Genomic DNA, 47,212 nt, shown 5'->3' with positions numbered 1-47,212 from the left:
TCCAAACCAATCCTACTAAAACATTTGATGCTATTTTTTCAATGAGTTCGGGTCAGCTTTCTGCATTAATTATTTCCTTTACTCTTGCTCTACACAAGAAGTATTCTCAAAACAAGATTATTTTAATTGATGATCCTGTTCAAACAATGGATGAGATCAATATAGTTGGGTTTATCGAATTATTAAGAAATGAATTTTATTCAAACCAATTAGTAATTTCTACCCACGAAGATATGGCTTCAGCATTTATGAGATATAAATTCAAAAATTATGGGTTGTCACAAAAAAGAATTAATTTGAAGATGCATCAAAATTAATCATAATGGCCAATTACGATTTTTCAACCTTAAACGATAGAGACTTAGAAGAATTGACAAGAGATTTGCTATCAAAAGAGCTATGTGTAAATTTTCAGTCATTCAAACCAGGTCCAGACAAAGGCATTGATTTGAGATATTCTACAGTAAATGATGAAAACGAGATCGTGGTGCAGGTTAAACACTACTTACGTTCAGGAATATCAAAATTAAAGTTAGATCTAAAAAATAATGAAACTCAAAAAGTGGTTTCATTAAAACCTAAAAGATACATATTCTGTACTTCATTACCATTATCCCCGCAAGACAAGGAAGATCTTAAAAACATTTTCAATCCTTACATTCACTCTATATCAGATGTTATAGGCAAAGAGGACCTAAATAAATGGTTAGATGATTATCCTGAAATTCAAGAAAGACATTTTAAACTCTGGCTATCATCTATTGATATAATCAAGAAAATAATTAAAAATGGAGTTAAAGGTAGATCTGAATTTTATAAAGAAAAAATAGTAAAAGAAATTACTGTATATGTCCCAAATAAAACACACAATGAAGCCGTTAATGTACTAAATGACAATCATTTTATTTTAATAACAGGAGCTCCAGGTATTGGTAAATCAACTTTAGCTAATATGCTGACTTATCAATTTTTAGCCGAGGATTTTGAATTAGTATATGTTAGAGAAATTACTGAAGCAGAGGAAGCTTTTTCTCCTGAAAAAAAACAAATATTTTATTTTGATGACTTTCTAGGAGCAATTACTTTGGATTTATATAGTTCAAGGAATGCCGACTCCGCAATTGTGAATTTTATTGAAAGAGTAAGAGATGATAACCATAAAAGATTAATATTAACTTGTCGCACAACAATTTTAAATCAGGCAAAAAATATTTCTGATAAAATTGAAAATTCTAACATTGATATTTCAAATTATGAAGTCAGAATTGAAAACTACACAAATTGGGATAAGGCACAGATTTTATATAATCACATTTATCTATCAGATATAGAGGATGAACAAAAGGCTATTTTTTTTCATAATGATTTTCATTGGAAAGTTATTAAACATCGATACTATAATCCTAGAGTTATTCAAGACATCACTAAAAAAAGCAATATAGTTGATTCTGATTATTCAGAAAAATTTGTATTAGATGTATTAAATGATCCAAAAAAAATATGGGAAAAACCTTTTAATGTTCAGATTTCACAAATTTCTAGATTGTTGTTATTAACGATGTATTCATTAAGTGGTGGAATTTATTATGTCACAGATGAAAGACTAAAAGAAGCTTTTAATAGTAGAATAAACCATGAAGTTGTTAATAATAATTATCAAAGGAATGGGAATGAATATAATTTTGCTTTAAAAGAATTAGTAGGTGCTTTTATTATTAGAATTATTGAAAAAAATAATATAAGATATAGCTTTTTTAATCCATCTATAGATGACTTTCTTTATGCATATTTTAAAAATTCTAATGAAGAATATTTGCAACTACTTAAATCATCTGTGTTTTTTGAACAATTCAAATACAGAATAGCGACTACAATAGTTACAGAAGAAAAAAGAATAGACTTTTCCCATAAAAACAATAGAAAAAAATTATACGATATTTTTGAAGAAAGGAGAAAATTTTTAAAAGGGTATAATAGTGATTCTAATCTTAATATAATATCTATCCTTATTCGATTATTTAACAAAGATGAAATTGAAGCAGAATTATTAAGGGGAATAAATGATCTAGATATAAGCTATTTAAGTTGGGATGATCGCGACAATCTAACTGAAATTTTAAAATTTATAGCTCAGAATAATTTAGTTCAGCAGATAAATAATTTACCCGAATTAATCAAAATTCTTTCAAAAGATGTTATTTCTCATTATCAAATAAAAAGTTTCTCAAGTCTAGTTAAAGAGAATTCTATTTATAGTGATTTTATTATTGATTCAAAAACATCTAATTATGATTATTATAATGAAATCCAGGAAAACATTAATGAATCTTGGGAGAAACTTTCTAATGCTTATATGACAGATGCCTATGGAATTGATAAAACTTTAGAGAAGGACGAATTAGATGAAATAATTAATCAAAGAAAGGAAGAAGCTATCCAAATTAATAAAGATATTGGCCTAGATGCTTCTGTAGCCATTATCGAATATGAATTTGATACCTTATCTCAAATTGAATTTAATAAAGAGAAAAGTAAGGAGAAGGATATAAAAATTCAAGGGTATAAAGAAAATACTAGAGACGAAGTTCTGGAAATAAATAGACTATTTAATTCCAATAGCAATATAGGACATCTGGTTTCTGCTCCTTTTTAATTATTATAAAAAAATAATATTTGTACCTTTATAACACTAAAGAACAGCAAATGATATCTTTAGAGTTCTTATTTGGTTTTGAGTGTACAAATAGGTGTACAAAACGAAATAAAATTTTATAAATAACTGTAATACAGTGTTTTGGGTTCTGGTAGTTAGGTCTGCCACCCCGACCAAGAAAATCCGATCACATTTGTGATCGGATTTTTTGTTTTCCACTGTGTAGTTCCGACAGGTATTTAAGCAAGGGAAAACAAAAAAGACGGAAAGGCGCTAGCCTGTATCGGATTATCTTGAGCACCGGTCCCAATACAGGTTCACCGAGCGCAGTGAGGTAATCCTTTACGGAGCCTCAATTTTATTTTATAGTTGTCAGCGCTAGGTGGTTAAGCAAGAAAAAAAAAGACGTACAGGCAGTAGCCTGTATCGGATTATCCTGAGCATATAACGAAACAGGTGGAGAGAAGGTTTAGCGAGATTTTCCAATGAAGATCCTAAAATTAAAAGACCATCCCAATATTATTGAGACGGTCTGTGTTTAAAAGTCAATAAACTGCTCCTATTGCTCCATTTTCTGCATAGGTGTATAACCGAATTTTTGGCTTCCGATAGAAATGTCGGCCATTAACCCTTTTTTTGGTTTTGCAAATACCACAACACCATCGTTATAATTGGCATTCTTTGCAACGCCTTTATCTAAGGCCACTACAGTAGCCTCAGCCGATAGTTCAAACTCTCCCTCTTTAAATTCGTTCAGTGCATCTGTGGTCTCAAAAAAGATAACTTCGGTAAGTGCCTGGCCACCGACTTGTAGGCCAACATCCAGTTTTTTTAGATTGGCCATTCCCACCACTTTTCCATTTTCATAAAGAACTCCATTTCCAGAGGCTCCCCCAACGATTAGAGCTCCTTCCCCAATATTCGGAAAAATTACATAGCCTGCTGCATCGTTAAAAAAACGATCCAGCCCATAGTCGGCTTTTTGAAATTTCACTTTTGCTTTTTCAGCGTCTGCGATTACGCGTTGGTCATCTTTGCTTTGTGCAAATGCCCCAACGGCTACAAAAAATAGTGCCATTGAAATTATTAATTTAATTTTCATAATGTGTGTTTTAAATTATACATCGTTTTAAACTGCTATAAGACAAAGTAGTGTCAGTGCATGTACACATGACACCACTTTTATGAGGATAAAATTAAGTAAGGTCCCAATTTTAAATTACCTTTTTCAGGTAATTTATTAATGCAATTGTATAGTATGAATAACGACTTACAAAAGAACCAACACAACAAATAAAAATTGGGCCGGGATGCTTTTAAGATATGTGTCCATTTCAGTATTTAATATATTTTCCTCCTTGCTGCGCAAGCAGTCCGAATAGGTCAATATTATACGTAGTGTTTACTGAAAGTCAAGACGCGCAACATTTACGAACCGCTGCAATTGTTCATTGGTCTGTTTTAAATCAAATAATTTGTTGGTGTTGATCTATGGCTAATTAAGAGTTTATTGAGCCAAACAAATTCCGGATTGCATCAATACTTTTTTATAAGATATATTCCCTTTGTATAATCAAAGAGTTGGTAATGTTATTTCTTTAAGTATTATGAAAAAGGAAGAAAAACAAACGGAACAGCCAGGAAGGCAACACTTAATGGACAAATTACCCAGAACCATCAGGGACAACTATGTAGGTAGTGGGAAATTAAAAGGAAAGGTAGCCTTAATTACAGGCGGGGACAGTGGAATTGGAAAAAGCGCGGCCATACATTTTGCGCGTGAGGGGGCTGATGTGGCCATCGTATATTTGGATGAGACCAAAGATGCTGAAGATACGTGGCGGGCAGTTGAGGGAGAAGGAAGAGCCTGTCTGTTGATCAAGGGTAATGTAAGGGAAGAGGCCTTCTGTAAAAAAGCTGTTGAAGAGACCGTAAAGAAATTTGGAAAATTGAATATTGTGGTCAATAATGCGGCTATGCAGTTTCCGGCCGATAACTTGGAGAATATAACCTCAAAAAATATGCATATTACTTTTGAGACCAACATATACTCGTTTTTCTATATTACTCGAGCGGCAATAGCATATCTTGAAATGGATGATGTTATTATAAACACTACTTCCGTAACCGCTTATCGGGGTTCCGAACATTTAATAGATTATGCTAGTACTAAAGGGGCCATCGTAGCATTTACCAGAAGTCTTTCAGGAAACTTGGCCAAGAAGGGAATTCGCGTAAACGCAGTGGCTCCGGGGCCGATTTGGACGCCTTTGATACCAGCAACATTTAGAGGTAAAGATTTGGAAGATTTCGGTAAGGATGTTCCTTTGGGCCGCCCTGGGCAGCCTTCCGAACTGGGACCTGCCTATGTTTTTCTGGCTTGTCAGGACAGTAGTTATATGACCGGTCAAGTTTTACATATAAATGGAGGTGAGATCATAGGAGGATAATTTAATAAAATGAATCTAGGGCATCCCATCTAGCAACTACTTGGCGTATTTGAATTACTCTGTATTCGGATTTAAGCCCTTGAATACGCCTTGGGGTAATTCTGAATACTATAAAACTATGGCCAAGGACTAATAACTATTTAGGGTCTTCAATTCGATGGTTCAACTATTTCTGGAAATGTAATATCTTGATACTGCATTAAATTAATACTCCATTTTTAATAAAAGTGGTTATTCGGCAGGGATGAAAATTGTAAACGTTGCACCCTTATTCTCTTCACCTTCAGCAAAGATAAATCCGCCATGATTTTCAATGATTTTTTTAACAATTGCCAATCCGATACCTGTGCCATTATAGTCGTTTTTCCCGTGTAACCGTTGAAATACTTCGAATATTTTCTCACCATACTCCTGGTCGAAACCAATGCCATTGTCCGACACGGTTATTTTACAATAATTTTTATCAGATATTAATTTATAATTGTTGAAAAAAGCTCCAGTGGCAATTTTACTATTGATTCTGATTTTGAGTATTCTTTCATTTTTAGAAAATTTGATGGCGTTGCCTATCAAATTGAACATTACTTGTCTAAATTGAAAAGGTATGACGTTAACCTCATTTGTTTTTCCTATCTCTATGTCGACATTTTTTTGTTGCAGCTCTTCTTTTAGATCATCCCTAACTTCTTCGATTATTTCCGAAAGTTTAGTTTTTTTGAATATTCGTTCTTGCACATCCGTTCGGGAATAAACCAAGAGGTCTTGAATAAGAGTTTGCATCCTATTGGCGGAATTTTGCATCCTCAGAAATTTATTCCTACCGGTTTCCGATAAGTTATCAATTTCCTTCTCCATTATTTGCGAGGTGAACGTTTGTATTTTACGTAAAGGTTCTTGAAGATCGTGGCTTGAAATATAGGCAAACGCTTCCAGTTCTTTATTAACCTTTTTAAGATCAATGTTCTTTTTATTAAGTTCCCTAGTTCTCTCCTTTACCTGTTTTTCGAGTTCAGTAGCGAACATTTTTTGTTCGGTAATGTCGCGGATGGTACCAACCAACCTTTCTGCTTTTTTGTCAGTATCATAAAACACTTTTCCTTTAGCTTCTACCCAATGTACAGACTTATCTTTCCAGACCGTTCTGGCCTCATAATAAAGGTGTCCAGATTTAAAGGATTTCTTAATAGCTTCCTTTCTTGCCTCCTGATCATGGGGATGAAAACAGGAAATTAGCTGTTTGTAATCCAATTCCCGTCCATTAGGGACTCCTAAAATTTCCAAGCATCGGTCAGAGGTTACACTCTCCTCGGTTTTAAGATCAAATTCCCAGATACCAAGTTCACTGGCATTAATTACAATATTCAGTTTTTCTTCGTTCGCCTCCACTTTTTGTCTGGCCAATACTTTGTCCGTAACATCGCTTACTGTAATCATTAGGCCGGAGACTTTACCTTCACCGTCCAACAAAGGAGAGTACTCGAAATCCAGGTAAAACTTTCTTGTACCATCATCACCGTTTACATAGGCTAAGGATTCCTTTTCGCTGTGGGTTATCCCATTTGTAAAGACCTTATTTAGGAGTTCAGGATATTTTTGATTATTTAATTCGGGAAAAACCTCTAAAATTGAATGTCCAATAACGTCCACTTCTTTTTTACGCCAGATTTTTTCCATCATTACTTTATTGGCACTTTCTATGATGAAGTCTTTACCTCTTAATATGGTCATAGGAATTGGCGACTGCATTACCATATGGCGGAAGTGCTTTTCACTTTCTTCCAGAAACTTTTTCGCATTAACCGTTTTCGTAACTTCAGTGGCTATAACCATAATTCCTGAAATTTCTCCGGTTTCCTCTTTCAACGGATGATAAACAAAATTATAGTATCCCAAATCCTGTTTTCCAAAACGATTAAGGACAACTGAAAATTCATTGCCATAAAAGGGTATTCCAGTCTCAACAACCTCCTTGAACAATGGGGCCACAGCTTCTTTTACTTCGGGAAGTACCTCAAATAGGGGTTGTCCCAAAAAATCATCAGATTTTCTATCCACGATCATCAAATAGGCGCTATTAGCTAATTCCACTATAAACTCAGGACCCCGGAAAATGGCAATTCCCAAAGGGGCCTGATGTACTGAATCACGGAATCTTTTTTCACTTTCCTCAACTTTCCTTTTTGCTTCATTCAGTTCAGTAACTTCTGCCGCAGTATTCATTACGCCATAAACACTGCCATCGTTTTCAAAAACAGGTGTAAAGCTGTAATTAAAGTAATGCGGTTTTAAATTTCCATCAATATTCAGATCGACCCTCTGATTTTTTGCATGAAAAGGTATTCCCGTATTATAAACGCCCAGTACTTGCTGGAAAATTGCTTGACTTTCCAGTTCAGGCAGTATTTCGGTATATAATTTCCCTTCAACCTCATTTCCTTTTCCCCAAACGTCCTTTATGGATTGATTGGCCAGGGAAATACGCATTTCCTTACCTGCATAAACTGCGATTGGAAATGGTGCGCTCTCCACTAAAGCACGTATTTCCTGTTCACTTTTTTCTATTTTTTGCCGGGCTAAAACTTGATGGGTAATGTCATAACCAATGGCCATAATTCCATTGATTCTTCCTTCCGAATCGTAGAGCGGTTCATAGGAAAAATTAAGGTAGACTGTTTCTAAAACATCTTTTTTATTAATTTCAATTGGGTATTCATCAATTTCAAAGCGATTACCGGTAACCATAACACTATCAAGAAAATCCTTAAGGCCCTGTCCCATTAGCTCCGGTATTGCTTCAAACACCGGTTGGCCCAGAATTTCTTCCTCTTGCCTTCCAAATAATTCCAAGGTTTTTGTGTTGGCAATCTCGATAATATAATCTTCGCCGCGAAGAATGGCAATGGCGACGGGCGCCTGTAAAATCATCAAGCGCAGGTTACGTTCATTTTCTTCCTTTTTACGATTGGCCACGACTTCTTCCGTAATGTTTTGTAGAGTACCGGTAAATTTAATGGGAACCTTATGTGCGTCAAAGGCTACTTTCCCCTTGGCTCGGACAATTCGAAGTTGTGCGGTATTGGGATTTACAATTCCATATTCTATATTGAACTGGCCTCCCGAATCATAATTCAACGCTTCGTCGATTGCATCAGACAATCGGGCCCTATCTTTTTCAAAAACTACATTAATTCCGGTTTCAAGGTCAAATTCAGAATCATGCGGTAAACCGTGCCAATCCTTCAGTCGATTATCTCCAGTAAATTTTTTAGTGGATGGATCAATTTCCCATGTTGCCAAATCCGTAGCATCGATGGCAAACTCCAATTGGTATTTACTTTCCTTTAAATCATCTTCTGCCTTCTTTTTGTTAGTGGTTTCAATTACGGTGACCAGGACCCCTCCAACTTCACCGTTTTCCATTCTTATAGGACTATATGCAAAATCAAAATAGCAATTCTCCACATAGCCGTTTCTATTAAGTGGAAGTAAAAAGTCCGGGAAACCGACCGGAATACCGTCCATAACCCCATCGAACATGGATCCAATTATATGCCATATTTCTGAAAAGGTTTCCTTTGTGCTAATTCCCAATGCCTTGGGATGCTTGGTGGACCCAAGAATGGGCCTATAACCATCATTGTAGATTTGTGTGTATTCCTTCCCCCAGGCTATATACATTCCAAAAGGATTATCGAGCATTACAGCAACCATTGTACGTAAACTCGGCGGCCAATTATTAGGGTGGCCCAATGGGCTCTTGCTCCAGTCCTTGGCGCGTATAAGTTTGCCCATCTCTCCGCCACCTTGCAGGAAATATAATTCTTCGTTCTTCTTGTTCATATGGCAATTAAGGTTGTAAAACAAAGTTGTCCTGTGTCGCTTGGGCCTTGGGACTTCGTATAATGAGTGTTATGGCTTTGGAAATAACCTTTTTTAAATTGGAAAACTCCCCTGGCTTTCGTACGTAAAAATTGGCGCCTTTGGAATACAGTAAATTAACAACTTCAGTATCTTGGGAGGTTGAAAAAATTACAATCGGGAGCAATTCAAATTCCTTTATTTGCCTAATATCGGTTAAGCATTCAAAACCGGACTTCCGCGGCATATTAAGATCAAGAAAAACTACATCTGGTAGAAATTCCGGACGAGTGGATAAATAATGCATGAGCTCAATACCGTCGTTCACAATGGTCAAGTTTACATCCAGGGAAAGGTCTTCAAGGGCATCCATAAAAAAAGTACAATCGTCCGGATCATCATCGGCGAGCAAGATATAAGGTTTGTTTTTTTTCATTATTAGCAAATATTATAAGAACACAAAACTTCTTTGATAAATGGATTTAGATTTTTCCCAAACCATCTAAAATAATAAAATCGTTGGAATTTATCAGTCCTTATTGCACGCCTAAAAAGCCCTTAGTCCTAACCCAAATAAAAAGGGACAAGTAATCTGCTCAATTTTTCCTTATATATTTTTTGAAGTTAAAAATTAAATCAGGGATTAAATTAGTAGTTTATTCAGTATATTAAAGTGTCAATCGCAAATAAAATTAACTTTATCGCGAAGCTTTAATCACTACCTATTCATATTAAGTCCAATATGGTAACATCTAAACTATTTTCAGAGGTCTCATTCTACAAGTAAAATCAGCTTGGATAAAATGGCTTTTGCTAGTTTAATTTTGGGAGGATGATCGTTTGTCTCAAGGGTTGTGTCTAAAAAAAATGTGCTTTGGCATTCAATTGGTCTAAATCCACAATTAATTTGAACGAATTCTAAATACTAGTCAGTTGATTTAGTCTCCCCCTCTTCCTGCAATGGTTCAATAGATTGAAATAGCAAATTTTTGAGTTGACCGAAGCTATTGGGCTTTTGTAAATATTGATTGGCACCATCTTCTTTAAGTTGATTTACTTCCCTTTGATGAAAGGAAGAAGAATACACTATGACTTTGATATTTGAAAATTGTTTGAAACTACGAATATCGGTCAAACATTCAAATCCATCCATAAGTGGCATACGAAGGTCCAGAAATATGGCATCCGGTAATGGTTTATTTGAAAAAAGATCATCCATCAAGTCTATACCATTCTCAAATTGTGTGACTTCAGTTTTTAGAGGTATTTCAGATAATGCCTCCATAAATAGGATTCTGTCCTCGCTATCATCATCGGCTAAATAAATTTTAATGGCTTTCATAATGTTGTTGGTTCCAAAAGATCTTTTTTTTAAATATATTTCACTTGTTGAAATGAGAGAAGGTGATTCCGATTCTCTAATCTGCTTCTTCCCAAAAATCCTGTTCTATTTAGAGTTTTGTTCTTATAATATTTACACTAGGGATAGGAACCCGCCTTACCGTAGTTTTACTAAATTACTGATTGTTTTTTGCTTTATAAATTTAAAGTCTGAAACAGCCTGTTTTTAGTTGCTGCTACTGGAAAAGCAATGGAACGGGGAGATGCCATTACCTGATTCCAAGGTATTATAATGTTAGCAGTTCTTTTAACTAAATTCTTTGGTTCTTTCTTACTTTTTTGAGGAACAAAAAAATCATCATCACAACATAAATTTTAAAATATTGGATGAAGATAGTTCGAAGTTTTTTCACAGTATGCACTGTTTCCAAAAGATATTAACTCAATAAGTATTCAGAAGTGTGCCTCCCATTTAACTCTTTGTACTTCTAGTTTATTGGATTGCATTATTCAATATTATTTTTTTTCATAAACTATTGTTGAATTTTAATAATAAGTACAAAGGGAACAAAAATGATGTTACACATTTCTAGTTCCCTTTGCTATCATTCCATTCCTTGGCTAAAATTACTTAACCAGTCCATTGGGTATATTCTCAGCCATCATATTAACAATAGCACCCCATAAAATGATAACTTAAAATTACAAAAATTATATTTTATGTATAGGCGTACAAAGGTCGTTTTAATCGATTGGGTTAATAAGTTTATGAATTGAGCACACTTTGACTTTAATGAGCGGAATAAATAATAGTAATTTTTTATTGATTCAATTTGTGGTTGTCACAAGATAAATTAAGATAACCTTTAAGGCTATGTTCAAATAGTCCAAGTACACTATGCGGCAGTATTTCAATCTTTACCATGAAGCGTAACTTTTTTCAAATTCTCTTACAATATGTTAGGTTTCATACCCCTCAAGGGCCAAAAAAACTGACGATTGGATAGGTTTTTGCCGATTATTTGCATATTCTTACTTTGCAATGTTAAAATTTATTAAATCTATAATTTTAGCCATATATATTACGATATATTTAATAAGTTTGATAAGGATTAATCAAAAAAACAAGTCAAAAAACCTTTATTAATATGAAAAAGTCAGTATTTATTTTGATGGCTGCAATGTTATTGAATGTGGTTCAAGTCTTTGCCACCGATCCCCAAAAGGGAGAAACAAAATCAGCAAAGGCGGTTACTACACAGATATTTAAAATGTTGAGCGAAAAAACGATTCCGGATGAGATTCGCGGCTCTTCGGCAGAAGTACGGATCGCATTGGATAATGGTGATTATTTGCGAATTCTTTCTGTTAAAACAGAAAATGAAGAATTGGCAACCTATATCCGTAGCTGTATCGATTTTCAGAAAGTTTCAAAAGGAACTTTCGAGCAGGGAGTGATATATCGTATTCCTTTGGAAGTCAGTAAAAAGGGAAGTATCCTGTAAGCTGGTGCAATTAAATAATAGTAAAAGGTCCCTGAAATACTTTCAGGGGCCTTTATATTTTTTGGTAAACCATTAATGATTTTCCGATGAATGTTCATTGGTATTAATTCCAAAGAATGTATTGTAATTAACAACTTCCCCAGATTTATCGCTTCTTTTCAATTTAGTGATCAAATAAGGAATGTAGGTGACTGCCACCATAATAATTCCTGTAACCACTAGCACTACTGGGTTCACGAAAAACTCACTGAAAGAGAAAATACTGATAATCAATATTGTAGAAAACGGCATTGAACAGGCTAAAATATTAACTGCAAAATTAACATCGAAGGTGGGTTTTGTTTGTTCGTCTTTTTCTTCCATCGTATTTACTGCACTCATATGCGCAAACGGCCAGAAACTACAGGCACTCTGAGGGAATACCACAATAAATAAAATCATGGAGGTCCCTAAGGCGGGAAACAAGAAAACAAAAAAGGCCGATAGTAAAAATGTAATACCAGCGCGCTTAACCAAAAGGGAAAAAATAAAGCCAAATTCACTAAATTTTATACGTACCGCCATACCAATAAATAAGAGCACTAATGGTGTCATTATTAAACTCATTTTAACTATGGTATTCTCCAAGAACTCCGGAAAGGAGCTAAGGGTTAGTCCAAATCCCAATAATACCATGGCTACTATTATAACCAGGTTAATAGGTTCGTTGAGCATGGAAAGGAACAGGCCTTTTAACTTGCTCGAAGTAGTTGCAACCAGATCTTTGACTGCCCTGGCATGATACCAGTGCATCCCTAACATATACAATAGAATAAGGACAAAGATTTTATTCCCAACATCTGCCAATGCGGCCAGAGCCAAATATTCATCGCCCAAGTAGACTATGATAAATGGAAAACAGGAGAGTCCTGGAGCCAAAGAGGGGAGGAGCATTGTCAATGTTCTTTTTTTTGCTCCTTCATTCTTAGGTAGTGACGATGCCAATAAGAACTTGGTGGCTATGGCCATTATAAAATTAAATACCAAAGCCATAAGGGGAAAAATCAATAATGACCCTTTCAGTTCAATTTTTAGTAGTGCTACAAAAATCGTAGCTGGCAATGCTACGCTCAATATCAAGGTCTTTATCCCTTTAAGGTCTTCCTTAGCTACCTTTTTTTGTAGTAATAAACCTAGACCTATGATCAGTAGGAGTTCTAATGTTTTTTGTAAGGCATAATTCATATTATAAGTTCTTAATAATTCACTATTCCGTTCGGAGGTTCCGGTAATAAAAAACCCAACAAAAGTTGGATCATTGAAACATCGAGACAACGTTCCTATAGATCCAACTTGTAGGCAAACTCAACTTAAACCAATACTTTTTCGAGGGCTTTTGTAAATAGCTTCATCTCGTCCATGGTGCCCATACTTACACGGCACCAGTTCTTGCCCATAATCTCGAAGGCGCGAACACCTACTTTCTGGGCTGTCATTTTTTCAAGAAAAGCTTTTCCTTCCATTTCTATGGGGAAGATTATGAAGCTCGTGTATGATGGAATGTACTCAAAGCCCATTTTATCCAAGCTTTGGTAGACATATTCTCGACATTCAGCGTTGAGCTTTCTGGATTTGTCCTGAAAGGCTACATCATCCATACTGGCAATGGCTGCAAAAATGGAGGTGTAAGCAATGCCCATACCACCACGGGTAACTTTCTCAAGTTTGGCTAGAGTCGATTCTTGCGCCACTATATATCCTACCCTAAGGCCGGCCATACCGTGTATTTTTGAGAATGTACGGGCAATTATTACGTCTTTGCCCTCATTTATTAAAGACACCATACTATTCTTGTCAGCATCCTCTAAAAAGCCCATATAGGCCTCATCAACAAATACAGGGACTTTTTCGGAAACCCTGGAACAGAAATCTATCAATTCTTTACTATCCGTCATTGCTCCTGTAGGATTGTTGGGATTACAGATGTAAACCAATTTTGTATCTGCGTCTATGGCAGCTTCCATGGCTTTTAGGTCATGGGACCAATCAGCCATACAGGGAACGGCCTTCCATGAAGCCCCTGTGGCCTCTGCAACGCGAATCAATGACATATAAGTAGGATCTGCGGAAACTACATTGCCACCGTTGGCAAAAAGGACCATGGCTGTTTTTTCCAATAGATCGGATGATCCAGGTCCCATCATGATGTTCTTGATATCCACACCTTCTTCCTTGGCTATTTTTCCCATTAGGTCAAAAAGCTCGTACCAAGCATATCTATTGCCTTTAAATGCCACTTTCTGTAAGGCGGTAATTGCCTTTGGAGATGGACCGTATGGATTTTCGTTAGCATTCAATTTAGCCTCCAATACTGGCATTTCACGACTGTAGTCCGGTAAAAATTCCTTAAAAAACGGAGTGTAAATAGCATTGCCCTGGGCATCAAGTGTCAAAGGCGCTTTGGGCATCTCAGAGATTCCAAAACTTAAATGAGGCATTACCATGGCGCCAGCGGCTGTTAAAGCACCTCGTTTTAACCATGCTCTTCTGTCTAATGTTTTCATAATGTTATTGTATTTAAGTTGTTGAGTTTAATTTTTTAGTTACTTTCAACTGGGTCTGCATTTGCACCTATATTTCCGGAAGCGACTATGGTATTATCCGTTTCGCTTAGGTATATGTTGATGTGTGCATCCAGATTTAAAAGTCCATCATAAAAGGAGGTGTCACCAATGACGTAAAACTTGTTGTCATTTAATTCACCCGTATCTCCGGAGACAGTATCAAGTGTTAGTAGGGTTGTGGTTTCCACTCCTGTAGCACCTTCTAAAATGAGTGCAGGATGTTGTTGGCCATCAATGGTATTGTAAAGTGAAACCTGAACAAGAGTTCTGTCTAGTGTGCCTTTCCAAAAAACCACGCGCCCATAAACATTGGAACCACTGGGGTCGGCAGCATCTATGGTATAGGCAGTGTAATTTCGTAAAGTACCTCCGCCTTCGGCGACCTCTAATGCAGCTTCTGGCATTTCTTGCTCACAGGAAGCAGTGAAGAAAACAAGAAATATCAAACTAATAATTTTTATAGATGTATGTGTCATATCTTTTATTTTTTATAGCGTTAACAGATTAGAATCCAAAAGTTAGCCTAGCGAAATAATATGCTCCGTTAGAACCTTGCTGATAGTTCGAGTAGAGGTAAAACCCTCTTTCTTCAGCTCTTAGAATATCTGGGTATTTATTAAAGATGTTATTGCCCCCTACAGTCAATGCAAGCTTATCTGTAAAGTTGTGGGTAATTCCAATATCGGTAACAAATTGAGCAGAGAAGGTTTGATCGGAATATCCTTCAGAACCATCATTAAGGGTGCGGAAAGTATTGTCCAAAGAAGTTACTTCTCCAAAATAGGACCCTTTTAGCATACCTGACCATTTACCCCAAGAATAGGTTCCAGAACCAATAAAGGTGGTGTTTGGAGTACCTGATTCGAATTGACCTATAGAAGACCTATTTACGTATTTCGTTTCCAATTCCTCATCGGTCAAAAGCGTATTTAAATCTGGAACACTTGCTCCTTCAAAAGTGTTTTCACGTAATACACCTGAAAGTGTTAGGCCCAACATTCCTTCACCTACTTTTTCTCTGTAGTTGGCCACTATCTCAACACCCTTGGTGCTTATATCTCCACCATTAATTCTAAAACTAGCCAATCCGGAACCAATAATCGGAGCCAATACAGGCGCTTCGCTAGCATCAAAATTATCGGTTTCGAAGATGCGGTCTTTAATATCAATTTTATAGGCGTCTACTGTTAGGTCTATTTTGTTGAATAGACGGGTAGTGAAACCTATACTTATATTGGTGGACTGTTCCTGCCTTAAAGCTTCTATACCAATAGCCCTTGCAGCACTACTTGTATTTGGATAAAGTGTTCCATCAAAAGGATCAAGACCAACGAAGAAGGTAAAGGTGTGGGAATAATTCAATTCTTGTAGAGAAGGAGCTCTAAAACCCGTGCTTAAAGATCCTCTCAAGGCAAAGTTGTCCAAGATGGAGTATCTAGTAGCTATTTTCCCTGTATAGACATCTCCAAAATCTGAATAGTTCTCTGTACGCACAGCACCTGTTAACAGCCATTTCTCGGTAACATCAAGTTCTGCATCCAAATAAGCGGCGGTAACCGAGCGAAATTCATTGGCCTCATTCTCAGGGGCAAAGCCTCTAAAACACTGACAGTTGGGGCTGTAGAACTTATTTATGTTAGTACTGGCTTCACCATAAGGAAGAACTACCGGGCTGCCATCTGCATTTACAATAGGCTCGGAGTTAAGATCTTCCAAGGGAAAACCATCAGGACCTAATAATGCTTCATTGTCTGTTGTTGCCGTATATATCCCTGCATCACCAATGGCGTAACTTTCTGGCTGGCCAGCCTCAATTTGATAATTTTCAACCCTTAGTTCTACTCCTATAGCAACGTTTAGTCCAGATAATACATCATCAAAATACTTGGATACATCAAAGTTGGTGGTGTTCTGGTAGAAAGTATGTGTTCCCAAATCCATTGTAGTGGGAGACTCGGATTGTAAACTCGCGTTGAAGGTATTGAACATGTCATACTTCATTTTGTTTCTACCAAAGGTGTTGCTGAAATCAAAATTGAAATCGCCTAAAGTACCATCAATTCCACCTGTAAAGGCTATGTTGGTTTGGGTACTGGCAATTTGTGGTCTAAATCCATTGGGGAACAGGTCAAAGTTGGCACGGTCCGCCTGAGCAGGTCTGCGGTAAAAGCAGCTGTAACCAGAAACGTATTTATATCCAAAATCACCAAAAGAATAAAAATCGAGATCCTCATTTATAGGCAATGCCATATTATAGGCCACTACACCAAGATTGGAAGCCGCTGTACCTGCATAGGTAGAGAAATCCATGGCAGTAAGACCTCTGGCTGCCGATAGTCCGGCATCGGTCCTAAGTTCATTGGCAAGTGCCGTATTGCCTTCTGCCTGTGCTGAAAGTAGTTCAGGGTTGGTTATGATAATGTTCCCTTGGGCATCGGTACGCTCGTTATTAAGGTATGCATCTCCATAAGGAGTGGCATTACTTACATTGGCGCGAAGAGTTGCCTCCGCCTGGCGATAAAGTCCTGTAAGGTTCAAATAGCCACCTTCTTCAAAGGATACCCCATAATTTCCCGCCAATTGATAATTGATACCATCTGGTTTTGTGTCTTGTAATAATGCCTGATTTTCTTCACTGACATCCGTGCCGCTAAGATCTGGGGCGGAATTCGGGAATCCGCCCACAGTAAAATTTCCAGTAAACTCACCCGTGCCTTTTTTTAGTACCACGTTCATTACACCGGCAATAGCATCGGAACCGTACTGGGCCGAGGCACCATCCCTTAAAATTTCGACCCTGTCGATTGCATCCGGGACAATGAAGCTCATATCGGTAGCATTCGCTGCTGATCCCGTTTGTGAACCTGCCAAAAGTGCCGAGGTATGTCTTCTCTTACCATTTATGAGTACCAGCATTTGGTTTGGGGCAAGCCCACGAAGTGTGGGGGGGTCAACCGCAGATGAAAGGTCACCACCCTGGGAGCGAAAGGCACTGAAAGAGGGTGCCGAAGCAACCAGCATTTGCGCCAGGTCCATTTGAGGCATATTAATGGACTGCTCCTTTATATTTATAACATCTACAGGGGCAGTTGTTTCCAATTTGGTCCTGCCCTTACTTCTAGAGCCTATAACAATGGTTTCCATTAACATTTCGGCAGCTTCGGGAAGGGTTACGGTAATATTGCTTCTTCCGCCGATTAGAATTTCTTTATTGGCATAACCTAAAGATGATAATAATAATACTGCGTCGGATTCCGCGTCAATGGAAAAATTTCCGTCAAAATCCGATATACTTCCTTTAGTGGTACCCTTGATTACTACATTCACGCCTGGTAGGGGGGTACCGACTTCATCTGTAACTTTTCCTGATACAGTAATTTGTTGGGCGTTCATCGCAAGCATACTGAATAGTGCGAGTGATAGTATTAGAGCTTTCTTCATATACAATAGTTTAAGGTAGTTAGTAAACAATGTTTTAGGCATACCAATTTCAATCGTTTCCATGGCCATGGAAAAATCAATAGTACACTGGGCAAAAGGAAAGTTCCGGATACTTAACCATCAAAAAACAACTTGTTTTCGTTGTTAAATGACTTTACAAATTTAACGATACATTAGGATAAACAAAAGTTCGACACCTTTCTAAATCTCTGTATAATAGGTAGTTATGTGGGTAAAACTAATCATAAAAGTATTTTTAAACAATATTTCCAACAATATGTCAGCTTTTGGAAATTTTGAAGAATAAAAGCTATCAAAATGATCGATTATCGAAATAATTCATTTTTATCATTATGCTAAAAACGCGCTGAGCAAAAATGAATTAAAATCAATTAAATGTCTTTTTACTTATCATATTATTAGTGTTTTTTAAAGAATGATAAGTTTAATTTATGAAAATTAGCTGTTTTAAAGAATAAAATGAATATTATGCAATTAGTTTTTGCCGCCAACAGGCCTATAAATGCTTTTCATAAACTTAATGGTGTCTAAACCATATTAGGAATTAATTGGATGGAAATATTCAGGCTTTAAGTTCATGGGCTGATAAGGTTTAGTCTTAAACACAAATATGATTATCCTTCAGGATTAATAAAAGTGGAATGGAGTTCAATATCTGGTTAGAATGGTGGTGCTACGTTTTAATCATGCAATGCGAGGGGAAGATTGTTTTGGAATGATTAAAAAACTCTGTACTTGAGGATATCCGAGCCGCTTAAACATCAAAACTTTATATAAAATAATTCGTAATACTAAATTCTAAAGTTGTCTTGGTTTTTAATAGCTTCGATACTACCTATTGGGGTAGGATTAGTATTCTTTGGTTTCTCGATTTCGTAAATGGTACTCATATAATATATAGGAGTGTGAATTTTTTACTTAAGGTGTACTTAGAGTTGGGACGCATCATTAAACTATAAATGAATAGGATTTTTCGTTTTTGTGAAAATTAGGGAGTTTGGATGGCTGGCCATAATTAATAAAAGACATCCACGTCTGTTGTAAAATTTGAATTAAATGTCCTTATTAATATTTCGTAGGATGTAAACTTTCTATTTCTGGTAAGGGGTTAATTAAGGGTATAGGAAAATTTCTGAATACCTTATTAATTGGAGTAATTCGTTATTTGCCCCTATCGTTCAACAATGTTTAGCAAAGTTTTAGGAGAAGTAAATCTATTTTCTAAAAAACAGAACAATAGTTAGTTTAAAGTCAAATTATACAACATATCAATAGCAAAATTTATTTGTTTTTATCAAAATGTCAGAGATTTTGAATTGAAAGAACAAAAGCTAAGTAGACTAATAAATAAGTGCCAAAATAGTTTTTAGCAATATGAAAAATCCTACTTCTGAAAAATAACATAAAATTATTTTCACATCATTTTATTATCATATTATTAGTGTTTTTCATTAAATGATGAATTAAATTTACTGAAATCAATATTTATCAAAATAAAACACAATATTTTGTAATAATTATTCTAATAAGAACAGATTTATAATGGTCTTGATAATCTAAAATTGAGCAATATGAAGGACAGAGTAGATGAAATGGATTTCAAAATTTTAAGTTTACTGGCAGACAATGCACAGATGCCTTATACCGAGGTAGCTAAGAAGGCGGGTATTTCACCAGGTACTGTCCATGCAAGAACGAAAAAAATGATAAACCTTGGGTTGATAAAGGGCGCGACCCTTAATCTGGACTACAGTAAGATAGGTTGGAAAATGACCATTTTTTTAGGAGTTTATCTGCGGGAAAGTTTTATGTACAAACAGGTTATTGAGGCTTTACAAAAGGTACCAGAGGTAGTTAAAATTCACCACAGTACAGGGAAGTACGATATCTTTCTGAAAATGCATGCTAAGGACAGTATGCACTACAGGGATATATACCAGGATACTATTTTAACCATAGACGGGATAAAGGGTGTGGAATCCTTTATGTCCGTTGAGGAAAATATGAGTCGACATATTTCTTTTGAATAATATTTATTTCTCCAACTTTCGTGTATCCAGTTAAGCTAAAGTAAGGTGAACTTTTAGCACCCATCGTTTGTATTAACCTAATTGATTTGTGGGAAGCAGGAGATTAAGGGGGTATAAGTTGCTAAATCCAAAAACAAGGGAGCGCCCCAAAACGGCGATTTCCCTGGTATTATATTACTTAGGCTAAAAAAACAGGGTTGAAATCTATCCAAATATACCTTTCTATAAAATTCAGCTGTTTTACCCGATTGGATTTTTACATATTTTTCAATTCGGCCACCAAATCTGTCAAGGCTGCCTTTGCGTCACCGAAAAGCATAGAGGTTTTGGAATTATAGAACAATTCATTCTCAATCCCTGCATAACCTGCGTTCATACTGCGTTTGTTTACGATAATATGTTTGGCATTTTCCACATCCAAAATTGGCATGCCGTAAATGGGACTTGCAGGATTGTTGTGGGCTGCAGGGTTAACAACATCATTCGCTCCAACAACCAGTACTATATCGGTATTGCTAAACTGGGGATTAATATCTTCCATTTCTACCAGCATATTGTACTCTACATTGGATTCAGCCAATAATACATTCATATGGCCAGGCATACGCCCTGCTACGGGATGGATCGCATACTTTACATTTACCCCTTTTTTTGTCAATAGCTCTTCCAGCTCATGAATAACATGTTGCGCTTGTGCAACTGCCAGGCCATAGCCGGGAACTATAACAACCTTGTTTGCGTAATTCATCATAATGGCCGCATCGCTGGGGTTAGTGCTCTTTATAGATCCTAAAGCCTTATTCTCACCAGGAGTTGTGGCTGCTCCCCCAAAAGCACCAAAAATTACAGACCCCAAGGTCCTATTCATGGCCTTGCACATGGCTACCGTTAGAATAATACCGGCAGAGCCTACCAGAATACCCCCTACGAGCATCACCATATTATTGTACAAAATCCCTGTTATGGCAGCGGCAATACCTGTCAAGGAATTCAACAAAGAGATTACTACTGGCATATCTGCCCCCCCAATGGGAAGGACAAAGAGAATTCCATAAATCAGGCCAGTGGCCAATAACCCATACAATAACAACTGACTATCTACGCCAGTAGCGACCATAAATGCCGCAAAAATGACAATTCCAATAATTACAAGGTTGTTTATTATGTTGTAGTAGGGTATCCTTACCACACTTTTTAAGGAGCCGTTCAATTTGCCCCAGGCAATTAGGCTACCGGAAAAAGTAATGGCGCCGATAATTATGCCAGAAACTATGGTGGTGGACTGGGTAGCGTTGTTCACATTTTTACCGTATTCCACCAACCCGATAAGTGCCGCACTGGCACCCCCAAATCCATTGAACAAAGAGACCAATTCCGGCATTTTCGTCATTTCCACCTTTATTGCTATCAGCCAGCCAATTATAGAGCCTATGAGAATTGCCGCGCCAATAAGGATGTAAATAAGAGGCGAAACCTGCTGACCATGCACAAAAACGGTTCCCACTATGGCCAATCCCATACCGGTGGCGCCAATTAAGTTACCCTTTTTAGCCGTTTCTGGGTGCCCTAGCATTTTTAGGCCAACAATAAAGGTAACGGTAGCGATCAGATATATAATATTCAATAAAATCCCCATTATTTTTTTCTTTTAAACATTTGTAACATTCTATCCGTTACCGCAAAGCCACCTACTACATTTAAGACCCCCAAGACCACAGCAACGAAGCCTAAAGACAAGGCTACATAATCGGTTGGATCGGCATGTAACATCACTAAAATTGCACCCACTATTACAACGCCGCTCAAGGCATTTGCGCCCGACATCAATGGTGTATGCAAAACAGCCGGAATGCTCTTTATTACCTCTACACCAACAAATATGGCAAGGATAAGGATATATGTAATCTGTAGGTTGTTCTCTATAAATTTCAAAAACTCATTCATCATTTATTTTTTTAATTTTTTCTAATAGTTCCATTTTGCACAATCAGGGTCTCATCCGTAATTTCTTCATCCAGATCCCATTTAAAATTGGTCCCTTCGGTCAAATGCATAATATAGTTGTAGATATTTTTAGCATATAGATCACTGGCATTTGTAGAAACGCTTCTTGGATCAATACTGGTACCAATGACCTTTACTCCATTTTTGACAATGGTCTTATTTATTTGGCTTACTTCACAGTTTCCGCCTTGGGCAGCTGCTAAATCTATGATTACTGCACCATTTTTCATTTGCATAACCTGTTCTTCAGTAATTAAAATTGGAGCTTTTCTACCCGGAATATTGGCTGTAGTGATAACTAGGTCTGCTTGGAACAATGATTTGTTTACCGCCTCTTTCTGTCTTTTTACATAATCTGCCGATGCTTCCTTAGCGTACCCGCCTTCCGATTCCTCGCCCTCATTGTCTACCAAAATAAATTTGGCCCCAAGAGATTCCGCTTGCTCCTTGGTTTCGGATCTTATATCCGTGGCTTCTACTACAGCTCCTAGGCGTTTGGCTGTCGCTATGGCTTGTAAGCCGGCAACACCAATACCATATATCAATACCCTTGCTGGAGCTATGGTCCCAGCTGATGTCATCATCAAAGGAAAGATTTTTGTCATTTCAAAGGCTCCCAAAATAACAGCTTTATAGCCTGCCAAATTGTTTTGCGAACTCAACACATCCATATCCTGTGCCCTCGATATCCTTGGGATAGCATCCATGGAAAACGCCGTAGCGCCCTTATTGGCAATGGCTTGGATAAGTTCGGGGTTCGATTTATGATATAATTTACTGATCAAAATCTGCCCTTCGTCCACCAATTTTAAATCTTCTTCATCAAAGGGATTTATTTTTAGGAGTATCTCGGCTTCATGGAAAATGACCGCTCTTTTTTCAACAGCTACTTCAACATTCGTATAATCCGAATCCTTAAAAGAGGAGTACTCACCCGCACCTTCCTCTGCTAGAATTTCGAATCCTGAGGCAATTAATTGCTTTGCAATGATCGGCGTAATGGCAACACGTCTTTCACCATCCAAGGTTTCTTTTAAAATGCCTATTTTCATATTGGTTAATGGTTGGGTTAAAAATGATGTGTGTTAAATTATTGGTTAAAAATTATTAAAAAGCCTCAAAACTAGTGAATCAATAAAATTATTGGGATCTTTTAAAAGAAAGATTACAATTTTCGCATTAATTGTTGAATTATTTGCAATAAAACCTTTCTTTTTTTTCAGGATAATCTTAAATTTTATTTTTTTTCTAAAGTTTATTATGGCCGTTTAACACATCAATATTAAGCATGATTTGGATATATGGCATCCTGTACTGTCTGCCTTTCAGGTATAAAGGTATAAGGGAATAAATATGCTAATCGTTTATATGGACTGGCCTTCCAGTAAATAAACTATTAATCTATTGTATTTAATGTTTTTTGGGCTGTCGCTGTCCGTTACATTCTTTGGAGTTGTAATACTGACAATTGTCCTAAGTACATTGAATTTTAGGATGTCTAGAATAATTTGGATATATATTTTTGCCAATACCAAAAACACCAAAATTCCAGTTTCGAGAAGAATCTAGACTCAATATGCAGTTAGGTTTTAAATCATACACAATCACTTGGTGAGCTCTTCATATTCAAAAAAGATGGTTAAGTTTTAATTAAATGGTATTTCATTGTAGGTCTGCCAAGAAGCTAATGTGTTTGTATGAAAGAATATATGGGGATTATTATTGACCCTCTTATGATTCCAAAAAGATTTATTGATTCTTGGGCATTTTATGGGCCTCTCTCATTTGTTCGCTATCCCAGTGGTTATCATATTCGATAATACCTCTTTTTAGATCTTCCTCCAACTGTTTTTCCTGTTGTCTGATTTCCTGTTTTGCCTTAAAAATATACTCGTCTCTGGTTTTGGGTTTATCGGCCAATCTTCTCAGACCTTCCTCATCATATTGGATAAATTTTTGGGCTTGTCTATGAACGGTATACCTTCTAAAACCTAAATGTTGAAGTACGTCACCGGCCATCTTGACAGAAGTTTCCAAAGATTCCCTGTACACATCTTCTATGCCCATGTTTAATAGTTCATAGGCGTCATATCTATTTTTGGCACGTACCATCAATTTTACTGTTGGATATTTTGCTTTAACCATTTTTGACAAGTGGATTGCGGCATCCGAATCATCTATTGCAGATATCAGAATCTTGGCTTCGGCTATTCCGGCCGATTCCAATAATTCCATTCTACTGGCGTCGCCATAATATACTTCAAACCCCATTTTCCTTAAAAGATCAACCCTGTTTGAATCACTATCCAATATAGTGGCTTCTATACCATTAGATCTGAGAAACCGCCCAATGGTACTTCCGAAATGGCCAAAACCTACTAATATAACCTTATGGGTTTTTGCTATATGGTCTAATGACCTGGTTTCAGCTTTTTTCGTCCCAAATCTGGGTAAAATAAGTCGCTCATTAAGTATTCCAAGTATTGGGGTTAGCGTCATTGTGAGAGCGGTTACCACCAACATTATATCCAGTTCAAACCGATTTAAAATATTTAGTTGAAAGGCAAATGATAGAAGCACAAAAGCAAACTCCCCAATTTGTGCCAGACCTATGGTAAGGAGAAGTCTTTGGTCTACCTTGAGCTTAAAAGTAACAGCCACTAAAAATAAGATTAGAGCCTTTAATAAGATTATGGCAACTACCAAACCACTTATCATTAAGGGGTTTTCTCCAAGTACAATAAAATTAATTGAGGCACCGACCGCCATAAAGAACAGGCCTAGTAGTAGGCCTTTGAAAGGTTCCAAATTACTTTCCAATTCATGTTTAAATTCACTGGTAGCCAATACCACGCCTCCCAGAAAAGCTCCCAAAGCCGGACTTAGTCCAACCAATTCCATTAGATAGGCCAGGGCAAAAACAATAAGTAAAGCGGAGGCAGACAATAACTCCCTTAGCCTAGTTTTAGCTACTAGACGCAACATGGGTACAAAAATATAACGTCCAGCAAGAATTACTAAAACAACTGATAGGAAGATGGCCAATGCCTGAAGTCCAAGGGGTAGATTCTCAAGCAAATAAATATGATCTGCGTGGTCGGCGGCTACTAAGGTTTTTTCGGTATCGGTGAGTAATGGGATTACCGCCAACATAAGAATGACTATAATATCCTGAAAAAGAAGAATGGAAAACGAAGAAGCACCGTAGGTGGTGTTCATTAAGCCATTTTCCTTAATGGTCTGTAGCGTGATGGCCGTGGAGGAGAGGGACACTGCCATGGATATGATCAAGGAGACTTTCCAGTCAAATCCAATAAAGATAAATAGCAGGAAGGAAACCATCATGGTACCTAGTACCTGGGCTCCGCCCATCCCCACTATGGTTTTTCTCATTTGCCAAAAGTTCTTGGGTTCTATTTCAAGACCTATTAAGAAAAGCATCATTACAACACCAAATTCGGCAAAATGAAGAATGTCCTGGCCTTCATCCCCAACAAAACCTAAGATATAGGGGCCAATAAGTATACCGGCCAGCAAATAACCAAGAACTGAACTCAATCCTAACTTCTTGGCAATAGGTACGCAAATAATGGCACCGGCAAGAAATACTATCGCTGCGAAAAGAAAGCTACCACTCATTTGGAATCGACTTTATTTAGTTGGGGGGTATCATTTAAGAATTCACAATCACCTACCGTTCCCATGGGCAGGTTTTTCTGAAAGCAACCTATCAATTGCCGGTACTGCAGGGTATGTTTCTCCAACTCTTGATCGCTAATGTTATGGGTTCCCATGACGGTGAATGGAGGCATATATTCCATCCCACAGAGTCTGGCGGTTTGTTCAAAGGGTCTTAAAAATTCATTTACCGAGTAGTTGTTAGAGCCCGTTGGGCAATAGACTTCCCTTGTGCCACCTGTGGTGATTACATTTAAACACTTTTTTGTATGCAGAGCACTTGCGTTTGGACCATATGCCCAGCCAAATTCAAGAACAACATCCATCCATTGTTTCATTAAGGGAGGACAACTGTACCAATAAAAGGGGTGGTGCCAAACTATGACATCATGTTGTTCCAACAATTTTTTCTCACCAATGACATCTATATTAAAATCCGGATAGCGCTCATAAAGGTCATGAAAGGTAACGCCCTCTATATTTTCAATAGTTGCGACAAGAGCTTTATTCGCCCTGGATTGTTCAAATTTTGGATGGGCAAATAAAATCAATACACGTTTCATATTTTTAATTTAATGGAAAAACTATTTACTAGTTGATCCTGGGTTGTGACGGGCTAAACAAAAAAGACCTATTCTCCCTTTTCATCTCTAACCTTGTCCAAATAAACATCCATCGAGGTTGGCAGTTCAAAGACTTCCAACTCAAAATATGGAAGTGCCGCCAATAAATGGTCAAAAATATCGGCCATAATATATTCGTAGTTCTCCCAGCGCTTATCACTGCTAAAGGCATAAATTTCCATTGGTATACCCTCACTGGTAGGGGGTAACTGCCTAGTCATTAGGGTCATTGTCTGGTTAATGGCAGAATGGTTCTTTAGGTATGTTTCTACATATTTTCTAAAAACGCCCAAATTTGTAAGGTTTCTTCCGTTAATGGCTATTTTTTTGTCAATGCCATGTTCCTTGTTGTAGGTGTCGATATTGGTATTTCTTGTCTCCATATATTTGGAAATTAGCTGTATACCTTTAAGGGTTTCAATATTTTCTGCTGTCAGGAATTTTATACTTTTTTGTTTTAGAAGCAGGGCACGTTTGATCCGCCGACCACCGGATGCCTCCATACCTCTCCAATTCTTGAACGAATCCGATATCAGCGAATAAGTAGGAATAGTAGTGATTGTCTTGTCAAAATTCTGGACCTTAACAGTGGCAAGGGAAATCTCGGTAACATTACCATCTGCCCCAAATTTTTCAAACGTTATCCAATCACCAATACGGACCATGTCGTTGATGCTTACCTGTATGCTGGCCACAAGACCTAATATGGTATCTTTAAAAATCAAAAGGATTACCGCCGAGGCAGCGCCCAAGGCAGTAAAGAATTTCCAAATGGTGGTATCGGTAATGACTGCAAAAAGGGTTAAGAGTCCCCCGATCCAAGCAAATATCATAAATACCTGAATGTAGCTATCCAGGGGTTTGTCCTTCATATGGGGTAAGGTCTTCAGATAATCCTTTATGCTCCGCAGTAGGCTTCTTATCAATAGTAGCACCAATATTACGGCTAGGATTTCAATGGTCTTTAATACAATGCCTTCTGCATATTCAAAATCCAAAAAGGCAAGTGGAAGTAACTCGTATAGTAATAATAAGGGAACTATATGAGCCACATATCGTGGTACTTTATTAACAACCAAGAAATTATCAAAATTGGTCGAGGAACGTCTAGCGAAGTTGACCGAAGCAAACCTCAATACTTTCCAAATAATATAATCCAACAGACCAACTACTAAAACTATCCCAACGAAAAGTATTAGCGCATTTAAATAGGAGGCGGTAATGGCATCCATCCTGGTTTGTATTAGGTAATCGTACACTATTCGTCTTAAACCATTGTTCATGACCAGAATTCTATTTTTAGTATTTGACAAAAATAAGAATTGAGGTTCAGTTGTGGCAGCAGATAGTTAAAAAGTGTCGCAGGTCTGGATTAAAATAATATTTTATGGATGGCTTTTGTCACTTTCTAAGCTAGGTCCCAATTGCTCATAAATAAAAAGTATGGATGTAACACCAGCTTTTTAATTTCATCTGTGGCGCCTGATGTGTTCGTTTTAAAGGGCAGAGGTTTTAATTGGGCAATTTTGCCTCACAGGTATTTTCGCTATTGTTACAAATATTTTTGAAGGTTGGTTTTAAAATATTTGGCACTGTCAGCGGCGCTTTTCATAGGATTGGTTTTAAAATTACCTCCTTGTTCCAGATAATAGAATTCCAATCCTGATTCTTCTGGGTCGGGAAGTATTTCCTTGTAATCAATAGATCCATTGCCCAATTCGGAATAATCCCGGCTTACTTTATCCATGTCCTTTATATGCCACATGACATAGCGGCCAGGTTGTTTCTTTATTAATTCCTTTGGGGTAAATTTAGAGGAGTGCATAACCCAATACATGTCCATCTGAAGTTTTACCAGTGAAGCATCGGTTTCGTTAATGATGATATCAAAACCATTCTGACCACCGTAATCCTCAAACTCGTATCCGTGATTGTGATAGGCAAAGCCCAATCCGGCCGAATTTACTTGTTCCCCTATAAGGTTAAGTTTTCGGGACATTAGTTTAAAATTATCCAAGTTTCGCTGTTCCGGAGCTATATAGGGCCATGTGATATATTTACTATCCAAGGTCTTTGCCGCGCTAATGCATTTATCTACATAACGTTTTAATTCATCATCGGATTTTTCCAAATAAGAAGAAAAACCGTAATGACCACTGGTGATTGACAGTTGCAGGTCGTCCAAAATATTTTTTAATTCCAATGGCGAAAATCCGTAAATAAGGTCCTTGTCGGCATCAAATCCGTAGAATTCAAAGTCTTCGTAACCCATTTTCTTTAAGGCCTTAATAGTGGCAACGGGATCTTTTGCCATATTGGTGCGTACCGAGAAAAGCTGATAGCCCATCTTATATTTCGGTCGCTCCCATAAACTGAAAGAGCTTAGGGGCATTAAAGCCAATGCTCCTAGTGTACTCGTTTTTCCAATAAAATTTCTTCGATGCACCTGTTTATGGTTTAAAGGGTTGTAGTCCAATAGGACGGGATAAGGCTTGAAGTTAATGAAATATTATCTTCTTATGGTTTCCTTATTCACAATATTCCCACTAACGTCATAATGTGTAAAATCTACATCCTAGATAGTTCCTTCCCAGATCAGTTTAATTTCATTGCCGGTAATGGCATCCTTACAAAGGTAGTCTGGCACCATAGCCAATCCATTTTCATTGCTCGAACATCTGATAATTGATGTTGCACCAGGCAAAATAAATATTGAAAATTGTTAAAAAAGGCATATATTGAATAAAGAAAAGCGAGTTTTACAAACCAACCATTAAAAGGACCATTATGAAATTTAACAAATTATTCCTGTCAATCGCCATAACTATTGGCGTGTGCGTATCCAGTCAAAATGCATTTTCACAAACTACGGAAATTGCGGTAGTGGATAGCACTTCCAAGAAGGAAAATAGATTGAAATTTGGCTTTGGATTTGGACTAAGTTTTGTTGGGGGCACCAATATTAGCTTAGCTCCCAATTTAATATATGCGGTAAGCAATAAAGTGAGTATAGGTGGGGGAATCCAGGGCAGTTATACCTCTATCAAGGATTTGCAGAATACCACCACTTTTGGAGCCAACGTAATAACCCAGTATAGGCCGATCAGACAATTGACCACCTTGTTGGAATTCGCCGAGCTCAAAGTGAATACCAAAACTGAGACCCCCACGGGAAAAGTTACCGATGATTATTGGGACTCAGCTTTATTTGTAGGAGTAGGGTGGAATATTAATGAGAAAATATCTATTGGGGCAAAATACAATCTACTTTATAAGGAAGATGAAAGTGTATACACTAGCCCTATACTTCCTTTTGTAAATATTACTTTTTAGAGATTTGTTAAAATCAGAGGGCGATACAATTGCCAGCTATTGTTAATTTTTAGTCCTGCAGTTGGGTTGGCGTAATATCTAGCCTATAATTATCCAAAATCACAAGATAACCTTTGTTAATTTGGATTAGGGTTTTGAATGTTTTGGAGACGGATACATAACTTTGGCCCATTAGGTCGTAATTAAACATGGGTACTCAATATTAACATTTGATTAAGATTCATTTTCATTCTACGGATAAAATAACACATAAATCGGAAAATCCTCTTGTTTTATTAGTTGATGCTTCCCTATAATTTTGTACGTGTATTCTTTAAAATACATCGTTATGAAAAATATGAATTTTTATCCCAAGACATGGCAAGTGGTTCCTCTTTTATCGGATAGGTGTCAGTTGGATTCCGATGGAAAATGTATTAAGGATTTGGTATTGCGCAATTCCTATTCCACGGATATGAATGTGACGGAAATGAATTTGAACATCAATAAGTTTTCGGCTATAGATAATAAGGGGCAAGAGCATTTTATCAGTGATTTCCCTGGTCAGGCTTCAATACCCATTAAAGGAATGCATACCGGACTTTTTTTAAAATCTAAAAGTGTGCTTACTTTGACCCCAGGTACTTATACTGCATTCCGATTTTATCTTGGTAAATCCGGCAACAGTATTATATATAGTGACCACTTGGAAGAACGTGCGGACGGAATTAAATTCTTGGATTTTGAGATTGCGGACGGACTTACCATAAAAGGTGAGGAGTCACCGGAGGCAATTCTCCGATTTGATTTTGTACCCTATAATACAAGTGGACTTTTCAAATGGTTCGGACAATTATTTAAAGGGCCCACCGGTTTTAGAGGAAAGCTAGTCAACTCCTTTAGTCATTAAAAAAATAGGTTCAACTTTGTGCTCCTTTGTCGTAGCTGTTTATTTATCTCCAATATCTGGTTGAAGAATGCGGTTTGACAATTATAAGTGCGAAGGCAAACAATGGCAAAATTGTATCAAAAAAAGTACATTATAAAATTCCCCCTGTAATCCATACTCAGCCTTATATTTCTTGGGCAAAACTAAGTTCAATATATTACAGGACAGAGAAAATACGGACTACATATAATAACCCTCAAAACAAAGTTTTACAGTTTTGAGGGTTTTGCTTTGTCAACTTCTTAATTTGGAAAGGAATAAATACCCCTGTGCATTTCAATAAACTGATAAATATCATAGTTAAACCATCACGATTGCCGAACTTTGATAATTGGACTTATCCTAAATTGTTAACTAAAACGCAAGCATGTGGACTGCAATTTTTTTTAGTCTTTACTTTCTTATTGCTTTATTCATCATTATAAGTATCCTTTTACATGGTGCCAAACCTTCTAAAAGTTTAGCTTGGCTTTTGGCCATTTTTACCATTCCTGTAGGCGGAATGTTCTTATATCTTCTACTTGGAAGAAACCGTAGAAAGAATAAATTGTTAAAATTAAAAAGGAAGGCATTTCTAAACTTGCCGGAACCCTTAATGCAACATATGGCAACCATGAGCGGAAAGTACCGAAAGCTTATGACCTTGGTTTACCGTAATTCCCATTTTCCTCCCACAGAATACAATGAACTCCGATTGTTAAAGGACGGAAAGACAACCTTCGAATCTATTTTCGATGCTTTGGAAAATGCGCAACACCGAATAAACCTTCAATATTATATTTTTGAAGAAGGGGAACTCACCAATAGGTTAATACTACTTTTTGAACGTAAAATTGCGCATGGAGTTGAAGTAAGAATGATTTACGATGGTATTGGCAGCTTTTCCTTAAGCAAGGCTTATTTAAAGAAATTGATGGCCATTGGGGTAGAGGTATATCCTTTTCTCCCTTTCAAATTTGGTCGTTTTTTTTCATCCTTAAATTATCGTAACCATAGAAAGATTATCGTGGTAGATGGCAAAGTGGCGTTTACTGGAGGAATAAACGTATCTGACAAATACCTGAAGGGAGATATTGAATTGGGCAATTGGCACGATATGCATTTAAGGCTCGAAGGTACCGCTGCAAGTCATTTGGATTTCGTATTTGCAATGGACTGGTACCTGGTTTGTCAAAAGACCATATCTCTGCTGCCTTTGGAACTGGACATGGATAGGGTTGAAAAAAATGTAGGTAAGCTTGTACAGATTGTCGCTGGTGGACCGGACGATGATTTCCCATCCCTGGAACAGACGTATTTCACCATTATCAATAAGGCGAAAGATTATCTTTACATTACCAACCCTTATATTATTCCTGGGCAGGCCATTATGCAAGCCTTACAGACCGCTGCACTTGGTGGTGTGGACATACGATTAATGGTGTCCGAAAATGCGGACAACAAAATAGTAAGCTGGAGTGTGAGATCCTATTTTGAGTCCATGCTTAAATCGGGTATAAAAATCTATCTATTTCCTGATGGATTTTTGCACAGTAAAATTATTGTTAGTGATGATGCCATTGCTACAATAGGTACGGCCAATTTGGACGATAGAAGTTTTGAACAGAATTATGAAGTGAATGCCATTGTTTACGATGAGCCATTTGCAAAATTGTTGAAGGAAGATTTTCTAAAGGATGCCAATCTTAGTAGGATGCTCTCCTATGAAGAATATCTTAAAAGACCATGGGCCGAAAAACTGAAGGAAGGTTTTGGTAAAGTTTTTAGTCCGTTGTTATGACCTGATTGTTTCAAGACCTAATTCGTTTTTACATGGTTTACCTTCTTCCCAGCTATTTAGATTCCCAAAAGTAACTTCGGCTATATTGGTCAATGCTTCTTTGGTTATAAACCCCTGATGGGGTGTAAGCAATACATTTGGAAATGATAATAATTTTTTTAGTTGTCCGTCTTTAATCCCAGTGGCGGAATTATCCTTAAAGAATGTTCCTTTTTCCTTTTCATATACATCTGTACAATAGCCCGCGATCTTCTTGTTCTCCAAAGCAACTATCAAATCTTTGGTTTCTACCAAGGCTCCCCTTGCCGTGTTGATTAAAATGGCTTCTGGTTTCATTAAGTTCAGTTTCTGCCTATTGATCATATAGTGGTTTTCCTGGGTAAGTGGAATATGAAGGCTTATAACATCCGATTTTTGACATAAGTTGTCCAATGAAGTATAGGTAAGATCATACATTTGGACCAATTTGTAATCCGGTTTTAAATCGTTGGCCAATATTTTACAACCAAATCCGGCCATAATTTTGGCCATAACACTGCCGATCCTGCCTGTTCCAATGATGCCTACGGTCTTGCCATTTAAATTGAAGCCCATAAGATTATTTTGCAAAAAATTATAGGCGCGTACCTGCTTATCTGCCAGTATAATTTTTCTGTTAAGCGCCTGTAATAGGGCAACGGCATGCTCAGCAATGGAGTGGGGGGAATAATCGGGAACATTTGCCACCTTAAAACCGAATTTATTTGCCATTTTTAGATGCACGTTGTTATGTCCGGCCGAACGCAGTGTAATGAAGCGTACCCCCAAATCCCATAATTTTTCCAGAACAACGGAAGAAGCATCATCCCCTGAAAATATGGAAATCGCCTTATATCCTACCGCTTGGATTGCAGTTTCTGTATCCAGGGCATCTTTGGTATAGGTTACCTTGTGTGCGTTTTTGTTGGCGTTGCTTAAAAAAGGGACTTCGAACTCTTTTGCACTATAGACCAGTAATTTCATTTTTTCCTTCTTTGATAAAGATTAGATCTTGATCTTCCATGGCCAATACAACCAATTTTATATAATCTTTTATGGTTTTTTGAATGTTTTTGGGATCGGCGATGTCTATACTTCCCCTCCAGATCATGGCCCTTTCCTTGCCCTCGCAAATACAGTAAAGAGTGGTCTCCGCGTGGTAGACGGTAAACTTATCATAATATCCTTGGTCATAATAAATGTCCTGGTTGTTTAGATAATCATCATTGAATCTTCCCTGGTAATTGTTCCACTTGGAAATGGATTTTAAAAAGCTCTCCCTATCCTCCGAACCGGTAACTTTGGTGAACAGAATGGCATCAAAATCTTTATCCAATAGACTTTGTTCCACATCGTCCAGTTCTTTTTCCGTTTTTCTGGTATCGGTAAAGGAGACGTCAAAAACATCTAGGCTTCGCATAGCTTCCACATTTCTTTTGCTGAACTCCTTCTGTAGGCTTGTTTCGAATTCGGTTCTGGCTTCCTCGTTTTGTGCCATGCCTACTATTAATACTTTATTGGCATGGAACAATACAATATCAGGATTTTTCCAGTTTTCTACCAAACTTATAGAAGAGCATCCCGTTAGTAGTACTGCGAATAAAATAAATACTTTTTTCATGTTATAATTTTTATTGAAATAATTGACTAATGACTGTACATCATAAAACATCATTAAGATTTTGTTGTGGCAGGCGCTCTGCTATGGGGAACAAGTTCAAAAGCCTTTGGCCATTCTCCCCAATTAAATCATGAAATTAATTTATGTCAACAGTTTTTTCAATTAATCATTATTGTTTGGAACGGTGGTCAAGTTACCCCATGCTCTGAAGAAATAATATGACGATGGTCAGTTAAACAATTATTTCCTTTCTGAGTTATTATTTAAAAGAATGCCACCAGTATAATTAAAAATTTCGGATTTCAAGTTTTGAAAATCACCCAAGCATGCATCAACCTCCACCTGAATTTGATCATTTTTTTTATTAATGTTTAAACCACTTGAACTCTCCGACTTATCCGATATGCCGCCCAAATTGTTTTCATGTGTTGAAATTTGAGTTCTTATGGTTTCACTTCTGCTATTTATTTTTTCCAAACGGGTTTTGTAATCCATTAGGTGTTCAAAGAGATTGGGGACATTGGGCTTAAATGCATTTGAATTTAACAACTGATTTATAAAAACAATTTCATCATCCATTAATTGAAAATGTAATTTCCACTGTTGAACTTTCCAATGTAATTGGGCTACTTGATTCTCTTTGTCCATAATTCTGGTTACTTAATTTACATATAACTGGATGTTGAATAAAGTTAGTAACTTCTTAATTCCCTCACAATGAGATTTGTCATCTCTGTTTTAGATTAAAATTCCCCGTACTTCGTTCAGTTTGGGGATGTGTACCTTCCAACCATAAACATCCTTTATTTTAACACTAAACGCATCCAGGGAAGTAGGTTCGCCATGGATAAGGAATACAGTTTCCGGAATGTTATCCACATCCTTCATCCAATCCAGTAACTCGCTCTGGTCGGCATGGGCCGAAAGGCTTTCCAAATGATGTATTTTAGCCTTAACCGGATGGTATTTTCCGAATAATTTAAGCTCATGGGCACCTTCCAATAGTTGTCGCCCACGGGTTCCTTCAGCCTGGAAGCCAACCAATAAAACAGATGTTGATGCCACATCGATCAGCTGCTTTAGATAGGTGAGTACCCTGCCACCGGTAACCATGCCGCTACCGGCAATTACAATTTTAGGTCTGGGGTCGTCAATGGTCTTCCAGGTGTCGGCATAGGATGTTATAATATTAAAATGATTGCACATGGCATGGTACTCATTCATGGGTAGCTTATGCCAATGTGGAAATTGTTCAAAAATAGATAGCACATTATTGCCCATAGGACTATCTATAAAAACGGGAATATTGGGTATTTTGTTTTTTTTGTACATCTGCCAAAGGAGATACATTAAAGATTGCAAACGCTCCACAGCGAAGGATGGGATTATTAGATTACCCCTTTCATGAATGGTTGTTTTAATAAGACCACTTAGTATGCTTTCCACATCTTCCTTGGGATGTAATTTATTGCCATAGGTGCTTTCTACAAATAGATAATCGGCGTACTTTGGACGCATTGGAGCGTCTAGTAGATCATCATGCAGTCTGCCAATATCGCCTGAAAAAACAAATAACTTCCCATAAATTTCCAATTCAATAAAGGTAGCGCCAATGATGTGGCCATTATATCTGTATTTGAAGCGAATGTGTTCCGATAGGGTTATCCATTCATCCTTCTCCTTGGATTGAAACAAATCCAAGGTGCGCTCGGCTTCTTTTATCGTATAAAAGGGCAATGCTGGGTTATGCTTGCTATATCCTTCCTTATTGGCTTGCTCGGCTTCTTCTTCATGTATCTTGGCACTGTCCAAAAGTATAATCCTGGTTACGGCCAATGTAGGTGCAGTTCCTATAATTTTTCCTTTAAACCCTTCCTTTAATAATCTTGGTAAGTATCCTGTATGGTCCAGATGTCCGTGGGTCAATAGGACCATATCTATTTTAGAGGCATCTATGGGCAGGGTAGACCAATTAAGTTGTCTAAGTTCTTTTAGACCCTGGAACATTCCGCAGTCGATCATAAGATTCAATTCAGGGGTTTCCAGATAAAATTTGGAGCCAGTTACGGTTCCGGAAGCACCGAGGAAATGTATTTTGATACTGTTCAAGTTCTAATTATTACAGAGTTGTTTTATTTCTTCCAAGATTTTCACTTTTCTAGTGTTGGAAATTCCCAAGTGATCCAAAAAGAATTTATCCGTCAAAAGTTGCCTGCAAAGCACAATATCCCTACTCAGTAAAAACTGTTTTTCTCTATTGCTAAGGAGGGTGGATACTGTTATCGGGTAAAGCCCCAAACGATCTATGCGGTCCTTTAATCCATCATTAAAAGGAAAGTCCCAACTTAAAAGATACAACCCCGCGCATTTGCCATAGGCAATTGCATCTTTCGTAAAACGTGTATTGGTTACTACCCAACCTTTATCCAGTTGCCTATTGTCTTTTTTCTTGGTGGCCCAATACGCTTTTACATCGTTATATCTTGAGTGTATATATAAGGGGATTTTAACGTTGCAGTTACGCCCCTCTTCGGAATGGAATTTACATTCAATAACGGTGACGGTTCCATTTTTTTCGGCTACTACATCAATTTCATGCGTAACACAGATGCCGTTCATAATTTCATCCACTCGGGTAAGGTAACCTGAATATTCCAGGATGGCAGCCACAAAACGTTCGAATGGAAATCCAGTGGGACCCAATTCGTAAAGGGCTTTTTTTAATTTGTATTTTGAGGCAAATACCGATTTATTTTTTTTCAAAAGGGCAAAGGCTCTATTATAAATTTCGTTGGTAGAGATACCCTCATAAAGTTCATTCTTGACTTGGCCAACAATGTGTTCTACCAAATTGTGGTCGGCACCACTTTTTTTAAGGGAATTGCGAAGTTTATCCAAAGAAAATTTTGCTCGTTCTCCAGAGGTCTTGAGGATTTCAATGTCCAATTCTTTTTCCATATCATTGCTTTAGATGTATATCCAATTCCGGTATTTTAAGAAGTTGCAAGGTGGTGGAGGCTAGATTCACCTTCCCATCTGTGGCCATAAGGGCTAGCACTATTTGCTCGAACAACTCATGTTTTGTAATCCGCCGTAATTTGTAATCGGTTATATATCTTAAATTTATAGCTATCCAGTTGTCTGTAGGACTAATGGCCAAGGTAGGGGCTATTTTGGCATTTTCTATATAATAGTGTTCCACCATTTCCTCCCATTTTGCCAAGGATTTCTCGGTATAGTCAGAAAGGAATTCCGTGGCCTTTTCCAGTACTATTTTTTTTGCCAGAGCAACATCTGAATCATAGGTTACGAGTATATTGAGTTCATCCCAAACAAAGGGGAAGTCCATGGAGTAGTTCTTAATAGGACCTTTGAATACAAAGGCATTACTGATCTTGACGATCCTACCCGAGTAATTGTCACTGCTGACCCATTCACCAATTTCCATTAAGGTAGTATATATACTATCAATGTCAATTACATCTCCTTTTATACCATTGATCTCTATGCGGTCTCCGGGTTTATAGACCCTTACAAAAAAGATATAAAAAGATCCGGCTATACTCAATATCAACTCCTGCAAGGTAAATGTTATTCCTGCTGTGAATAGGCCAATGATAATGGTGTAATCCTTTATGTTTTCTACAGTAAAGGCCATTAAGATCAATAGCGCTATTAGTATATAACCAATGACTTCTACTCCTTTTTGCGCCTTATATCTAACGGAGACGTTCTCTATTCTTTTTTTTAGGATCTTCCGTAAAAAACCAATTGACAGCACAATGGCCAGTATCCACAATAAAAGTTTTGCAATCCGTAGTACTACGGGGTCGTTAATAAAGTCCAAGGGACTGTTCATGGGCAATTGATTTTAATAGGACCGGTAAACCAAATATTGTTTTACCGGTCTTCCAATTAAAAATTATCGAACTATTTTTTTTGTCCGAAAAAGTCCCTAACCAAGGCTTTGGTCTGGTTCTCGGTCATGCTGTCGGCTTTGGTGACCGCTTTTAATTTATTTGCTAAGCCTTTATGGTTTTCCAACAGTTCTTTTCTAAACTTTTCATTGGTATCCGCCGGTCCAAATAGTGCAATGGCATCTGCATCACCTACAGCATCTACGAGTTTTTTGAAATACGTTTTTAGTTGAGCTTTTTCCCTTTCCAAATAGGTGCGTTCATGCTTAACATCCTGGGTTGCACCAGTTTTGACCCTAGGTCCCGATGTTCCTTTACGATTAAAAAATTCTACTTCCGAAAAAATGGTTTCCATGTTTTCGTCTTTGTTATCCAAACGGATGATATGGGCTTTTTCCTTATCCATCCATATTCCAATATTTTTCATCTGTTTATATTTATTTGTTATTAAGAGGTCAGATGCAATTATTCACAACCTTCTCTTTTGGTTTTATACTGTGTTCATGAATCTTGGAATTCGCCATTATACTTCTGGGTTAATATTGAGAACTAATGTGGCTCATTTCATAATTCAATGCTCTAGGATTCGTTTAAAGCCAAAATAGGAACTTTGGCATCATAGCCAATCTCCTTGACCAATGGCCTTGAAAATATGCTATTAAAGAGGAAATGCTTTTTGTTGATAAACGCAATCATGTCACTCTTTCTACTTTCTACAAAAGAAGTTATTCCTCGGGCTACGTTTTTATCAGTAAGGATGTGGAAGCTATGGTCTACATTTTCCAGAATGTCGTCTAAGAGCTGTTTGTTGGCCTCTTGGCTCTCGTCCAAGGAAGTTTCCTTTTTAAAATGCAAAACGCTTATAGATGTTTGGTGCATCAAAGCAATCTCTATCAAATAATTTAATTCCTTACGCCTAAAGGTGGATTTATAATTGGTGGGGAAGACAATTTCCTTGGGAATCGAGAACCGTAAATCCTCAGGAATGGCCATTACTGGGCATTCCCTTATTTTCTCCATGGCATTCACAGTATTACTTCCAAAAATAATCCCTTTGGCACCAGTAGCTCCTTGGGTGCCCATGACCACAAGTTCTATATCTTTACTTGCTATGGTCTGTTTTATGGCCTCCGAAAGAAAATTGAAAGAAGAAATGGTGTGATAGCTATGTTTGGGATTATCGTGGTGAAGCTCCAGCATGTCCAATAGTTTGGCAAAACCTTCTTCCGATTTAGCTTTTGCTGCTTCAAATTCCGGGCTGCCAGGCTCTGGCATTATCAAGGTATTGGTAGTGTAATGATCCAACCGGAAAACGTTTAAAAAGTAGAATTCGCAGTTGAGCTTTGCATATAGATCCAAGGCATAGCGCGCGGCATTCAGTGCGTTCTTGGAGAAATCGGTAGGAATTAATATTCTTTTGTCCATAACAATTCTTCTTTAGATTGATGTACTAAATATAATGGGCTATAGTCACAGTTACTATGACAATCGTCATGCCAACGGTGGAAGGATTAAAAATGGAATATCGGAATACATACTTAGATCTTTCACTATAGGCTCTCGGGTAAGTTTTTCAAAAAGGCTCCTTTTTTCGTGTACCATGGCATACATATCCACTTTCAGTTTTTCCAAAAAAACGTCTATAACCTTAGCCTTGTCGTCAAAGTTCCTTATCCATTGAAAAGAATGTCCTTGGGAGCTTAGAGCTTCTGCCAACTGCTTTCTGTTCGCTTCTTGGGTCGTGTTCAAAATATGTTGTTCATGTACGTGCACAACCCTTATGGAGGCCTTGGATAAAGAGGAAATGTACAAAAGAGGGGTAAGTGTTTTTTGGTCACAATTCTTTCTCAGGTCGGTAACAAAGGCTATTTCCTTTGGTGGGTGAAAATCCATTTCGCCCGGTATGGCCAACAATGGGCATTCTTTTATGTTATTGGCTACCTTTATGGTATTGCTCCCAAAGAATATGTCGGCAGTCTCTGTCAGCCCTTTATTCCCCATGGTTATTAAATCAATACTAAGTTCTTTGACCTTTTGCTCTATAATATCGACCAAATCACCTTTTAGGGAAATAGTCTTGAAGGTGTGAAGCGGATTCTCGTTATCCAAGACTATTTTGTGCTTAATATGGGTGATTTTTTCCAGGGATTCAGTTTCCAATTGTTTCAAATATTTTTTAATCCCCAAGACCGGAAGTGTTTTGCCTGAAGAAATGGTGAGCTCGGAATAGGTGTTCAGAAGGTGAAATGTACAGGACTGGGAGGCCAAAAGTTTTGTTGCATAGAAAAGGGCGCAATACGCATTATTGGAAAAATCGGTCGCTACAAGTATATTTTTCATTCTCCGTTATTTTAATTGTGGAATAACCATAAAAGGGATATTGACATGAAAACCTATTTTTTTAATTACAGGCTCAATAAATAGACGCTCAAAAAAGGTATGTTTGTTCTGAATCATGACCAAGAGGTTAATTTTTTCCTTGGCTTGGAAGGCATTGATGGCATTTATAATGTCGTTGCTGGGCACATCGTGAAACAGCGCCGTTTTTTCTAAAATCTTTTCCAGTCCCTTTTTTTGTTTTTCTTGATCTTTAGTAAGCTTATATCCCGTGGATACATGCAGTACATTAATTTGGGATCCATGCTCCTCAGCGATATCTAAAAGAGGTGCTAGTAATTCTTTATTGTACCCTATTTCAAAATCTGTTGGAAATAATATTTCCAAGGGATTTTCGTACTCAAAATTTGGGGGTATAACTAGAACAGGGCAATTGGCTTTTTTTATAATGTGTACGGTATTCGTCCCAAAAAGGATTTCCTTAGCTCCTGTGGCACCTTTGGTCCCCATAACCACCAAATCTATACCTTCGGATTCAACTGTTTCCATAACCTCGTTCAAGAGGGTGTTAAATGAGGTTTGTACAGTAAAACTGTGCTTGGAATTATTGTGTTCCTTTTGAAGTCGATTTTTTAGTTTTTCCAGTTGTGTCATGGATGTTTCCTGCATTACATCGCCCAGACCTATAAGTCCCGGACTACCAACTAAATATTCCGCATTATACACTGGAGGCATATAGGTATGAATCAGGAAAAACCTGCAATTTATATTTTTGAAAAGGCTCAAAGCGTAACCTATGGCCTGAAAGGAATAGTCTGAAAAATCGGTAGGAAGCAAAATTCGTTTCATGATATTTTATAACTTTAGTGCCGTAAAACTAGATCAGAATAATTTTGAAAACCATGATATCGGTCAGTTCAGTATCTTCATTGTTTTGGTAATTTTACTTGGCAAAAAAATAATTATGAAGAGTAGTTTTAGTAATATCATTAATTCAGATACCCCAGTTTTAGTTGATTTTCATGCCGATTGGTGCGGCCCTTGTAAAATGCTGGCACCTATTTTGAAGCAGGTTAAGGACGAAATGGGCAACGCACTGAAAATTGTTAAGATAGATGTAGATAAGAATCAATCCTTGGCAAGTACTTATCAAGTTAAGGGAGTGCCTACCATGTTGCTGTTTAAAAATGGAAAACAGGTTTGGAGGCAGTCTGGAGTGCTACAAAAGAACGATATAATAAGTGTTGTTCGCCAGCATATTTAATTTTAAGTATCCCTGTATTATTTTTATTCGTGTACTATTAGAAATGGAATCTTGGTATGGTAACTTATCTTTTCTACCATTGGTTTAAAGAGGATGCGCTCTAGAAAGTTTAAGTTCTTGGCCACCATCACCAACATGTCCAGATCCCTACTTTCTACAAAGGCTTGAACAGCATCATCCAGTTTTTTTTCTGTTAGAACATAAAAGGAGTGTTCGTTTTCCCTGAAATAGTTTTTTAAAAATTCCTTGTTATTCAGCTGCATTTCGTTAAGGTTTTCTCCTTTTTTCGCTACATAAAGGAACCGTAATGCGGAATTGTGCATTAAGGCAAGTTCCTTAATTTGGTCAAGAACCTTTATTTCATAGCTTAATTGGTAATCTGTAGGAAATCCTATTTCCCTTGGGGAAGTGTACTCGGCATCCTCGGGAACAGCCAGAACGGCACATCTTACTTTGGTGAGCACGTTACCTGTGTTGCTTCCCAAGGAAACAGCTTTTAGGCCGGTAGCTCCTTTAGTCCCCATAATGATCAAGTCGATATTTTTATCCTTGACCTCCTGCTTTATGTGATCGGTAAAAAATCCGTAGAGAGCTGTTGTTTTAAAGGTATGTTTGGTGTTAAGCGGCAAGCGTTCAACATCTTTAAGTAAATGTTCCAATTTTTCATTGCTTTCCTTTAAAATGGTTTCCTCAAGTAATTCTGGTGAAACATACATGGCAGCTTCTCCGCCGGAATTGTAGGAAATGGGATTGATATGAATTATATGAAAAGTGCATCTGGTTTTATGGTACAATGCAGTTCCATATTTAATGGCGTTCCAAGCATTGTCAGAAAAGTCCGTGGGTATCAATATATTCTTCATGACAGTTTATTGTTGGTTCAGTTCAATTAGTTAAAAGTAATCTCTCTGGGACTGTTCCCAAATGACAAATATCATATCGTCCTCAATTAGGGTATAATGCTATTCCGGGTCTAGGGTTCAATCAGGGGAAATATCAAAAAAGGTACTTCTGTGCTAAAGGCGACCCTCTTGATCACGTTTTCTTTTGTGAGTTTTTCAAAAAAACTATGCCAATAATTAACCATGGCGATCATACCTATGTTTTTATTGTCACGAGCATAGCTATTAATGGCACCGGAAATATTTGCATGTCCATTAACCTCTTCAAAACTGTATTTAATTCCATGAAACATTTCCGTTAAAAGATCTCTGGCTGTTTTTTGATGGGCCAGTAATTTTTTGCCCGTATCTATATGGACAATGACAATCTTGGAGTGCCATAATTTGGCCAAATTTATAAGTGGTACCAGTTCTACCTCACTGTAAATATGTTCAAAATTTGTGGCAAAGGCTATTTCATCCGGAATGTCAAAGTCATAATTTTCAGGTACGGCAATAATAGGGCAGAAGTCGATTTTTTGTATAACCTTTACTGTGTTACTACCCATAAAAACTTCTTTCAGTGCTGATGACCCTTTGGTTCCCATAAAAATGTAGTCTATTCCCTTATCTATTGAGGTTCTTCCAATGGCATTTACCAAAGAATCGGCTACACTTAATTCCTCGAAAGTGTGTAATTTATTTTTGTTGACCGACTCCAATTCGCTAACCAATGTTTTTACGTCTCTTTCCGATTCGTCCTTTATTGCCCTGAACAGGCGTGTATCTTTAGCTTTTCCCATGTTGCTGCTCAAGTTGGATGGGCCTACCTCAAACGCATGCAGAATATGGAAAACACATTCCACTTTTTCAAAGAGGTAAATGGCATAATCTATGGCGTTACGGGCATTGGCCGAAAAGTCTGTGGGTAACAGTATATGTTTTGCTTTCATCTTTAAATCTTTTAAAATAACATATGGTCTATTTTCGTAGGGATTGCTCGGGAAGAAACAATACCGGTACCTTGGAATGGAATGCTAATTTTTTAATAACAGGCTCTCCGATAATTCTTTCCCAAAAGCTGTGCTGGTACCTTAACACGGTTAGTAAGTCCGCACGGATTTCCGATATATACTGTTCCACACTTTGCTCTACGTTGGCTTCAAAAGCTATCTCGTGTAAGGAGTAATCCGAACCCTCTAGCCGCTCTTCCAAAATTCCCATATTAGTTTTTTGGACATTGCTTAGTTTAAATTCAACTCCTACGTGTATTACCTTTATAGTAGCTTTCCAAAGTTTGGCTATTTCTGTCATAGGCAATAGCTCCAACTTTTTATACATTCTGGTATAATCCGTTGGAAAAACCACTGTCTTTAATTTTTGGAAGTTATAGTCTTTGGGAACCACCAATACAGAATTATTTTTTAGTTGCTTCAGGACTTTTACCGTATTACTTCCCAAAAAGATTTCCTTGGCTCCAGTAGCGCCTTGGGTACCCATGACGATAAGGTCTACCTCCTCGGCGGTTGTCAATTCCTTAATGGATTTTTCCAAAGTGTCCGACTTGGAAATGGTTTCAAAGCTATGGTTGGCGTTGTTGTGGTTTTTATTGAGGTACTCCAATATCTTGTCCAGTTCCTGGGTCGAATACTTTTCCAAAGAATCATAAATGACTCCTAATCGTTGTTGACTTTTTTTTCCTAATATATTCATGGCTTTTGGTTCGTAGGCATGTAAAATGAGAAATTTACACTTTACGGAGGCATAGAGTTTTACAGCTGTAAATATGGCATTCCATGCATTATCGGAAAAATCGGTGGGCAACAGGATCTTTTTCATGTTTTGGACTTTTTAGGGAGGTCTTTCCAGGTCTCTGGTATTACCAAAAAGGGAATCCTGGAATGGTATCCTATGGAGTCCACCGTAGATTTGGTTATCAATCTTTCCAAAAATGAATGCTTCCGGTTCATTATTGCCAAAAGTCCTATTCTATGTTTCTCTACATATTCATGTATGGCATTTGGCATTAATTCACCCTTGACCTGCTCAAAGGAATGGTCCGCGGTTTTAAGGAGGACATCCAATGTTTTTTTATGAGCAATTTGTTCTTCACTCAATACATACTCTTCCTTGACATTTAGGACGATCAATTTGGCTTTTAACATCTTGGACATATTTGTGAGAAAGCCTAATGCTTCTTTGTCATAGGGTCTGATATAATCCGTGGGGAAAACGATGGATTTGATTTCCTTATAGGTATAACCGCTTGGGATGGCCAATACTGGTATTTTTGCTTTTTTGATGACATGGACGGTACGGGTTCCTATAAATATTTCTTTGGCACCTGTAGCTCCCTGGGTTCCCATGGCAATCATGTCTATATGCTCTCGTTCGGTAACTTCTTGAATCTCATCGGTCAGAATGTTAAAGGAGGACAGGGTCTTATACCGGTGATTATTATTGGCATAGTTATTTTTGATATCCGCTAGTGTTTTTTCCAAACCCGCTTGTGCCAGCTCAACGTTCTTATCGGGAATAGCACTATTTACGGGACCACCCATCATATAATCTACCCTATAAAAAGTTGGGGTATAGGTATGCAATATATAGAACAGACACTTTTCATTTTTGAAATAGTTGAGGGTATAGTCTATAGCGTTCCATGCATTTTCGGAAAAATCGGTGGGCAATAATATTTTTTTCATCCTTTCATCTTTTAAGTTTATCGGGGTAAATTTTGCATTACCAAAAAAGGAAGTTTCAGCCGTAGCCCAATTACGTCTACAGTAGATCGGTAAAGCATATCCTCTAAGAATGAATGCCGTGAGTTCACCATGACCAATAGGTTGATGTTATTTTTTTTGATGTATTCCATAATCACCTCCGCTTTTTTCTTAGTGGGTCGTATTTCGAAATACAGGAATGCGCTGGACAGAGCCTCCTTAAGAAAGCGCTGGTTATCTACCTGTCTATGGCTTAAATCCTCAAAGTCTGAAATGTAAAGGCAATGTATCTCTGATTTATATTCGGACGCCAAGGTGTCCAAAAGCTTCAATTCCCGACGCTTGTAGGGCAGCATGTAGTCTGTGGGAAACAGTATTTTCTTTGGTTGTTGGTACTTGTAATCAAGGGGAATAGCCAGTACAGGACATTGCACATATTTGAATACCTGTACCGTATGGCTGCCGAAAGTAATTTTTTTGTCGGCCGTTTGTCCCTTTGTTCCCATAATCACCATGTCCACATTTAGTTCGTTAACATAATCGTTAACTGCATCTACAAGGGTTTCGAATGCCGAAAGTGTTTTGTAGGTGTGTTTCGGATTATGCTCTCTAAGGATGAGTTTTTGGGTTAGATCTTCTAAGGATTTATCCGTATTATTTTTAATGGCTTGCTTTTGCTGTTCAAAAGAGGTTTCGCCATTGGTCTTAAACGGGCCATAGACATCGTCGGCATAGGCATGTAGGAAGTAAAAATTGGTTCGTTCGCATTTATACAGATTCAAGGCATAATCAATAGCATGCATTGCACTGCTGGAAAAATCGGTAGGAATCAAAACGGTTTTCATAGGTTTTCTTTTGTATACCTACCAAATTTATTGGTTGCGGCATATAAAACCTATGATATTTATCAGTAGCTATTGATCAAGATGTATACGTAGGCTGCTCGTGCAATACCAGCAACGGTACTCTGGTTTGAAAACTAATTTTTTTAATGGTATTGTCAAGAAACAGTTGTTGTAGAAAATTGAGGTTCTTGGCTACCATGATTACCATATCTATTTTTTTATGGATTACGAATCTCTCGATGGCATTTTTTGCCCTATTGTCCTCTAAGTTGTGAATACTATACGATTTGTCATGTAGTTCCAGTAAATAGTCCTGTAAATAAACCATGTTCTCATTTTGGGCCAGATTAAATTTCACATTGGGTTTGGTGACATTTACCACCTTTAAGTTGGCCTTGGAGGTACGGAGCATTTTTGAAATGGCTTCCAATATGGAGTGCGAATAGAAAATATTATAATCTGTAGGAAAGGCAATTTTCTTTGGTAAGGATGGTTCTGCCTTTTCAGGTATAACCAATAGATTGCAGTGTACTTTAGTCATGACATTTCCGGTATTGCTACCTAAAATGGTTTCTTTTAAACCTGAAGACCCTTTGGTTCCCATGACAATAAGATCTACCTTTTTATCCAATACGGTCTTGCGAATAATATCTACAAGGTTTCCATAATCTTGAAGTGCAATAAAATGATGATTTTTGCTGTCGGTAATGTTTTGGATACGGGCAAAAATGTCAGTTAGATTATCCTTGAGGGATTCATTGTCAGTTTTGGAAGGCATGATGAACGAATTGCTCTGCACACCGGATTGGCTTAAACGGCCTACATGGAGTACATAAAAATTACAGGGAACGCTCTTGAAAAGCTCAATGGCATATTCAATTGCGGTCCAAGAATTATTGGAAAAGTCCGTGGGGAACAGTATATTTTTCATTCATTCGATTATCAACGATGCCACAAAATTACGGTTATGGCCAAAGTTGTAATATGATATTGGTCATCTTGAGTAAAAAAGATACCTCAAGGATTCAAAAAATTATTCTAATTGATAAACTGCAAGGCCTTTAATTCCTTGATTCGTATATTTCTGCCCTCAATGTCGATCAAACCTTCCTTTTTAAACCCGGAGAGTGTACGTATTAGGCTTTCCGTAGCAATACCGGCTACACTGGCAAGATCATTTCGGGAAATTTTGATGGGATCCTCAGTTTTATTGTTCATGATTTCCGCAAATTGCAATAAGGTTTGAGCCGTTTTCTTACGAACCGAACTATAGGCCATTTGTAGCAATTGCTGTTTAATATCCTTTATATTTCCAGTAAGAAGTTCCATTAGTTCCATGGATATGTTGTGATTCTTTT

At 37.4% G+C, this 47,212-nt stretch carries 41 protein-coding genes (1 of these 41 only partly in view); 9 read left to right on the top strand and 32 right to left on the bottom strand.

Annotated elements, in window-relative coordinates; all coding sequences use genetic code 11:
- Together H4O18_RS11895 and H4O18_RS11890 are read left to right on the top strand one after the other, a co-directional pair.
- The coding region (locus H4O18_RS11895) for a hypothetical protein (protein WP_222942400.1) at positions 1 to 317 on the top strand (317 nt) is incomplete at its 5' end.
- A gap of 5 nt (positions 318 to 322) precedes the next feature.
- On the top strand, positions 323 to 2,653 hold the full coding sequence (locus H4O18_RS11890) for an nSTAND3 domain-containing NTPase (RefSeq protein ID WP_187584830.1): 2,331 nt from the start codon (positions 323 to 325) through the stop codon (positions 2,651 to 2,653).
- A 559-nt stretch (positions 2,654 to 3,212) separates the two neighbouring features.
- Here H4O18_RS11890 and H4O18_RS11885 read toward each other — a convergent pair.
- Entirely contained in the window at positions 3,213 to 3,755 is a 543-nt protein-coding gene (locus H4O18_RS11885; protein WP_187584828.1) for a lipid-binding SYLF domain-containing protein, read from the bottom strand.
- Between the two features lie 505 nt (positions 3,756 to 4,260).
- Between H4O18_RS11885 and H4O18_RS11880 the strand changes: the two genes are divergently transcribed.
- Positions 4,261 to 5,103, top strand: coding sequence for an SDR family oxidoreductase (locus H4O18_RS11880; protein ID WP_187584826.1), 843 nt, complete (start codon positions 4,261 to 4,263; stop codon positions 5,101 to 5,103).
- Between the two features lie 231 nt (positions 5,104 to 5,334).
- On the opposite strand, the gene H4O18_RS11875 is transcribed toward H4O18_RS11880, so the two are convergent.
- The 3 genes from H4O18_RS11875 to H4O18_RS11865 form a co-directional block, all read right to left on the bottom strand.
- Positions 5,335 to 8,943 carry a PAS domain-containing protein gene (locus H4O18_RS11875; RefSeq protein ID WP_187584824.1) on the bottom strand — a complete coding sequence of 1,203 codons (3,609 nt, stop codon included), beginning with the start codon at positions 8,941 to 8,943 and terminating at the stop codon, positions 5,335 to 5,337.
- A 7-nt stretch (positions 8,944 to 8,950) separates the two neighbouring features.
- A complete protein-coding gene (locus H4O18_RS11870; protein ID WP_187584822.1) occupies positions 8,951 to 9,397 on the bottom strand; it encodes a response regulator in 447 nt (148 codons plus the stop codon).
- A 489-nt stretch (positions 9,398 to 9,886) separates the two neighbouring features.
- Positions 9,887 to 10,303, bottom strand: a complete 417-nt coding sequence (locus H4O18_RS11865) for a response regulator (protein ID WP_187584820.1) — start codon at positions 10,301 to 10,303, stop codon at positions 9,887 to 9,889.
- 1,147 nt (positions 10,304 to 11,450) lie between these two features.
- On the opposite strand from H4O18_RS11865, the gene H4O18_RS11860 reads away from it, so the two are divergent.
- Complete coding sequence (locus H4O18_RS11860) at positions 11,451 to 11,807, top strand: hypothetical protein (RefSeq protein WP_187584818.1); 357 nt, start codon at positions 11,451 to 11,453, stop codon at positions 11,805 to 11,807.
- A 72-nt stretch (positions 11,808 to 11,879) separates the two neighbouring features.
- Here H4O18_RS11860 and H4O18_RS11855 read toward each other — a convergent pair whose 3' ends face one another.
- The 4 genes from H4O18_RS11855 to H4O18_RS11840 all read right to left on the bottom strand — a co-directional run bounded on the left by H4O18_RS11855 (position 11,880) and on the right by H4O18_RS11840 (position 17,851).
- Positions 11,880 to 13,031: an AEC family transporter gene (locus tag H4O18_RS11855; RefSeq protein WP_187584816.1), complete on the bottom strand. Its 1,152-nt coding sequence runs from the start codon at positions 13,029 to 13,031 to the stop codon at positions 11,880 to 11,882.
- A 125-nt stretch (positions 13,032 to 13,156) separates the two neighbouring features.
- Entirely contained in the window at positions 13,157 to 14,350 is a 1,194-nt protein-coding gene (locus H4O18_RS11850; RefSeq protein WP_187584814.1) for a pyridoxal phosphate-dependent aminotransferase, read from the bottom strand.
- A gap of 35 nt (positions 14,351 to 14,385) precedes the next feature.
- Positions 14,386 to 14,886, bottom strand: a complete 501-nt coding sequence (locus tag H4O18_RS11845) for a hypothetical protein (protein WP_187584812.1) — start codon at positions 14,884 to 14,886, stop codon at positions 14,386 to 14,388.
- Between the two features lie 28 nt (positions 14,887 to 14,914).
- Complete coding sequence (locus tag H4O18_RS11840; RefSeq protein WP_187584810.1) at positions 14,915 to 17,851, bottom strand: TonB-dependent receptor; 2,937 nt, start codon at positions 17,849 to 17,851, stop codon at positions 14,915 to 14,917.
- 1,592 nt (positions 17,852 to 19,443) lie between these two features.
- On the opposite strand from H4O18_RS11840, the gene H4O18_RS11835 reads away from it, so the two are divergent.
- On the top strand, positions 19,444 to 19,902 hold the full coding sequence (locus H4O18_RS11835) for an Lrp/AsnC family transcriptional regulator (protein ID WP_187584808.1): 459 nt from the start codon (positions 19,444 to 19,446) through the stop codon (positions 19,900 to 19,902).
- Positions 19,903 to 20,158: 256 nt separating this feature from the next.
- Here H4O18_RS11835 and H4O18_RS11830 read toward each other — a convergent pair whose 3' ends face one another.
- The 7 genes from H4O18_RS11830 to H4O18_RS11800 form a co-directional block, all read right to left on the bottom strand.
- Positions 20,159 to 21,538, bottom strand: coding sequence for an NAD(P)(+) transhydrogenase (Re/Si-specific) subunit beta (locus H4O18_RS11830; protein ID WP_187584806.1), 1,380 nt, complete (start codon positions 21,536 to 21,538; stop codon positions 20,159 to 20,161).
- Positions 21,538 to 21,849, bottom strand: coding sequence for an NAD(P) transhydrogenase subunit alpha part 2 (locus H4O18_RS11825; protein WP_246474224.1), 312 nt, complete (start codon positions 21,847 to 21,849; stop codon positions 21,538 to 21,540). Before H4O18_RS11825 ends, H4O18_RS11830 begins: the two co-directional genes overlap by 1 nt.
- A gap of 8 nt (positions 21,850 to 21,857) precedes the next feature.
- Positions 21,858 to 22,958 (bottom strand): Re/Si-specific NAD(P)(+) transhydrogenase subunit alpha, encoded by a 1,101-nt coding sequence (locus H4O18_RS11820; RefSeq protein WP_187584804.1) that lies wholly within the window; start codon positions 22,956 to 22,958, stop codon positions 21,858 to 21,860.
- Between the two features lie 697 nt (positions 22,959 to 23,655).
- Positions 23,656 to 25,545: a monovalent cation:proton antiporter-2 (CPA2) family protein gene (locus H4O18_RS11815; protein WP_187584802.1), complete on the bottom strand. Its 1,890-nt coding sequence runs from the start codon at positions 25,543 to 25,545 to the stop codon at positions 23,656 to 23,658.
- On the bottom strand, positions 25,542 to 26,147 hold the full coding sequence (gene kefF / locus H4O18_RS11810; protein ID WP_187584799.1) for a glutathione-regulated potassium-efflux system oxidoreductase KefF: 606 nt from the start codon (positions 26,145 to 26,147) through the stop codon (positions 25,542 to 25,544). The genes H4O18_RS11815 and kefF overlap by 4 nt, the downstream gene beginning before the upstream one ends.
- A gap of 68 nt (positions 26,148 to 26,215) precedes the next feature.
- The gene (locus tag H4O18_RS11805; protein ID WP_187584839.1) at positions 26,216 to 27,490 is read right to left on the bottom strand and encodes a mechanosensitive ion channel family protein; all 1,275 of its coding nucleotides are present in this window, start codon (positions 27,488 to 27,490) and stop codon (positions 26,216 to 26,218) included.
- 269 nt (positions 27,491 to 27,759) lie between these two features.
- Positions 27,760 to 28,653 (bottom strand): sugar phosphate isomerase/epimerase family protein, encoded by an 894-nt coding sequence (locus H4O18_RS11800; protein ID WP_343065457.1) that lies wholly within the window; start codon positions 28,651 to 28,653, stop codon positions 27,760 to 27,762.
- A gap of 341 nt (positions 28,654 to 28,994) precedes the next feature.
- On the opposite strand from H4O18_RS11800, the gene H4O18_RS11795 reads away from it, so the two are divergent.
- The 3 genes from H4O18_RS11795 (at position 28,995) to cls (ending at position 32,248) form a co-directional block, all read left to right on the top strand.
- Positions 28,995 to 29,540 carry a hypothetical protein gene (locus H4O18_RS11795; protein ID WP_187584797.1) on the top strand — a complete coding sequence of 182 codons (546 nt, stop codon included), beginning with the start codon at positions 28,995 to 28,997 and terminating at the stop codon, positions 29,538 to 29,540.
- A gap of 328 nt (positions 29,541 to 29,868) precedes the next feature.
- Entirely contained in the window at positions 29,869 to 30,429 is a 561-nt protein-coding gene (locus H4O18_RS11790) for a hypothetical protein (protein ID WP_187584796.1), read from the top strand.
- 406 nt (positions 30,430 to 30,835) lie between these two features.
- A complete protein-coding gene (gene cls / locus H4O18_RS11785) occupies positions 30,836 to 32,248 on the top strand; it encodes a cardiolipin synthase (RefSeq protein ID WP_187584794.1) in 1,413 nt (470 codons plus the stop codon).
- Here the strand turns inward: cls and H4O18_RS11780 are convergent.
- The 10 genes from H4O18_RS11780 to H4O18_RS11735 form a co-directional block, all read right to left on the bottom strand.
- Positions 32,243 to 33,250: a 2-hydroxyacid dehydrogenase gene (locus tag H4O18_RS11780; RefSeq protein WP_187584792.1), complete on the bottom strand. Its 1,008-nt coding sequence runs from the start codon at positions 33,248 to 33,250 to the stop codon at positions 32,243 to 32,245. The genes cls and H4O18_RS11780 overlap by 6 nt on opposite strands.
- Complete coding sequence (locus H4O18_RS11775; protein ID WP_187584790.1) at positions 33,231 to 33,887, bottom strand: hypothetical protein; 657 nt, start codon at positions 33,885 to 33,887, stop codon at positions 33,231 to 33,233. Before H4O18_RS11775 ends, H4O18_RS11780 begins: the two co-directional genes overlap by 20 nt.
- A gap of 240 nt (positions 33,888 to 34,127) precedes the next feature.
- On the bottom strand, positions 34,128 to 34,535 hold the full coding sequence (locus H4O18_RS11770; protein ID WP_187584788.1) for a hypothetical protein: 408 nt from the start codon (positions 34,533 to 34,535) through the stop codon (positions 34,128 to 34,130).
- 90 nt (positions 34,536 to 34,625) lie between these two features.
- A complete protein-coding gene (locus H4O18_RS11765) occupies positions 34,626 to 35,996 on the bottom strand; it encodes an MBL fold metallo-hydrolase RNA specificity domain-containing protein (protein ID WP_187584786.1) in 1,371 nt (456 codons plus the stop codon).
- A 3-nt stretch (positions 35,997 to 35,999) separates the two neighbouring features.
- On the bottom strand, positions 36,000 to 36,845 hold the full coding sequence (locus H4O18_RS11760; RefSeq protein ID WP_187584784.1) for a restriction endonuclease: 846 nt from the start codon (positions 36,843 to 36,845) through the stop codon (positions 36,000 to 36,002).
- Between the two features lies 1 nt (position 36,846).
- Positions 36,847 to 37,746 (bottom strand): mechanosensitive ion channel family protein, encoded by a 900-nt coding sequence (locus tag H4O18_RS11755; protein WP_187584782.1) that lies wholly within the window; start codon positions 37,744 to 37,746, stop codon positions 36,847 to 36,849.
- 71 nt (positions 37,747 to 37,817) lie between these two features.
- A complete protein-coding gene (locus H4O18_RS11750; protein WP_187584780.1) occupies positions 37,818 to 38,231 on the bottom strand; it encodes a hypothetical protein in 414 nt (137 codons plus the stop codon).
- A 152-nt stretch (positions 38,232 to 38,383) separates the two neighbouring features.
- Positions 38,384 to 39,229: a universal stress protein gene (locus tag H4O18_RS11745; RefSeq protein WP_187584777.1), complete on the bottom strand. Its 846-nt coding sequence runs from the start codon at positions 39,227 to 39,229 to the stop codon at positions 38,384 to 38,386.
- A 66-nt stretch (positions 39,230 to 39,295) separates the two neighbouring features.
- Entirely contained in the window at positions 39,296 to 40,144 is an 849-nt protein-coding gene (locus H4O18_RS11740; RefSeq protein ID WP_187584775.1) for a universal stress protein, read from the bottom strand.
- 6 nt (positions 40,145 to 40,150) lie between these two features.
- Positions 40,151 to 40,990 (bottom strand): universal stress protein, encoded by an 840-nt coding sequence (locus H4O18_RS11735; protein WP_187584772.1) that lies wholly within the window; start codon positions 40,988 to 40,990, stop codon positions 40,151 to 40,153.
- Positions 40,991 to 41,105: 115 nt separating this feature from the next.
- On the opposite strand from H4O18_RS11735, the gene trxA reads away from it, so the two are divergent.
- Positions 41,106 to 41,405, top strand: a complete 300-nt coding sequence (gene trxA, locus H4O18_RS11730; protein WP_187584835.1) for a thioredoxin — start codon at positions 41,106 to 41,108, stop codon at positions 41,403 to 41,405.
- 23 nt (positions 41,406 to 41,428) lie between these two features.
- Here the strand turns inward: trxA and H4O18_RS11725 are convergent, their stop codons facing one another.
- The 7 genes from H4O18_RS11725 to H4O18_RS11695 form a co-directional block, all read right to left on the bottom strand.
- Positions 41,429 to 42,268, bottom strand: coding sequence for a universal stress protein (locus H4O18_RS11725; protein ID WP_187584770.1), 840 nt, complete (start codon positions 42,266 to 42,268; stop codon positions 41,429 to 41,431).
- A 110-nt stretch (positions 42,269 to 42,378) separates the two neighbouring features.
- The gene (locus H4O18_RS11720; RefSeq protein ID WP_187584768.1) at positions 42,379 to 43,239 is read right to left on the bottom strand and encodes a universal stress protein; all 861 of its coding nucleotides are present in this window, start codon (positions 43,237 to 43,239) and stop codon (positions 42,379 to 42,381) included.
- Between the two features lie 28 nt (positions 43,240 to 43,267).
- A complete protein-coding gene (locus H4O18_RS11715) occupies positions 43,268 to 44,125 on the bottom strand; it encodes a universal stress protein (protein WP_187584766.1) in 858 nt (285 codons plus the stop codon).
- A complete protein-coding gene (locus H4O18_RS11710; protein ID WP_187584764.1) occupies positions 44,122 to 44,991 on the bottom strand; it encodes a universal stress protein in 870 nt (289 codons plus the stop codon). Before H4O18_RS11710 ends, H4O18_RS11715 begins: the two co-directional genes overlap by 4 nt.
- Positions 44,992 to 45,008: 17 nt before the next feature.
- Complete coding sequence (locus H4O18_RS11705; protein ID WP_187584762.1) at positions 45,009 to 45,854, bottom strand: universal stress protein; 846 nt, start codon at positions 45,852 to 45,854, stop codon at positions 45,009 to 45,011.
- A 76-nt stretch (positions 45,855 to 45,930) separates the two neighbouring features.
- Positions 45,931 to 46,785: a universal stress protein gene (locus tag H4O18_RS11700; protein ID WP_187584760.1), complete on the bottom strand. Its 855-nt coding sequence runs from the start codon at positions 46,783 to 46,785 to the stop codon at positions 45,931 to 45,933.
- A 107-nt stretch (positions 46,786 to 46,892) separates the two neighbouring features.
- Positions 46,893 to 47,212, bottom strand: the end of a protein-coding gene (locus H4O18_RS11695; protein WP_187584758.1) for a response regulator. The gene runs 733 nt beyond the window's last position; 320 of the gene's 1,053 nt are visible here — the last part of the coding sequence; its start codon lies beyond the right edge, outside the window; its stop codon occupies positions 46,893 to 46,895.

It is taken from the genome of Arenibacter arenosicollis (assembly GCF_014397245.1).
GTDB classification, from domain to species: Bacteria; Bacteroidota; Bacteroidia; order Flavobacteriales; family Flavobacteriaceae; genus Arenibacter; species Arenibacter arenosicollis.
The sequence above is the reverse complement of the archived record's forward strand: the minus strand, read 5'-3'. Positions and strand labels throughout refer to the sequence as shown.

Coding starts and splice junctions, on each gene's coding strand:
- trxA (WP_187584835.1), top strand. CDS start 41,106: ATGAAGAGTAGTTTTAGTAATATCATTAATTCAGATACCCCAGTTTTA.
- cls (WP_187584794.1), top strand. CDS start 30,836: ATGTGGACTGCAATTTTTTTTAGTCTTTACTTTCTTATTGCTTTATTC.
- H4O18_RS11880 (WP_187584826.1), top strand. CDS start 4,261: ATGAAAAAGGAAGAAAAACAAACGGAACAGCCAGGAAGGCAACACTTA.
- kefF (WP_187584799.1), bottom strand. CDS start 26,147: ATGAAACGTGTATTGATTTTATTTGCCCATCCAAAATTTGAACAATCC.
- H4O18_RS11770 (WP_187584788.1), bottom strand. CDS start 34,535: ATGGACAAAGAGAATCAAGTAGCCCAATTACATTGGAAAGTTCAACAG.
- H4O18_RS11755 (WP_187584782.1), bottom strand. CDS start 37,746: ATGAACAGTCCCTTGGACTTTATTAACGACCCCGTAGTACTACGGATT.
- H4O18_RS11885 (WP_187584828.1), bottom strand. CDS start 3,755: ATGAAAATTAAATTAATAATTTCAATGGCACTATTTTTTGTAGCCGTT.
- H4O18_RS11875 (WP_187584824.1), bottom strand. CDS start 8,943: ATGAACAAGAAGAACGAAGAATTATATTTCCTGCAAGGTGGCGGAGAG.
- H4O18_RS11725 (WP_187584770.1), bottom strand. CDS start 42,268: ATGAAGAATATATTGATACCCACGGACTTTTCTGACAATGCTTGGAAC.
- H4O18_RS11715 (WP_187584766.1), bottom strand. CDS start 44,125: ATGAAAAAGATCCTGTTGCCCACCGATTTTTCCGATAATGCATGGAAT.
- H4O18_RS11740 (WP_187584775.1), bottom strand. CDS start 40,144: ATGAAAAATATACTTGTAGCGACCGATTTTTCCAATAATGCGTATTGC.
- H4O18_RS11865 (WP_187584820.1), bottom strand. CDS start 10,303: ATGAAAGCCATTAAAATTTATTTAGCCGATGATGATAGCGAGGACAGA.
- H4O18_RS11720 (WP_187584768.1), bottom strand. CDS start 43,239: ATGAAAGCAAAACATATACTGTTACCCACAGACTTTTCGGCCAATGCC.
- H4O18_RS11830 (WP_187584806.1), bottom strand. CDS start 21,538: ATGGGGATTTTATTGAATATTATATATCTGATCGCTACCGTTACCTTT.
- H4O18_RS11805 (WP_187584839.1), bottom strand. CDS start 27,490: ATGAACAATGGTTTAAGACGAATAGTGTACGATTACCTAATACAAACC.
- H4O18_RS11820 (WP_187584804.1), bottom strand. CDS start 22,958: ATGAAAATAGGCATTTTAAAAGAAACCTTGGATGGTGAAAGACGTGTT.
- H4O18_RS11835 (WP_187584808.1), top strand. CDS start 19,444: ATGAAGGACAGAGTAGATGAAATGGATTTCAAAATTTTAAGTTTACTG.
- H4O18_RS11710 (WP_187584764.1), bottom strand. CDS start 44,991: ATGAAAAAAATATTATTGCCCACCGATTTTTCCGAAAATGCATGGAAC.
- H4O18_RS11790 (WP_187584796.1), top strand. CDS start 29,869: ATGAAAAATATGAATTTTTATCCCAAGACATGGCAAGTGGTTCCTCTT.
- H4O18_RS11815 (WP_187584802.1), bottom strand. CDS start 25,545: ATGAGTGGTAGCTTTCTTTTCGCAGCGATAGTATTTCTTGCCGGTGCC.
- H4O18_RS11840 (WP_187584810.1), bottom strand. CDS start 17,851: ATGAAGAAAGCTCTAATACTATCACTCGCACTATTCAGTATGCTTGCG.
- H4O18_RS11775 (WP_187584790.1), bottom strand. CDS start 33,887: ATGAAAAAAGTATTTATTTTATTCGCAGTACTACTAACGGGATGCTCT.
- H4O18_RS11705 (WP_187584762.1), bottom strand. CDS start 45,854: ATGAAAACCGTTTTGATTCCTACCGATTTTTCCAGCAGTGCAATGCAT.
- H4O18_RS11750 (WP_187584780.1), bottom strand. CDS start 38,231: ATGAAAAATATTGGAATATGGATGGATAAGGAAAAAGCCCATATCATC.
- H4O18_RS11795 (WP_187584797.1), top strand. CDS start 28,995: ATGAAATTTAACAAATTATTCCTGTCAATCGCCATAACTATTGGCGTG.
- H4O18_RS11855 (WP_187584816.1), bottom strand. CDS start 13,031: ATGAATTATGCCTTACAAAAAACATTAGAACTCCTACTGATCATAGGT.
- H4O18_RS11700 (WP_187584760.1), bottom strand. CDS start 46,785: ATGAAAAATATACTGTTCCCCACGGACTTTTCCAATAATTCTTGGACC.
- H4O18_RS11735 (WP_187584772.1), bottom strand. CDS start 40,990: ATGAAACGAATTTTGCTTCCTACCGATTTTTCAGACTATTCCTTTCAG.
- H4O18_RS11890 (WP_187584830.1), top strand. CDS start 323: ATGGCCAATTACGATTTTTCAACCTTAAACGATAGAGACTTAGAAGAA.
- H4O18_RS11860 (WP_187584818.1), top strand. CDS start 11,451: ATGAAAAAGTCAGTATTTATTTTGATGGCTGCAATGTTATTGAATGTG.
- H4O18_RS11780 (WP_187584792.1), bottom strand. CDS start 33,250: ATGAAATTACTGGTCTATAGTGCAAAAGAGTTCGAAGTCCCTTTTTTA.
- H4O18_RS11850 (WP_187584814.1), bottom strand. CDS start 14,350: ATGAAAACATTAGACAGAAGAGCATGGTTAAAACGAGGTGCTTTAACA.
- H4O18_RS11745 (WP_187584777.1), bottom strand. CDS start 39,229: ATGGACAAAAGAATATTAATTCCTACCGATTTCTCCAAGAACGCACTG.
- H4O18_RS11760 (WP_187584784.1), bottom strand. CDS start 36,845: ATGGAAAAAGAATTGGACATTGAAATCCTCAAGACCTCTGGAGAACGA.
- H4O18_RS11825 (WP_246474224.1), bottom strand. CDS start 21,849: ATGATGAATGAGTTTTTGAAATTTATAGAGAACAACCTACAGATTACA.
- H4O18_RS11870 (WP_187584822.1), bottom strand. CDS start 9,397: ATGAAAAAAAACAAACCTTATATCTTGCTCGCCGATGATGATCCGGAC.
- H4O18_RS11845 (WP_187584812.1), bottom strand. CDS start 14,886: ATGACACATACATCTATAAAAATTATTAGTTTGATATTTCTTGTTTTC.